The following is a 56,266-nucleotide window of genomic DNA, read 5'->3' as shown; positions in this document are numbered from 1 at the left end:
AACCTCATCATCCTGGTCATGGGCGCGCTTTCGCTCCGCAAAAGCCTGCGGAACCATCAGCGAGATGCCCTGGCCACGGCCCAGAACCTCGCCCAGGTGCTCGATCACTATGTGGGCGATACCTTCGGCAAGGCGGATCTGGCCCTGTTGGCGGTGAAGGACGAGGTCGAACGCGTCTCCGCCACCCGCAGGGGTTTCCAAGAGCTGGATGGCTTCATCCGGCGGCAGCACGGACGGGTGCCCGGGCTGCGTTCTCTCCGCACCACTGATGCCCGGGGAGTGGTCGAGCACAGCAGCGGAACGGTCCCGGGCGTACCGCTGGCCGTGGGAGACCGCGAGTATTTCACCCGGCTCCGGGACAACCCGGCTGTGGGGCTGGTGACGTCCAAGCCGCTGGTGGGGCGAGTCTCCGGAACCTGGGTGATCATCCTCGCCCGGCGCCTCAAGGGACCGGATCACCAATTTGCCGGCATCGTCTATGCGGTGCTTCCTCTGGAGCAGTTCCAGAAGGCCTTCTCAGCCCTGAATGTGGGGCCGCATGGTTCCGTGGCGATCCGTGACCTGGATCTGGGCCTGATCGCCCGCCATCCCGAACCCGAGAGCGCCGGGACTGCGGTGGGCCAGGCCCTGGTCTCCAAGGAATTCCATGCCTTCGCGGGAGCGAACCAGGAAGTGGGGATCTACCGTGCCCGCACGCCCTTCGACGGCATCCAGCGCACCTTCGCCGTCCGTCGGGTGGCCGGGCAGCCTTTCTACCTCCTGGTGGGAGTGGCCGACCAGGACTACCTGGGAGGATGGTGGTGGGAGGTGGCCCAGGAGGGCCTGGAGGTGGGCCTCATCAGCGGCCTGACTCTGGCGGGGTTCTGGCTCATCCGCCGCACCTGGCTGCGGCAACAGGCCGCCCGGGTGGAGTTGGAGCATCTCCTCGCGGAGGTGAAGACCCTCGGCGGCATGCTCCCCATCTGCAGCCACTGCAAGAAGATCCGTGACGACAGGGGCTACTGGAACCAGATCGAGGCCTACCTGAACGAGCACACCGATGCCGAGTTCACCCATGGCATCTGCCCGGACTGCGCGAAGAAGGTCTTCCCCATGAGGGCCGGAAAGCTTCCCCCGGCCTAGCCTTTCCCCACGTCGATGCCGGAGAATGGGGCAGGGGAGTCCCGCATGAAACTGCTGCGCATCAACCATCTGGGCATCGCGGCGCCGGGCCTGGACGAGGCCATGGCCCGCATGGCGCGGCTCTTCGACCTGGCGGCGGACCACATCGAATCCGTGCCCGAGCAGAAGGTGAAGACGGCCTTCTTCCCCGTGGGCGAAAGCACCCTGGAGTTCCTGGAGAGCACCGATCCCGAGGGCCCCATCGGCAAGTTCCTGGTGAAGCGTGGCCCCGGCATCCACCACGTCTGCTTCGAGGTGGACGACATCGACGCCGCCGTGACCCAGCTCCTGGCCAAGGGCGTGCGCATGATCGATGAAAAACCCCGGAATGGCGCCCACGGCTGCCGCGTGGCCTTCATCCACCCTGCCGAGACCGGCGGCGTGCTGATGGAGCTGAGCCAGAGGCGCTGAGGCGCCCACAGGGCCGGATGTTGAGGCGCTCAGGGCCGGGCGGCAGCCAGGCGGGCGAGCAGATCGCGCTGGGCCGGGCCCTGGGCGAGCTTCCGGTAGGCTTCGACCATGTCCTCCGTGACGAGTTCGAGCATGATGCGGTTTTCCACCCAGAACTCGTAGAGTTCGAAGAGCCGGACCTGCGGGTTGGGCCCGCGCCAGAAGTGTTGCGTCCGCCAGCCCTCGCGTGCCCCGATCCGCTCGATGTCTCCCCGCCCGACCTTGACCGAGATCAACGCGTGGAAGGCGACGGCGACGGGCGCGTCGCGCAGCGCGACGGCGCCCATGTCCCCACCCTCGCCGGGCACCAGGGTGGTCCGTTCGGGGTAGACCTCGAGGCCGGTGCCGTGGGCGTCCTCCGCGTAGGCGACCCAGGCGCCGGGGATGGGCCCGATGAAGGGGCCGGCGTAGCCGCCGAGCAGCTCCGCGAGCACCTTCGCCACGTGCTCCGGATCGCGGGCGGGAATCGAGATGTGATGGATCATTCCTGGCTCCAATGGTCAGTTGACCTGACTGAATATGGTCAGCTAAGCTGACTTCATGTCAAGCCCCAACCCCTCCACCCGCCGCGCGGCCCCACCGGAGCGCCCGCTCCTCGGGGCCCTCCTCCGCCTGGCCAACCAGATCATGGGTCAGGAACTGGTCCGATGGCTGGCCGCCTCAGGTCATGCGGACATCCAGCCCGCGCACTGTGCCGCCATCCAGGCGCTGTGGACCCGGCCTGAAGGGGCCCGCTTGACGGAGCTGGCCCAGGCGGCGCGCGTCACGAAGCAGTCGATGGGGGCCCTCGTCGACCATCTGTGCCGGGTCGGCCATGCCGAGCGTGTGGAGGATCCCGACGACCGCCGGGCCTCGCGCGTGCGTCTCACGGCGCGGGGGCGCGCCTTCACCAAGGAGGTCCGCGCCTTCGTCCGCGGTGTCGAGGCCAACTGGACCCGGCGGGTGGGTGCCCGTCGCATCCGGGACCTGCAGGAGACGCTGGCGGCGATCGTTCTCGAATCCGCGGAAACGCCCTAGCCCACCACGCCCAGGTAGCCCAGCCACAGCGCCCGCCCGAAGAACACGACGATGGGGGTGGCCAAGGCGAGGAAGCAGCCGAAGGGAAGCATGGTCTGGCCGCCAGAGCGGCGGGTGAGCATGAGGGGCAGGCCCACGGCGGCACCCAGGCCGGCGCCCAGGAAGAGGATGCCGAGCATGGGGCCCCACCCCCAGAACGCGCCCAGCCAGGCCAGCATCTTGAAGTCGCCCATGCCCAGGCCATCGGTCTTGCGGATCCACTTGTAGATCTGGTTCAGCAGGGCCGGGGCCCCGTAGCCGATGGCCAGGCCCAGGAGGCTGGCCTGCCAAGTGACCGTGGGCTCGAAGCCGTGATAGGCCGGGGCTGGCTGGAGGCCGTTGTGGAAGGCCAGGGCCTGGATGAGGGTGTCACCCTGGCCCCAGGCTTTCGTGAGGGTTTCGGGCCAGGCCAGCTGGGGCAGAGCGAACAGGACGCCCAGCACCATCAGTGGGAACTGGATCACATCCGGCAGGATCATCTCGGTGAAGTCCGTGAAGAACAGCACCACGAGGGCGTAGGCGCAGAGCACGGCCTTGAGCCAGATCAGCGTCCCGAAGGGGAGGAGCCAGTGGGCGCCGCCCAGGATCACACCGCCCAGCAGCTCCACCAGGGGGTACCGGATGGGGATGCGCCAGCCGCAGGCCGCGCACTTTCCCCGCAGCCACAGCCAGCCGAAGAGGGGGACGTTGTGCCAGGGCTTGATCTTCGCCTTGCAGGACGGGCAGTGGCTGGGCTTCGTCACCACGTTGCGGTCCTCGGGCGCCTCCTGGGGCAGCCGGTGGATCAGCACGTTGGAGAACGAGCCCAGCAGCAACCCGAAGGGCGCCAGGAACAGGCTCAGGATCCAGGGGGGAAGGTCGAGAAAGGGCATTGAACAACCATACCGGGGACTTCTTTCCGGTTCGCGGCAGAATGGAAGGGAACGTCCAGGAGTCCCCGTGCCCCGCCTGCTGCTCTGCCTGTCCCTCACCGCGGTCCTGTCCGCCCAGGCGCCTGCGCCCGCTGGCACCGCGCAGCCCGCCGCCGCCGCGCCGGCCCCGGCGCCCACCCCCGCGCCGGTGGCCAAGCCCCGGGTGCAGCTGCTCACCAGCTACGGGCCCATCGTGGTGGAGCTGGAGCCGGAACTGGCGCCGAAGACCGTGGAGAACTTCCTCCAGTACGTGAAGGATGGCCACTACAAGGGCACCATCTTCCACCGGGTCATCGACGGATTCATGGTCCAGGGCGGCGGCCTGCTGGAGAACCTGGATGAGAAACCCCTGCGGGCGCCCATCCTCAACGAGGCGCCGCAGACTTTCCGGGCCGGCCTGAAGAACACCCGCGGCACCATCGCCATGGCACGGACGGGTTCCCCCCACAGCGCCACCGCCCAGTTCTTCATCAACACCGTGGACAACAAGAGCCTCGATCACCGGGACCTGAGCGAGGACGGCTACGGCTACTGTGCCTTTGGCCGGGTGGTGGCCGGCATGGACGTGGTGGACAAGATCGAGAAGGTGCGGACCGAGTGGCGCAAGGGCCAGTCCGGGGTGCCCCAGTACCCCGTGCGGCTCAAGGACGCCGTGCTGCTGCCGCCGCAGTAGGGGCGATGGCGGGCCGTCCTCTCCTCCGTCCCCTCCTGGTCTGGATTCTCGGCGCCCTGGCGCTGGCGCTGGCTGTGTGCCTCTGTTTCCTGCTGGCCCCCTTCCTGGGCGGCCCGGGGGCCTTCTGGCTGGTGGCGCCCCGCTACATCCGCGGCACGGCCCGGGCCTTCGGCATCCGCCGGGAACTGGCAGGATGGGAGGCGCTACCGCAGGATCTTCGCAGCGGCACACGACCTGCCGTGTTCATCGGCAACCACACCTCGCTGTTCGATCCGCCCCTGATGATCTCGACCCTGCCCTGCCGACCTGTGTTCGTGGCCAAGCGTGAACTGGCGAGGGTGCCCTTCCTCGGCTGGGTGATCTGGCTGGCGGAGTTCATCTTCATCGACCGCCGCGACCGCAATGCCGCCCTGGCGAGTTTGGAGGAGGCCGCCGTGCGCATCCGCGCGGGGCAGAGCATCATGGCCTTTCCCGAGGGCACCCGCAGCCAGGATGGCCGCCCGCAGACCTTCAAGAAGGGGGCCTTCGCCCTGGCCTTCGAAGCCGGGGTTCCCGTGGTGCCACTGGCCATCCATGGCGGCCCGGAGATCCTGCCCAAGGGCGACTGGCGCGTACAGGGGGGAGCCTATCGCATCACCATGGGCACCCCCCTGGAGTCCAGCGCCTTCGTCGATGCCGAGGCCCTGCGGGAGGCGGCGGAAGCGGCCGTGCGCAACCTCCTGGGGCAGGCCTGGACGCCAGCCCCAGGGAGCCCAGGGGAGGGCGGTCCTGCTAAGGATATTCGGCAGCGAATAACCGCCTAATTGACCACTTTGATGCGGGGCGACGGCCCCTGGGGCCGCTGGCGGTCCTTGGGGATGAAGATGGCGCCGAGGACCGACGCGATGATGCTGCTCACCAGAGCGCCGAAGAAGCCGGCCCAGAAGCCCGAGACGGTGAATCCGAGGCCGAGTCGCGAGGACAGGGCCCCGGCCAGCCAGAACACCAGGCCGTTGATGACCAGACTGAAGCAGCCGAAGGAGCAGGCCACCGGCACGAAGGCAATGACCTTCAGGAGGCTGCCCACGGTGGTGTTCAGCGCAGCCAGGATCACGGCCACGATCAGCAGGTCCAGGAACGAGCCATGACCCAGCCCCGGCACGAAGGCGCAGGCCACCAGCAGGCCGATGGCGGAGAAGAGGAAGCGGAGCACGGTGGTCATCGGAGGGTCTCTTCGCTCATGCGGGCATCCCGTCTTTTTCGTTGGATTGGGTGATGACGCTGCTCGGCGGCACGCTGCGGGTAAGCCATACGTTGCCGCCGATGGCCGAGCCCCTGCCAAGGGTGATGCGCCCGAGCACCGTGGCGTTGGAGTAGATGATGACGTCATCCTCCACCACGGGATGGCGGGGGATGCCCTTCACGGGGTGGCCCTCGGCGTCGAGGGGGAAGCTCTTGGCGCCCAGGGTCACGCCCTGGTAGATGCGGACATTGCGGCCGATGATGCAGGTCTCGCCGATGACCACGCCCGTGCCGTGATCGATGAAGAACCGCTCGCCGATCTGGGCGCCGGGGTGGATGTCGATGCCCGTGAGGCTGTGGGCGTGCTCGGTGATCATGCGGGGCAGCAGGGGCACGCCCAGCTTCAACAGCTCGTGCGCCAGACGCTGGTTGGTGATGGCCAGCAGGCCCGGATAGCTGAACAGCACCTCGTCGGGGCTGGTGGCGGCGGGATCGCCTTCGAACCCCGCCTGGATGTCCGTGGCGAGCAGGCGGCGCACTTCGGGCAGCCGCGCCAGGAAGGCCCGAGCCAGATCCAGGGCGCGCGCTTCGCAGTCCCCGCAGGCCGGGTCTGACGCCATCATCCCCCGCTGGATCTGGTCGCAAAGGCCGTGGAGGACGCGGTCCATGCGGGCGCCCAGGTGGTAGCGGAGGGTCTCGGTATTCAGCTCCGAGGCGCCGAAGTAGCCCGGGAAGAGCAGGGCGCGCAATTCCTCCACCAGGGCCGCCAGGGCCGTGCGCGAGGGGAACTCCCGGCGACCCAGGGGCATCTCCGTGAGGGCCGAGGAAGCTTCGGCCAAGGCCTCGACCACAGCATGGAGGTCGGGCCGGTGCTCCGGGGGATGTTGGCGGGCCATGGCAGCTCCAGGTTCCGATCCGGACGGGGGAACCGGCCCGGATGGACTAGGATGCCGCAGAATCAGTCCCGCACGTAGTGGCAGGTGTAGCCGCCGGGATGCTTGATCAGGTAGTCCTGGTGGTATTCCTCGGCCGTCCACCAGGGGCCGGCGGGCGTGATCTCGGTGACGATGGGGCGCTTCCACTTGCCGCTGGCATCCACCTCGGCCTTCACGCGCTCGGCGGTCTGCCGCTGGGCCTCGCTGTGGGTGAAGATCGCGCTGCGGTACGAGGTGCCCATGTCGTTGCCCTGGCGGTTCAGGGTGGTGGGGTCGTGCATGCGGAAGAAGAAGCGCAGCAGGGCCTCGAAGCTGGTCTTCGTGGGATCGAAGCGGATCTGCACGGCCTCGGCATGGCCCTCATGGTGCTCGTAGGTGGCGTTGGGGACGCTTCCGCCGGTATAGCCCACTTCGATGGCGATGACGCCGGGCTGCTTGCGCAGCAGATCCTCCATTCCCCAGAAACAGCCCCCGGCCAGGGTGGCGACCTCTTCCGCCGGGCCCGGTTTCGGCGCCGGGGCGACCTTGGCCGTCCGGCCGAACAGGGGCAGGAAGCGGCCCAGGCCCTCCTTCTCCAGGTCGTCCACGGGCACGAAGCGCAGGGAGGCGGAATTGATGCAGTAGCGCAGGCCGCCCTGGTCCCGGGGGCCGTCGTCGAACACGTGGCCCAGGTGGGAATCCGCGCCCTTGGAGCGGACCTCGGTGCGGAGCATGCCGAGGGTGGTGTCGCGCTTCTCAACGACCTCCTCCGTCGCCAGGGGTTTTGTGAAACTGGGCCACCCGCAACCCGAGTCGAATTTGTCCTTGGACGAAAACAGCGGCTTCCCGCTCACCACGTCCAGGTAGATCCCCTCCCGGTGGTCATTCCAGAACTCATTCTGGAAGGGGGGCTCCGTGGCGGCCTCCTGGGTGACGCGGTACTGCATGGGGGTGAGCTTCTTCTTGAGCACCTCGGGGCTCGGCTTGTCGGGCGCGTTCACTTTCACCTCTCGATCGGTCAGGGTCGGGGGGTGCCCCTGGCGGGGAAGGGCCAGGGCCGCACCCGCCAGCGCCACCGCCGCGACCACTGCCAGCCATACCTTCCCTTTCAACATGGGCCTGTCCTCCACATGCCCATTTGGATGCCGGTCGGGGCGGAGGCGTTCCCCCGGGTGCGGGACAATGGAACCGGGAGGGTCCCATGCGCTTCATCTTCGAGCAGATCCGGGTCGGGGGCGATCGCAACTTCGGCTACCTCCTGGGGGACCGGGAAGCGGGCGTGGGCGTGCTCATCGACCCCTCGTACACCCCCGAGGCCGTGGTGGAGCGGGCCCGGGCCCAGGGGCTGAAGATCACCCATATCCTCAACACCCACGGCCACGCGGACCACTCGAACGGCAACGAGGGGGCCAAGGCGCTGACCGGAGCCCTGGTGGCGGGCGGCCCGGGACATCCCGGTGCCCTCGACCTCACGCTCAAGGACGGCGACCGCGTCCCCTTTGGGACTTACTCGCTCCGGGTCTGGCATGTCCCCGGCCACTACCACGACCACCTGGCCTTCCTGGTGGAGGGCGAGGACGCGGGCATCACCGGCGACCTGCTGTTCGTGGGCAAGGTCGGCGGCACCCAGACCGAAGCCGACGGCCGCACCGAGTGGGCCAGCCTCCAGCGGCTGCTGCGGGAGTGGCCGCCCCACACCACCCTCTGGCCCGGCCATGATTATGGTGCCCGTCCGAGTTCCACGATGGCCTGGGAGCGACGGTACAACCCCTTTCTCCTCTACCCCGATGTGGAGGCTTTCCTCAAGGCCAAGGGAGAATGGGCGGGGTTCAAAGCGAAGCACGGACTGAAATGACCTTTCCCGAAAGGACCGACCTCGTGACCTTGTTCGATCCGCCCACCGAGGCCCAGACCGCCGCGGTTGACGCCGCCATCCTCAGCCGCCGCTCCATGCGCGCCTTTTTGCCGACGCCGGTGCCGCGCGAAATCGTGGAGGACATCCTGCGCGTGGCTTCGCGTGCGCCCTCGGGCACCAACATCCAGCCCTGGCAGGTCCACGTGCTGACGGGCGCCGCGAGGCAGCGGCTCTGCGACCGCATCGGCGCCATCTACGCCAACCCGGTGGAGCTGGCCGCGCATGAGCGGGAGTACGACTACTACCCGAAGGAGTGGGCCCCGCCCTACCTCGACCGCCGCCGCAAGGTCGGTTGGGACCTCTACGGCCTCCTGGGCCTTGCCAAGACCGACAAGGCGGGCATGCATGCCCAGCATGGCCGCAACTTCCGGTTCTTCGACGCACCCGTGGGCCTGATCTTCAGCATTGACCGCGTGCTGCAGGTGGGCAGCTGGCTCGACTACGGGATGTTCCTCCAGAACATCATGGTGGCGGCCCGCGCCCGGGGCCTGCACACCTGCCCCCAGGCCGCCTTCACCCAGTTCCACCGTGTCATCGCCGAGGAACTCGCCTTCCGGCCCGAGCAGATGCTGGTTTGCGGCATGGCCCTTGGCTACGCCGATCCGACCGCCGTGGAGAACAGCCTGGAGACCGAGCGCGCCCCCGTGTCGGAGTTCACCCGGTTCCTCGAGGACTAGGCAGCCGGGCCCTGCCATCCTGGCCGCCGAGCCGGGCCCAGCTTGACCACGGTGGGACGATGGATTTCCCCTGTCGGAGACCTCCATGAACGCCTTGCGAGCCCTCTGCGCCGTCCTGGCCACGTCGGTGGTGGCGCTCGCGCAGTCCACCCTGCGACCGACCCAGCCGCTCCGGCCTCAAGCCGCCCCGGCACCCATGCGCCCGGGGATCGTGACATGGTCTGCGTCCGACCAGGGCCGGTTCGCGGGCATGGTGACCCAGCACCAGCGCGTGAAGGCCCGGCTGACTTTCGAAGAGCAGTCCGTTTTGGATCGTCTGACGGCTTCCGTGAAGCGCCAGTTGTTCGCACGACCCCTGCCTCCAAACCTGCTGGGCGCGTCTACGCAGCTCGTGTCTGTGGCGGTTCCCGGGCTGTCTCCGGCGGAAGCGGTGAGCCTGGCGGAGTACGTGCTTGGGGGCATCGCCGCGGGCGGGACCGGGATGACCGGTGGCCTCGGCGGGGCGGGAGGAGGGGACTCTTCCCAGGCCCTGCTCGCCGCCACGCAATCGATGCAGGAGACCCAGATGAGCTTCAACCTGCAGTACCTGCAGCTCCAGTCCCAGATGCAAGAGGAGAACCGCTCCTACACGGCCATCAGCAACATCATGAAGACCAAGCACGACACGGTGAAGAACAGCGTCAGCAACGTCCGGTGAACGCCGGCCCGGCGGCACTGCCGGCTTCCACCGGACGCCTGGTGGTCGGGCCTCATCCCCCGCCCACCAGGGGGAAGAGGGCCAGGGTGTCGCGCTCGCTCAGCGGATGATCCAGGGGGGCGTGCTGGCCGTTCACCATGACGATGCCCATCTCGCCCAGCCGGAAGCCCAGCCCGAGGATGACCTCGCGGCAGGCCACGCCGGGCGGGAACTGATGGTCCGCCTCCTTGAACCGGCCATTCCGGAAATGGGCGAAGAGCTTGATGGTGACGGTTATCGGCGCCATGTCAGAAATCCCAGAAGGCGTCGATCTCCTCGTTCGTGAAGTCCCACACGGCCTGGTGCGGAGCCACCAGGTCCGAGTTGAAGAACTCCGGCAGGCGGTCATCGGCGCTGGTCAGGCCGGCCGCCAGGTTGAAGGCGCGCTCGAGCTTCAACACGGTCTTGCCCAGGCCCGTCACGTCATCACCTGTCAGCTTCGCGCCAAAGCGGGCGTTGATCATGTCGATCAGCGCCGGCAGGCACTCGGGGATGTCCAGGGCCGGGAAGGCGCTGAAGATGCACATGCCCGTGGAATCGATGGCGGCGGTGGCGATCTGCAGGTTCCGGGAGAGCTCGATCTGCCCATCCTTCTTCAGGGGATCCACCTGGCCGCCCACGTTGAGGATGTTGGTGGCGATGGTGTAGCCCGCGGTGTGATCTGCCCCCATGGGGCTGGTGCAGTAGGTGATGCCAATGCCCTTGACCGAGCGGGGGTCGTAGGCCGGGATGGCCTGGTTCTTCACCACCGGCACCCGGGTGACGCCGTAGGTGCGCCCCACGGCGCCCGCGCCGGAGCCGATCACCCGGCCCAGGGCGGTGCCCTTGCCGATCTCCTCGCGCAGGATGCGGACCACTTCCTTCCCGTCGCCCCAGGGCAGGATGCCCGCCTCCATGGCCACGCCGAAGGCCACGGCGGTCTCGATGGAGTCGATGCCGAGGTCGTCCATGACGCTGTCTGCCTGGGCGATATCGTCCAGCTCGGTGATGAGACAGTTGGCGCCCAGGCCCCAGATGGTTTCGTACTCGAAGCCGGAGGTCAGGTACTGGCCCTCCTTGTCGTGGTAGACCTGGGAGCACTGGATGACGCAGCCCGCGTGGCAGCCGTGCCGGGGCTTCCCCCCGCGGGCCACGATGGTGTCGTGCATGGTCTCGCCGCAAATCTGCTCGTGCCCGTCGAACTGGCCGTGGGTGAAGTTCCGGGTGGGCAGGCCGCCCGCCTCGTGGAGGATGTTGACGAGGACGTTGGTGCCATAGGTGGGGAGGCCCTGGCCGCTCACGGGATGGTCCATGAGGGCTTTCGTGAAGATGCGCGAGGCGTTCTTGAAGGCCTCGGGGTCCGCGAGCTGGATGCCGGGGGCGCCCTCGTCGTCGATGGCGATGAACTTGATCCGCTTGGAGCCCATGACAGCGCCGAGGCCGCCGCGGCCGTGGCTGCGGATCTTGCCGGAAGGGTCCTTCACGGAGATGTTGGCGGCCGTGAGCCGCATCTCGCCCGCAGGCCCGATGGCGATCACGCCGGTCTTCTTGCCGAGGAGCGACTGGAGGGCCTCGATGACGGCGAAATTCCCCAGGCCCAGGAGCCCACGCTCCTCTTCGATGGTGACGCCGTCCTTGCTGACCTTGAGGGCGTACCAGCCCTCGCCTTTGGGCATGCCCTCGACGATCAGGGCCTTGATGCCGAGGCGGGCGAACATCTGGGCCGCGGTGCCGCCGACGTTGCTTTCCTTGATGCCCCCCGTCAATGGGCTCTTCGCACCGGCGGAGAGGCGGCCCGAATTGGAGGCCGCCGTGCCCGACAGCAGCCCGGGCGCGAACACCAGCTTGTTGTTGGGCCCGAGGGCGTGGCAGGCTGGCGGGACTTCCTTCGCCACGATGGTCGACGTGAGGGCCCGGCCGCCGAGGCCGGCCCACTCGGCGGGCACCTCCTCGATCGCGGTGGTCAGGTCGGTCATGTTCACGCGCAGGATCTTGTCCATGGTGGGTTCCCCTCAAGGTCTCGGATGGATCCCCGACCAAGGCAGGAGGTGTGCCGGGGGCGAGGGTGGAAAATCATTCTTGATATGAATGTCCGAGAAGCCGCGCCGTCCTGGATGGGGATGGGAAAAAACATGAGCCGAACACCTCAGGGTTGCCGCCGGTCCTTGTTTTGAAATGTTACATCTTGATCATTTATGTATCGGATCGTTACTGTGATGGAGCAGATTGACGCGGCCCGAGACGGGGCCCGCCTCCGGAGGGGCCATGGCGCAGAGGGAGGGGCACACCACGGAGCGCTGGGCGGTCTGGGACCGCTTCATCCGGGCCGGGAAGATCGAACCCGGAACGCTGGGGCCCGAGCTGGAGGCCTCCTGGCGCCGCTGCCAGGCCGCGGGTGTGGACCCGCTGGCCGGAAGGTCCACGGTGGTGCTGGGGTCCGCCGAGTTCGCGGCGCTGGCGGAGCGGAAGCAGGACCTGATCCGGGTGGCCAAGCCCTTCATGGAGAACCTGTACAGCCTGGTGGCCGGCTCCAGCTTTGTGGTGCTGCTCTTCGACGAGCAGGGGTACCTGCTGGAGGCCGTGGGGGACCAGGACCGGATTCTCGCCTCCCAGGACCTGAACCTGAACAAGGGGGCGCTCTGGGCCGAAGGCGAAGTGGGGACCAACGGCGCGGGCACCACGCTGGTGCTGGGCCGGCCCTTCCAGGTCTCGGGTGCCGAGCACTACTGCCAGAAGCACCACCGGTGGACCTGCTCCGGCGCGCCCATCTTCGACCCCCGGGGGAAGACCATCGGCCTGCTGGACATGACCGGGCCTGTGGACAAGACCCACATCCATACCCTCGGGCTGGTGATGGCCGCCGTGGAGGCCATCCAGCACGAGCTGGAGGTGGGGCAGAAGAACCGGGAGCTGAGGCTGCTGAACAGCCGGCTCTCCAGCATCATCCTCACGGTCACCGACGGGGTGCTGGTGCTGGACATCGATGGCGTCCTCGACCAGATCAACCCCGTGGCGGAGCGGCTGCTCGGGGTCTCCAGCCAGCAGGCCGCCGGCAAGCGCATCACGGAGCTGGTGCGGGACCTGGGGCCCATCCGCGAGCTGCTGGCCTGGGGCCGGGAGTTCCTGGACCGGGAGCTGGAGCTGACCTCCGGCCGGGGGGCCCTCCAGTGCATCGCCAGCGGCAAGCCCATCCTGGATGAGAGCGGCGTGGTCAAGGGGGCGGTGCTGTTCGTGAACCCCATCAACAAGATCAAGGGGCTCATCAACCGCTTCAGCGGGGCCCAGGCCACCTTCCGCTTCGAGGACATCCTGGGGCAGGGGGAGGTCCTGCAGCGGGCCGTCCAGCTGGGCCAGCTGGCCGCGGCCAACGAGAGCAATGTCCTGCTGACCGGCGAGAGCGGCACGGGCAAGGAGATGTTCGCCCACGCCATCCACAACCAGTCGGAGCGCCGGAAGGGGCCCTTCGTGGCCATCAACTGCGGGGCCATCCCCCGGGAGCTCATCGCCAGCGAGCTGTTCGGCTACCAGGACGGGGCCTTCACCGGCGCCGCCCGGGGGGGGCGTCCGGGGAAGTTCGAGCTGGCCAGCGGGGGTACCCTCTTCCTCGACGAGATCGGCGACATGCCCCTGGAGCAGCAGATCGCCCTGCTCCGGGTGCTCCAGGACAAGACCATCACGCGCCTCGGCGGCGACCGGCCCTTCGTGGTGGACGTGCGGATCATCTGCGCCACCCACAAGGACCTGCGGGAGGAGATCCGCAAGGGGACCTTCCGCCAGGACCTCTACTACCGGCTCAACGTATCCATGATCAAGCTGCCGCCCCTGCGAGATCATCCCGAGGACATCCCGGAGCTGCTGGAGGCCTTCCTCCACAAGTTCGCCGCCCGCAAGGGGGCCGCGAACCTCCGCATCGATCCCGGCGTGAGCGGCGCCCTCCAGGGCTATGCCTGGCCCGGCAACATCCGCGAGTTCCAGAACGTGGTCGAGCGCATGGTCCACGCCATCAAGGGCCCGGGGATCACGCTGGGGGACATTCCCGAGGAGATCCTGCGGGCCCCGGACACGGCGGCAGCCGTCTCAGCCCCCGCGGCTTCGGGACCGACCCGCGCCACGGGCTCCGTCAGCCTCCGGGAGCAGCTGCTGGAGGAGGAGCGGGAGCAGATCCAGGCCTGCCTGCGCGCCTGGAAGGGGAACATGACCAAGACGGCCCAGGAGCTTGGGATGGCGAGGAACACCCTCTACCGGAAACTGGGGAAACTGGGCATCTGACAGCGTGTTCTGGCAGAACTGGAAGGCTAGGCCCGGTGAGCGGCCCGATCCGGGAGAAGGCCCTCAGATCGCCTCGTCATGGAAGGCCAGCAGGTGGCCGCTCTTCTGGGCCTTGGTCCTGAGATAGCCCAGGCTGTGGGGATTGCTGGCCTGCTGGTGGGCCACGCGGACCACCTCCAGGCCGGCGTCTTCCAGCGCCTGGATCTTCCTGGGGTTGTTGGTCAGCAGCAGCGTTTTCCGGATGCCGAAAAAGCGCAGCATCTGGATGGCGGGCGCGTAGGTCCGGAGGTCATCGGGGAAGCCCAGCAGGTGGTTGGCTTCCACAGTGTCGTGGCCCTGCTCCTGCAGGGCGTAGGCCCGGAGCTTGTTGAGCAGGCCGATGCCGCGGCCCTCCTGGCGCAGGTAGAGCACGATGCCACCGTGCTGATCGATGTGGTGGAGCGCCGCCTCGAGCTGCTGGCGGCAGTCGCACTTGAGGCTGCCGAGCACTTCGCCCGTGAGGCACTCGCTGTGGATCCGCACCGTGATGCGCGTGCGGGCATCGAGGTCGCCCGCGACGATGGCCAGGTGTTCCTTCCCGGTGGCGGTCTCCAGAAAGCCGTAGACCGTGAACGTGCCGAAGAGGGAGGGGACCTCGGCCTTGGCGATGAACCGCACCACCTCCAGGTCGAGCTCCTGTGCCGGGCGGGGTCTGGGGGTGGTTCTGGAATCCTTGGGCATGGCGGGTCCTGTCTGGGTTGGGTGTGGGTCGGCCGTTGCCGTCCGTCGGCAGGCCGGAAAAGTGGGTGTTGATCCCCCAGGGCGGAGCGTCAGCCGCCGAAGGAGGCGCCGGCCTCGGGCTGCCTGACCTCCGTCAACCGGGCCAGCGTGAAGGCGGCCACGGCGAGCAGGAGGTCGCGGACCGCGACATCGAGGAAGGCACCCATCGTGATCAGGTTGAGGGCGATGCCCACCAGCCAGACCGCGGCCACATAGGCGCCCAACCGCGTCCACCGCGTCAGGATGGCCAGGCCGACGATCATCTCGATGACGCCCACCGCTCGCATGAAGGTGGCCGGGGCCACGGGGATCAGGCGCAGGGCCAGAGGATTCAGGTAGAGCTCCCACTTGGCCAGCAGGTTGAAGAACTTGTCCAGTCCGGCGAGGAATGGCACGGCCCCGAGGCCGATCCTGAGCGCCCACCAACTTGAGTTCAGCTGTTTGTCCATGATTCCGTTCTCCTTGGGTTGTGGATGGAAGCCGAGCCGTCCGCCTGTTCGCGGAGCGGTCTCACAGGCTCTTCAGGTACTGGACGAGGTCAGCTTTCTGCGCGGCGGTCAGGCCGAGGCTCTTCCGGGTGTCGTAGGTCTCGACGACGGCGTCGAGGGTCGCGGCGCTGCCGTTGTGGAAGTAGGGGGCGTGCTGCCAGAGCCCGGCCAGAGGCGCGGTCCGGTATTTCTTGGTCGCGCTCCTGGAGGCGTAGCTGGGGGCGCCATTGGGCTCCGGCTCGCTGACCACCTCGCTGGGGGCGTGCAGGGTCAGGTTGGCATCGGTGTACAGCGGTCCCGCATGGCAGGACGCGCACTTCCCCGCACCCTCGAAAACGGCCTTTCCGCGGGCCGCCGCCGGGATGTCATAGCTGCCGGCAGGCGCCGGCGGGGCGGCGAGGCTCAGCTGGTAGGCCTGCAGCGCCGGGAGCTTGGAGGACACGAGGTCGGTGGTTCCGTTCGTCACGTTCACGCCGGTCCGGCTGTCGGAAAACGAACCCTGCCCACCCATCTGCGTGACCGCCACGTACCGGTTCCAGTAGGCGAGGTCGGTGCCGTCCCCGGTGGCGGTGATGCTATGCACCCCCATCAGCCCATAGGCGGGAGGGATGACCTGCGGCCCGTTCAGGCCGTCCTGGTTGAACCGCGGATCGTACTTCCCCTTGCCCCAGGAGGTGTAGACCGCCTTGGCGGCGGTCGGAACCGCCGGTGACAGCGCGATGATCGCGCCGGGGTTGAGATCGCGGTTGGCCCAGCCATCCAGGCGCTTGCCGATGCCGGGCGCGAAGGAATCATCGACGGTGGAATGGCACAGGGCGCAGGTGGTGCCGACCCGGGTCAACGTGTCCTTCCCGTTGATCGTCTCAACGGTGCCCTTCACGCCGACCACCGCGTTGAGCTTCAGCAGGGCCACGGTCGTGGCGGGGTCTGTCAGGCTGATCGAGCCGTTCTGGATCCCCTGCACCACGGCGGCGGGCAGGGCTTCGGCATCCACCTTCAAGCCGACGGAGAGGGCCGTGGTTGGGTCCACCGCCGCTGCGATCACCTGGTGCATGCCCAGGACATCCGTCCAGAAGGCCTCGTCCCCGAAGGTGTCCCCGCGGAAGATGTCCTTGCCCTGGGCGACCAGCGCGGGATCCAGTAGGGGTGGGGTGTTGCGGGCCGTTGCCTGGTGGCTGGTTGTGCAACCCGCGACGACCAGGACGGCCAGGATCGGGATGACCATGGATGGATTCGAGAACCGTTGCATGCTGGACTCCTTGGCTGGGTGGGCGCTTCCGTTGCCCCATACCTGAATCTAGGAGTCGAATAAAAACATACAAGACTGATTAAAATGTTTAAATTGGTTTGACGGATTCCTCTCAGGAGGTGGCCATGAAAAACCTGCACGACAATCAGCGGAAGATCCTGGAACACCTGCTCAGCCGCCACGATGGAGCCTCTCTCGACGAGCTGGCAGCCCATCTCGGCGTGACCCGGACCACGGTCCAGCAGCACGTCCTCAAGCTCATCGACCTGGGCTACCTGAGCTACTCCGACGAGAAGGGCTCTGTCGGCAGGCCAAGGCGGCGGTACCTGATTTCCGATGAGGGCATCAACGTCTTCCCCAAGAAATACTCCTGGCTGGCGAACGCCATCCTCGCCCAGCTCGCCCAGAAGCTGGGGCCCGGCGGGTCGAAGGCTTTCATGAAGGAGCTGGCCGTGGTCGTGGCGGACTCCCTGGAGGGCCAGGTGGGCGCTGCGGATTCACCGACGCTCCGCCTGAAGCGGATCACGGCGCTGATGAACGACCTCGGCTACCGGGCGGTCCAGAAGCAGGGGGACACGCCCAGAGAAGCGGTGATCGAGGCCGTCAACTGCGTGTACCACTCCGTCGCCAAGGTGCATCCGGAACTCTGCCAGTTCGATGTGAGCCTGATCGAGAAGGTGTCTGGAATGGATGTCCGGCTGGAATCCTGTATTGCCAAGGGGGGAAGCGTCTGCCGGTTCTGCATCACGAAGAACCCCGGTGAATGAGGCTCCAGGCCTGATGACGACCGGCGAGGAGGAAGGGGCTTTCCCCACCACCAGCGGGGCCGTATCGACCTGAGCCCGCAGCGCTGGGTTGAAGCTCTTCCGGAGTCGCTGCCTCTGAAGGAAAGGTCAGTGGCCGCTGTTGTCACCGGCGAGCTTCCGCGCCAGCTCACCCACCACGCTCTTGGCGTCGCCGAAGAGCATGAAGGTCTTGTCGAGGAAGTAGAGCTCGTTGTCGATGCCGGCGAAGCCCGGGTTCTTCGAGCGCTTGATGGCGTAGACGGTCTTGGCCTTGTCGGCGTCGATGATGGGCATGCCGTAGATGGGGCTGGTCTTGTCCGCGCGGGCCGCGGGATTCACCACGTCATTGGCGCCGATGATCAGGGCCACGTCCGCCTGGGGCAGGTCGCCGTTGATCTCGTCCATCTCCACCAGATCGGTGTAGGGGATCTCGGCCTCCGCCAGCAGCACGTTCATGTGGCCCGGCATGCGGCCTGCCACGGGATGGATGGCGAACTTCACGGTGACACCGCGCTTCTTCAGCAGGTCGTAGAGCTCGCGGACCTTGTGCTGGGCCTGGGCCACGGCCATGCCGTAGCCGGGCACGATGACCACCAGGCTCGCCTGTTCCATGACCTGGGCGGCGCTCTCCACGGTGTCGGACTTGTAGGCCTTCTGCTCGCCACCCGCTGCGGAGGTCTGGGCCTGCCCGAAGGCGCCGAACAGCACGTTGAAGAAGGAGCGGTTCATGGCCTTGCACATGATGATCGACAGGATCAGGCCCGAGCTGCCGTCCAGGGCGCCGGCCGTGATGAGCAGCTTGTTGTTGAGCACGAAGCCCATGGCCACGGCGGACAGGCCCGCGTAGGAGTTGAGGATGGAGATGACCGTCGGCATGTCCGCGCCGCCGATGGGGATGATCAGCAGCACGCCGAAGGCGAGGGACAGCAGGATGACACCGCCGAAGGCCCAGGGCGCCCAGGGGGCCAGCGGGTGCAGCACCAGCGCGACGCCCAGGGTCAGCGCCACGCCGAAGAGGGCGAGGTTGGTCAGGTTCTGCCCGGGGTAGGTCACGGGCCGCTGGGGGATCCACTTGACCTCCTGCAGCTTGCCCGCCGCCAGGAGCGAACCCGTGAAGGTGAGGAAGCCCAGCAGGATTTCCGCCACCAGGGCCACGACGATGAAGGTGGTCAGGGCCGCCTCGTTGCGCTGCCCGTAGTAGAGGAAGAACTTCGCCGTGCCCACGAGGCCTGCGGCGAGGCCGCCGAACGCATGGGAGAGCGCCGTCCGCTGCGGCACCGCCGTGAGGGGCACCTGGGCCAGCGGATAGCCGATGGCAGCGCCCAGGGCGAACGCGCCGAGGATCCACCAGTAGTGGGTGCCGCCGGTGGCCATCACGCCCGCCAGGGTGCCCGCCACCGCCAGGATCATGGCGGCCACGCCGGAGAACACGCCCTTGCGGGCCGTCTCGGGATCGCTCATCCAGCGCAGCGACAGGATGAAGAGGGCGGTGGAGACGAGATACAGGAGCTGGACGAGGGTTTCGGCGCTCACTTGGCCACCCCTTCCCGCTTCTTGAACATCTTCAGCATGCGGTCGGTGATGAGGAATCCGCTGACGATGTTCGTGGTGGAGCAGAAGATGGCCACCAGGCCCAGGGCCGTGATGTAGCCGGGGTAGTCCTTCCCGGCGGAGACGATGAGGGCGCCCACCACCGCGATGGCGGAGATGGCGTTGGTGAGGCTCATGAGGGGCGTGTGCAGCAGCCGCGACACGCGCTGGATGACCATCACGCCGATGAAGGTGGCCAGCATGAAGACGAACAGGGCGCCCATGTAGTCGAGCTGCCCGTGTCCCCCTCCGGCCGCCGGGGCCGGGTGGCCCGGTGTCTCAGTGTGTTCCCTCAGCATCATCACGCCGTGCCTCCGTATTCGTGGATCAGCCCTGCAGCGCCTTCAGGGTGGGCCCGTGGACCACCTTCCCCTCGTGGGTCACGGCGCAGCCCTTGAGGATGTCGTCGGCCCAGTCGAGGTTGAAGCGCTTGGCCTCCTTGTCCCAGAAGGCCGTCATGAAGTTCAGCAGGTTGCGCGAGAAGAGCATGCTGGCGTGGGTGGGCACCGTCGCCGGCAGGTTGAGGGGGGCGACGATCTTCACGCCGTCCACCACCACCGTCCCGCCCAGCTTCGACAGCGTGCAGTTGCCGCCACCGTCGGCCCCGAGGTCGATGACCACAGAACCGGGCTTCATGCTCTTCACGATGGCCTCGTCGAGCAGCTTGGGCGCGAAGACCCCGCCGATGAGGGCGGTGGTGATGACCACGTCCACCTGGGCGCAGTGGTCCGCCAGCATCTTGGCCTGCAGGGCCTTGTCCTCCGCCGACAGCTCCGCAGCGTAGCCGCCACCGGCGGAGGCGGCCTGCTTCAGCTCCACGCCGATGTATTTCCCGCCCACGGATTCGATCTGCTCCTTCACCTCGGGCCGCACGTCCGTGGCCGTGACGCTGGCACCGAGCCGCTTGGCGGTGGCGATGGCCTGCAGGCCCGCCACGCCCGCGCCGAGGACGAAAACCTTGGCGGGCAGCGTCGTCCCCGCGGCGGTCATGAACATGGGGTAGTACTTCGGCAGCTCCAGGGCGCCCAGCAGCGCGCCCTTGTAGCCCACCAGGTTGGCCTGGCTGGAGAGGGTGTCCATGGTCTGGGCGCGGGTGGTGCGCGGGATGCAGTCCGTGGAGAAGGTCGTGAGGTTCCGGGCCGCCATCCGCTTCACCGCCTCGAGGTTCCGCGTGGGGAAGAGGGAGGCCAGCAGCATCGCCCCCGAGGGGATGAGGTCCACTTCGTGGGTGCCGTCGGGCCGGGCCTCGGGGGCATTCACCTTCAGCACGAACTCCGCCCCACTCAGGACTGAGGCCGCATCCGGCGCGATGGTGGCGCCCGCATCGCGATAGGCCTGATCCAGAAAATGCGCGGCGACGCCCGCTCCGGCCTCGACCGCCACCTCGATGCCGAGGGCGATCAGCTTCTTGCAAGACTCCGGGTCCAGCGCGACGCGGGTCTCGCCCGCCCTGATCTCCCTGGGAACGGCAATCTTCATGGGGGCCTCTAGGTTGGAAAACATGGGGTGGCGGAAACTTTACCATTGATAGGCATTGAGAGCTTAATGATGATTTTTTACGATCCGGTGATCCCCTAAGCCGTCGGCCTCATCCCTGGCCTCCAGCGGGGTTGGCTGGGCCGGGCTGGAAGGGGTGGTCCAATGGGAGTCGGGGGTCGTGATGGCGATGGATCATGCCTGGGGAGGAGGCGCGGGGATGCACGGCGCGGCGCTGGCCTACCTGGCGGGCATGGCCGCGGCCCTCTGGCTGCTGAATCAGGCCAAGCGGTCCTTCTGGCTCTTCTCCCTGCTGGTGCTGCCCGGGACGTTCTGCCACGAACTCTGCCACTGGCTGGCAGGGCATCTGCTCAATGGCCGCCCTGTCCACTTCACGGTACTGCCGAGGCGTGAGGGCCGCGGCCTGGTGCTCGGAGCCGTCACCCTCTCGAACCTGCGCTGGTACAACGCCTTCTTCATCGGCCTCGCGCCGCTGGTGTTGCTGCCTGCGGCCTACGGCCTCCTCCTGTGGCGCCTTGGCGGCAAACCCACGCTGGGTTGGCCCGAGGTCGCCATGGTGTTCCTCCTGGCGAACCTGGTCTTCGGCTCCGTGCCTTCCTGGCAGGACCTGAGGGTCGCGGCCCGCTCTCCCATCGGTTGGCTCTTGCTGGCGGGCGGACTGGCCTGGGGGTGGCTGCGGATCGGGAAGGCGCTGCCCGCCACGATCCAGTCACGAACGGCCCCCGGCCGCGCGGGGAACTGACAGCGACTCCGCCCAGGCCGCGATGCCCTCGGCCAGATCGGGGACCCCCGGGCCGAACCGAGCAGCGCCGAGCCAGTGGAGGCCCGGCGGGAGGTCCGCCTGCAAGCGCGCCACCCGGGCGCCATGGCCCGGCTCCAGCAGCGGGAAGGCGCCCGGGCAAGCCTCCTCCCGCACCTGCACCGCCTCCCCCAGTTCCGGCAGCCAGCGGCGCAGTTCGGCGAAGACGCCGGCCCAGGCGGTCAGGTCCGGAGCCACCGGATAGGCGCCACCCACATAGGCGCGCAGCTGGAGCAGGCCCGGCACCCCGCGGGGATCATCGGCCGCGAGGGACACGGCCCCCAGGAGACCCCGGCCTTCCGGGGGATGGACGAGCAGGCCGATCCCCCGTTCCCAGCTAGGCACCATCGCGTGGCGGCTGTGCCACCCCCGGAGATCGAGCTGGGGGATGGCGTCCAGTTCCCGGGCCGCTCCGGGCGCCAGGGGCCGCAGCAACTGCGCCGACCCATGGGACGGAAGGGCCAGCACCACGGTCTCTGCCTCGCGGGTAAGGCCCTCGCCATGGACCTGCCAGCGACCCTCCGGCAGGGGCTCCAGGGCCTGCACGGGCTGGCTGGTGATCACGCACCCGAGCCGTTCCGCGAGGGTTCGCGCCAGGGCACCCGTGCCGCCGGTGGGCAAGCAGGTGCGCTCCGGGCCCGCCCGCAGGCCGCCGAGGAGCAGCCCCCCGCGGGCCTCCAGGCGCTTCAGGCGCGGCAGCGCCTCCAGGCCGACGCGCTCCGGCGGCGCCGCCAGCACGCCCGCCACCAGGGCCGGCAGCACTTCCCGGGCGAAGCCTTCCCCCAGGCGCCGGGCGAAGAAATCTTGCAGGTTTTCAGCCGTGCCACTCCCGGCGGGGATGAAGGGTTCCGCCAGCATGCGGGCCTTCCCCGCCAACCCGAGCCCCGGCGCACGCAGCAACCCCGTCAGCGTGGCCGGGCTGGGCTGCCGTCGCCCGCCCTTGCCCAGCCAGCGGGGGCCCTTCGGCTGCGTGGGGCGCAGGTCCAGTTCCAGGTCCCGCAGCAGGTGATCCAAGGCGCCGTCCCGGCCCACGAGCAGCCCCTGGGGGCCCCGTTCCAGATAACCAGGCTGGCCTTCCGGACCCGGCCAGGGCAGCGTTTGGGCCCACCCGCCCGGGACCGGGGACGCCTCCCAGACCTCGACCGCGCAGCCGCGCCGGTGCAGGTGCCACGCCGCCAGCAGGCCGGAGAGCCCGCCCCCCAGGACGATGACGCGCGCGCTCTCCGAATTTCCGTCCACACCGCTCCGATGTCCGCCCACGCCCCGCCGTTGGAACCCAGGCGCCAGGATACAGCGGGCCAGGGCCTTCCCCGGCTTCAGGCCGCTCCCCCACATCCACGTCTGGCCTCCGTGGGCCTGCGCCGCCCGCTCCCTTGATCGCGGTCGGCCACGCGGGTGGGAAGGGGGTGGCAGGCGAGGGTGCAGCACTGGCGCCAGCGACCGGGCCGGGGCCGCCGGGCAGGTCAGGACCGGGGGTTCGTGCCCATCACAACCACCAGGCGAGCAGGCCCGCTGGCAGGAACAGCAGCCACCCACAGCCCTTGAGGCCGAAGGTGGTGCGGTTGTAGACGCGGTTGTAGGCGGCCTTGTGCGGATTGGTGAGCCAGCCCCAGCCCCGGGGGGCCTTGACGCCGAGTTCCTGGCGCACCCAGCGGGCCGGGCTGGTCCGGGCCGCGAGGCGCTTCTTGGGGGAGGGGAGGCGGAGGCCGACCTTCATGGAATCTCCAGAAGGACAGCGTGGGGCTTCCCGGTGGACACAGGGTGTCGAATGGCGCCCCCACGCCGCTTTCTCTGCCCTGGCATGGCTCGGGCCCGGTCACCCGGGCCCGAGACTTATGGGATCGATGGCCGCACCGGTCTTCGGCCCCCGGCCTGCCCCTCAGTTCTTGAGGATCTGGACAGGGCCGAATTGTTCAAGTTCGGCCTTGGCCTTGGCCTCGTCCCCGACCACGACGACGGTCTGATCCTTGGCGGCGAAATAGGTGCGGCCGATGCGACGGACCTCTTCCGCCTTCACGGCGTTCACCTTGGGGATGAACTCGGAGAGGGCCTCGGGTTTCTGGCCGTTCACCCAGTACGTCGCGAGCGTCCCGGTCAGCGCCCCGAGCATCTGGTTCTGGAACAGGTAGGTGCCACCCATGTAGCGCTTGGCACTCTGCAGTTCGACTTCGCCGACGGTCGTCGTCCCCATGCGATCCATCTCGTAGAAGATCTCCATGAGGCTCGCCGCGGTCACCTCGGTGCGGACGTCGGCCCGCACCATGTAGTTCCCGCCCACCTGCATGCCGGTGGCGCGCGCTCCCGGTGAATAGGTATAGCCCTTGTCCTCGCGGATGTTCTTGACGATCCGGCTGCCGAAGGAGCCGCCCAGGATGACGTTGGCCAATTGCATCGGGATGTAGTCGGGATGGGTGGCCGCCACGGCGGGACGTCCCACTCGCAGGGTGGACTGCACGGAGCCGGGGCGGGGGATCAGCAGGAACTGATGGGCAGAGGTGGCGGGGGTTTCCCGGATCGTCGGCAGGGCCTCCCCGGTGGCCTTCCAGTCCCCAAAGGCGGCGGTGACCAGCTTGAGGGTGGCTGCCTCCTGGAGGTCCCCGCTGATCACGAGCACTGCCTGGTTCGGCTGGAACCGCGCGGCATGGATGGCTTTGAGGGAAGCGGGCGTCGCGCCCTTCACCACCTCAGGGCTGAGGGAGGCGAAGCGGTAGGGGTGGCTGCCGAAGATGGCGGCGTTGAAGGCCCGATTGGCCTTGAAGGCAGGCTGGGCCTCCTGGGCCAGCAGGCCCTGCAGGGTGTTGGCCTTGGCCAGCTCGACTTCCTTGTCGGGGAAACTCGGGTGCCGGGCGACATCGGCCAGCAGGTTGACGAGGGCGGGAAGGCCGTTGCTCAGACAGGAACCGTGGATGAACACCGCGTCAGGGCTGGCGAACGCATTGAGTTCGCCGCCGATCGCCTGGAGCTCTTCGGCGATCTGCTTGGACGTCCGGGTGGTGGTCCCCTCGTTGAGCAGGCCGGCCATGAGGCCCGTGAGCCCCTGACGATCGGCGGGGTCATAGGCGTTTCCGCCCCGGATCGCCAGGTAGGAGGCGATCTTGGGGAAGCCCGGGCGATGGACGATCCAGACGGTGAGGCCATTCGGAAGGGTCCGCTGGGCGATGTTGAGCGGCGGAATGGGCCGGTCGACGCCGTAGGGCGGCAGGTCCTTGGGGAGAGGCTTCTCTTCGCTGCCGGCCGCAAGGGTGAGCGTGCTGGTGGCCAGCAGCAGGGTGAGGGCTTGGCGGGTCAGGATCATGTCCGGCTCCTCAGGGCTTCGCCGTGGCGGTGTGATAGTCGATGACGGTGCGATTGGGATGGGTCAGGTAGGTGGCGGCGACCCGCTTGAGGTCGTCCGCGGTCACCCCCTCGATGAGCCCGGGGATTTCGTTGAGCTGGGCGGCGCTGCCCCAGAGGGCCTGGGCCTTGGCCAGGGCGTCGGCACGGGAGAGGGGGATCTCCAGGCCCGCATAGAAATCGGCGAGCATCTTGGTCTTGGTCCGTTCCAGCTCCGCGGACGTGACGCCCTGGCTCGCGATGGCGGCGATGACCTCGTCGATGGCGGCCAGCACCTTGTCGGCGTCCGCATTGGGCTTGTAGAGGGAGAACAGGCTGAACAGCGTCTGGCCGTCGTAGTCCCAGGCCCCGCCCAAGGGGAAGTTGAGCCCGCCGCTCGCGTTCAGCAGCAGCTCCTTGCCCTTCACCAGGCCGAGGTAGATCCGGGAGGCGTCCCCGCCGATGAGCAGCTCGGCCAGGACAGCGGCCGGAGCGTGGTCTCGGCTGCCCCGCGCGGGCATCTTCCAGCCCACGGCCACCGCCGGCACCCGGGCCAGGGCATCCGTCTTGACCTGGCGGATCTCCGTCGTGTTCAGCGGCTCTTTGAGGTCCGGCAGGGCTGGCTTGGGTTTCCCGGGAATGCTGGCGAAATATTTTTCGACCAGGGCGAAGACCTCTGTGGGCTTGACGTCGCCGGCGATGCCCAGCACGGCGTTGCTGGGGGTGTAGTAGGTGCTGTGGAAGGCCTGCACGTCCTTCAGGTCCGCGTGATCCAGGTCCTCGAAGGAGCCATACCCGTCATGGTTGTTCTCCCAGCGGGAGTACGCCGCCCCGGGCAGATCCAGCCAGAAGGTGCCATAGGGCTGGTTCTTGACGTTGACCCGGATCTCCTCCTTCACCACCTCCTGCTGGTTCTTCAGGTTCTGCGGGGAGAAATCCAGGGCCTTGAGGCGATCGGCCTCCAGCCAGAGGATCGGCTCCAGGGCCGAGACGGGGGCCGATTCGATGTAGTTGGTGAAGTCGTAACGGGTGGAGCCGTTGTTGAGGCCGCCCCCGCCCTGGATCACGCGATCGAACACACCCTTGGGGGCGACCGGCGTTCCCTGGAACATCATGTGCTCGAAGAGGTGGGCGAAGCCGGTCCGCCCCTTCGGCTCGAGCCGCATCCCCACGCGATAGACCACGCTGACCCCCACGGTCGGCAGGGAGTGGTCCTCAGAGACCACGATGGTCAGGCCGTTGGGCAGGGTCTTCACTTCGATGGGCAGGCGCCAGGATGGGCGCTTGGCCGGTGCGGCCGGGCCAGCCACCAAGGCAGCCCCCAGAGTGAAGATGGTCAACAACCCTAATCGCATTGAGAGCTCCTGAGAAAGAAACGAGGCGAACCCCGCTTAGAAGATGCCTGGGTTTGGTTCCCCACCACCATACCCGCATGCCTCGGGAAGGGCATGGGTTCTTTCCAATCGCCAGCCTTGGTCGCAGTCACCATGGGAAGCAGCTACGAACCAGCCCTCGGGACGGATTATGGCGGATTCAGGGTAGCGGGGGCCTTCGCGGGCCCATCCGCCACCAATCGGTGGACGATGTCTGGTGGAGGTGGGGGTGGCCGTCGGAAGGCTCAGCGGAGCGTGGGTCCGCCAGGTCCTCGCGGACCTCTACCCCAGTGGCGTGGCCCGTCGGGCGCTGCTGGACCATTTCGCCGTGCTCCTGGTCTCGAGGCGATCCAGCCGGGGAGCCAAGGGCCGCCTGGCCCGGCGCCTCTATGGGACGCTCCTGAAGCTCCAACGCCGTGGCGTGGTCACTCAGGCTGGGGGCATCGTCCGTGTCCTGGCGGCGCCCCTGAAGGTCCAAGGCGAGGCCCCGCCAGAACTGGGTGTGGCCCTGGAGAGACTGCTGTTCAAGGCCCTGCTCGCGGAGGATGGGCAGGGGGATGGACACACCGTGGAAGCCTTGCGAATGGCCCGCTGGGGCTTCCTTTCCAGGGCCATCGAGGCAGGGTGGACCATGGAAGCGGCGGCCTCGATCCTGGGGGTCGAGGCCGCTCAGGCGGCCCAGATCCTGAAGGAGAGGTAGCCCCGGTTCAAGAAAATGGAAATTTTCTGTACTTGAACTGGCGCGAATTTAAGTCAAGATCCAAGCGACCAATCACTCAGCGCCCGATGGCGCTCTCAATCAGGAGGCCAGCAACATGGCCGAGAACCTCACCAAGGCTGAACTCGTCGATGCCGTCGCCAAGACTGCCGACATCACCAAGGCTGCCGCAGCTGCTGCCATCGGCTGCTTCCTCGAGTCCATCGCCGGTCACGTCGGCAAGGGCGGCAAGGTGACGCTGGTTGGCTTCGGCACCTTCAGCCAGAAGTCCCGCAAGGCCCGCACGGGTCGCAACCCCCAGACCGGCCTCCCGATCAAGATCGCCGCCTCGAAGTCGATGAGCTTCAAGGCCTCGAAGGCCGCCAAGACTGCCAAGCCCAAGGCCGCGAAGAAGGCCGCTCCCAAGGGCAAGAAGAAGTAGTCGATAGGTCGAGTAGAAAAGAAGGGGGCCGCCGGCCCCCTTCTTTTCTGTCCGGGCGGGTAGAGTCCCTGGATGACCGAGCGATGAGGCGTGGGGGGCGGAAGCACATGACACTGGCAGGTTGGGCCACGGACTACGTGAAGCTGGTGCTGGCGGTCGGGCGCCATGACGCCGATTTTGTGGACGCCTATTACGGGCCGCCGGCGTGGAAGGAGGCTGCGGAGGCGGGAAGCCCCTGCGCCCTATCCAAACTGAGAGCCGAGGTCCGGCGCTTGCTGGCCGGCGTCACCGCCTCGGCAGTACCGGTCGAGGAGGCGCTGCGGCGTGACTACCTCCTGGGCCAGCTGGAGGCCGTGGCGGCGCATCTGGCCCGCCTGGAGGGCCAGCGCTTCAGCTTCGATGACGAGGCCGAAGCCCTCTACCAGGTCCGGCCGCCGCGCACGCCCAGCGCCACCTTCGAAGCCGCCCTGGCCCGCCTGGAGCAGGTGCTACCAGGCCCCGGTTCCGTCCAGGGCCGCTACCAGCAGGCCCGCGAGCGGATCCTCGTGCCCGCTGAGCGCGTCGACGCGGTCTTCCAGGCGGCCATTGCCGAGGCCCGCGAGCGCACGCGGCGCCAAGTGCTCCTGCCGACCTCCGAGCGCTTCCGCGTGGAGTACGTCACGGGCAAATCCTGGTCCGCCTACAACTGGTACCAGGGCGGCGGAACCTCCGTGATCCAGGTGAACCTGGATCTGCCCATCGCCATGGACCGGGCCCTGGACCTGGCCGCCCACGAGGGCTATCCGGGGCACCATGTCTACAACGCCCTGCTGGAGCAACGGTTCGCCCAGGCCCCGCCGGGGGGCCGGGGGTGGGTCGAATTCACGGTCTATCCGCTGTTCTCGCCCCAGTCTCTGATCGCCGAAGGCACCGCCAACTTCGGCATCGAGGTCGCGTTCCCGGGTGAGGAGAGGCTGGCCTTCGAACGTGATGTGCTCTTCCCGCTGGCGGGTCTTGATCCGGCCGAGGCGGAGCGCTGGGCGCAGGTTCAGTCCGAGATGAAGGTGCTGGCCTTTGCTGATAACGAGGCCGCCCGCGGCTACCTGGATGGCGACCTCGACCGCGCCGGGGCCGAGGCGTTCCTGGTTCGGTACTCCCTGCGAACTCCGGCCCAGGCCGCCCAGCGGCTCCGGTTCATCGACACCTACCGCAGCTACGTCATCAACTACAACCTTGGGGAGCACCTCGTGCGGGCCTGGGTCGAGCAGCAGGGGGGCACCGTGGCAGCGCCGGAGCGGCGCTGGGAGTTGTTCCTCGACCTCATCTCCAGCCCGCGCCTGCCCAGGGGGCTGGGGCTATAGGAACGGCCCACCGCAGGCGCCCACCTGTGGGCCAGGCTGCTTCAAAGCTTTCCGATCCGGATGCAGTCTTTCGTCCGGGGGGTCATGGCGCGGCTGACGGTCAGTTCCACCTTGGGGGCGACCATGACCTTGATCCGTCCGACCGAGGCGGGGCGGATCCCCTTGACCATGCCGGGGCGCAGCAGCAGATGGCGCTGGATGCGGAGCATGCCATCGTCCGGGAAGGACTGCTCCACTTCCGCCAGGGTGGCCCAGCGCGTCAGATAGCGGTTCTGGCCGCGGCAGGCCCAGATGCGATCGCTCTCCAGCTCGAAATGGGTGACCAGCTCCAATTCCATGTAGATCTCCCCGTCACCGGCGCGGATGGGGAAGCGGACGGGAGGCGGCAGGAGCGTCTTCAGCTCCGACGGGCTGAGGGGCCGGATCAGCCGATCACGAAGGCGCTGCAGGCATTTGCCCAGGCGATCCTCGAACACCGGCTTCAGCAGGTAGTCCACGGCGGCGAGCTCGAAGGCCTGCACCGCGTAAGAGGAGAAGGCCGTCACGAAGACCACGGGAGGGCCGTCGGAAACCTCGGCCAGCACCTCCAGTCCGCTGAGGCCGGGCATCTGGATGTCCAGGAAGATGACGTCGACTTCCGCGGGCTCCTTCAGCCAATGGAGCAGGGCCACGCCGTCGCCAAGTTCACCCACGACGGTGCAGCCAGCTTCCCTGAGCAGCCGCGAGAGCCGCTCCCTGGCCAGCGGCTCGTCATCAACAACCAGGGCCCTCATCTGAGTCATGGCTGAATTCTACTTGGGTTGCCTCGAATCGAATGCACGCGAGCGTGCCCTGGCCAGAGGGGCCGATGGACAACCGGGCGGCGCCGCCGAAGTGCAGGGCCAACCGCGAGCGCAGGTTCTTCACCCCGATGCCGCTTCCGTTGCTATGCATGGGGTAGGGCTGCCCGGAATTCCAGACTTCCAGGAAGATCGCCCCATCCTTGGACCGAGCCCGGAGGATCAGGTCGCCACCCGGGATGCTGGGGGCGATGCCGTGCTTGATGGCATTTTCCACCAGGGGCTGGAGGAGCAGGGGCGGCAGTTCGATCGAGTCGAGGCCTTCTTCCCACTCCCAGACAACCCTGAGCCGGTCGCCCAGCCGGATCGCCTCCAGGGCCAGGAAATCCGCCACGATCTTCCGCTCTTCCCCAAGGGGCAGGCGCACGTGCTCAGAGGCCACCAGGATGCGTCGGAGCAGGTCGGAAAGGTGGCGGATGGCGCCCTCGGCGGCCTTGGCGTCCTTGTGGACGAGCTCGGCCAAGCCGTTCAGCGCATTGAACAGCACATGCGGATGGATCTGGCTCTGGAGCAGCCGATTCTTGGCGATCTGGGCTTCGGCGACAGAGGCCTCCCGAAGCTCCTCCGAACGGGCCCGTGCGGCGACAAGTCCTCCCACGACCATCATGGCCGGCCCCACGAGCGAGATGTAGAGTTGCACGAGCCGGCCCAGGTTGAATTGGACGCCCCCCCGGGTAAGCAGCCAGGCATCAATGACGGGAAGCAGAGCCGAGACAGATTCACAGGCAAGCACCGAAAGGATGAACCCCAGCACGAAGCTCCAGGGAGAGGAGAGTCGGCGGGGCAGAATCCAGGGCAGAGGGGCCAGGAACGCAAAAGCCCCGATGTGAGTGAGCGGAGAGGAAAAGGCGCTGGCCCACCACCATCCGGAGCCGATCCGATGGGACGACCAGAGGCCGTACAACAGAAAGATGACCCAAAGCGAGTAGCTGACTCCGAGGACCCGCCAGTTCTTGGCCAGCGGAAACGCAGAAATCCAAGGGTTCGCCGAGCCCATGACACCTCCATCCCCTGGTTCGGCGAGCCCATGGTGATCGTCACTAGATCGTCGTGAGTGAAGTGGTGAGAGTCGGGTACCACCGGTCACGGGCATGCTTTGAACCTTGGCTCTCGGTGAAGCCGACGGGCTGGCTCGCTGCTTCGCTGGCATTGCTCGAACGCTGAATGGATTCTTTGCGGAAGGAAAGGGTGGTGTTCATGGGAACTCCCAGGTAACGCCGCGGGGCGCGACCTTGTTTGTGAGCCCAACCTAAACGCCAGCCAATGCCTTTCCATAAACGGTATGTAAACACACCTCCAACCGTTGGGACCCCCAAGTGCCACCATTCGGGGTTTCGGGGTTCCCCTCGATCGGGCAGTGTTGTCTTGAACGGGTCCGCCCCGAGAAAGAAGCCTGCATGGCACCGCAGCCCACCTGCCAAACCGCTGATTTTTTTGTGCTTCGCAGCCCGAGCCTGCCTCTGGACGCACTCCTCCCCCGAAGCCTGGCGCAGGACGCCGGCGGGGCAGGGCCCACCGAGCTCCATCTGGAAGGCAACCGGGAGGCCATGCGCCAAACCCTTCGCGAACTGGCCAGCGGCGCGGCCGTGCGGGAGGCCCTGGCCCTGGCTTCTCCGGATCTTGCCGCGCGGCTGGAGGCTTGGCTGGCCGGCACCCTGGAGGGAACCGCGGCCCGCAACATGGAACAGGCCTTGCTAAGGTACCTCAGCCGCATGAGCAGTCGCGCGACGCCCTTCGGCCTGTTCGCCGGCGTATCCCTTGGAACCTGGGGGTCTGCGAGCCGCCTCGAGCTGGCTCCGTGGCGGGCCAGCCGCAAGGCCGTGCGGCTGGACTGGGGTGTCCTGGAAGCCCTCGTCGACCGCCTGGAGCGGGCCCCCGAGGTGCGCGCCAAGGTCCGGTACCGCCCCAATTCGAGCCTGCACGCCCTGGGCGGTTGGTACCGCTACCTCGAACACCGGGATCAGGCCGAAGGCGGACGGACGTACCACCTGGAGGCCGTGGAGGCCACGCCCCACCTCGCATTCGTGCTCCTGCAGGCGCAGGCGGGCGCCCCCCTGGAGGACCTGACGCAGCGTCTCGCCGAACACATGCAGGTGGATCCGGTCGAAGCCCGGGCTTTCCTCGATCAGGTCATCGAGGCCCAGGTGCTCTGCGGCGAGCTCCATCCGCCTCTGACCAGCCCCGCTCCGGTCGGCCAGGTGGTGGCCTTCCTCCGGGCCCATCCGGTCACGGCTCCCGGCGCCGAGTTGCTGGCCGAGCCGCTGACCGCGCTGGTGGCGGAGTTGGAGGCCCTGCAGGCGATGGCCCCCGGGTCCCATCCGGCCGGCTATCCCAGCCAGCTGGCCGCGCTGGCGGAGTTGGAGGTGCCGCCCGGAACCCGCGATGTCCTCCAGGTGGACCTCCACCGTCCTGCGCCAGATCTGCGCCTGTCGCCCCGGGTGCGCCGGGCCCTGGAGGAAGGGGCCGAAACGCTGCGCCTGTTGAGCCCGCCCCGGCTTGAAGGCCCACTGGACCGGTTCCGGGCCGCCTTCGAGGAGCGCTATGGCGCCCGGTGGCTGCCGCTGCTCGAGGTCCTGGATGAGGAAAGCGGCATCGGCTTCGACGGAGCGCCACCCCTGGAAGGGACTCTGCTGGAGGGCCTGCCCCTGCAGCCCTCGGCGCCTCCCCAACCACTTGCCCAGCGCGACCGCTTCCTCCTCGCCCAGCTGCCCCGGTGGCAGGAGACGCTGACCTGGGACCTGACGGATGCCGATGTGGAGGCCCTCGCCAACCCGGAGCCGCAGCCCTTTCCGGCCTCCTTTGCCGCCCTGACCAGCCTGGCGGCCGCCAGTCCCGCCGCCCTGGACCGCGGCGAGTTCCAGTTCTGGATGGAGCACCATTCGGGCCCCACGGCCGCGCGGTGGCTGGGGCGGTTCGCCTCCGGGGATCCCGACCTGGAGAACGCCCTCCGCAGCCACCTCCGGAAAGAGGAGACACTGCGCCCCGAGGCCGTCTTCGCCGAAGTGGTCCACGTGCCCGAAGGCCGGATGGGCAATGTTCTGGCTCGGCCCTCCCTGCGGGACTACGAGATCCCGTTCCTCGCCACGGCGGGTGTGCCGGAGGAGCAGACCCTCCGGCCTGCGGAGCTCCGCTTGACCGTGCGAGGCGGGCGCGTGCTGCTCGCTTCCGCTCGGCTGGGGCGGGAGGTCGTCCCCCGCCTGGCCTCGGCGCACAACTTTACCCGCGGGCCCGTGGTCTACCGGTTCCTGGCGCACCTGCAGGACCAGGACGGCCGCTCCGGCGGGTGGTCCTGGGGGGCCCTGGCGGGTCAGCCGTTCCTGCCGCGCGTCACGCGCGGACGCCATGTGCTCAGCAAGGCGCGCTGGCGGATCGAAGCTGGGGAACTGAAGGCGGCGTTGGCAGCGTCCCGCGCGGGGGCCTGGGGCGCCTTCCAGGCCCTGCGGGAACAGCTGCGTCTGCCCCGGTTCGTCACCCTCACCGATGCCGACAACAGCCTGCTGGTGGACCTGGACCAGGTGCTCTGGGTGGAGACGCTGCATCACCTAGTGGCCCAGCGCTCCGCCTTCACCCTCACGGAATGCTTCCCGGCGCCTGAGCAGGCCCTGGTCACCGCGCCGGAAGGGCGGTTCGCCCACGAGCTGGTCATCCCCTTCGAGGGAATCGCACCGCCTCGGCCCAGGGCGCGCGCCCTCCCCGCGCTTGCCGACGTTCCCGTGCCGCGGGCCTACCCGCCGGGTTCGGAGTGGCTCTACCTCAAGCTCTACTGCGGGCCGACCAGTGCGGATCGGCTCCTGATGGAACTGACTCCCCTCCTCCGCACGACGCAAACCCAGGGGCTCTGGGACCGCTGGCACTTCATCCGGTATCGCGATCCCGCCCCTCACCTCCGGCTCCGCTTCCACGGCCGGCCCGATCGGCTCCTCGCGGAGCTGCTGCCCCTCCTCCACCAGCACCTGGAGCCTTACCGGGCCGCGGGGCTGCTCTGGAAATGGCAGGTGGATACCTTCGAACCGGAATTCGAGCGCTACGGCGGATCTACCGGGTTCGCCCTGGCCGAGGCGTGGTTCTGGGCCGACAGCGAACAAACCCTGACCCGCCTCGTGAACGGCCTGACGCCGGAGGAGCGCTGGCGGGCGGGCCTCCGCGCGGTGGATGCGATCTGGGCGGCCCTCGGCCTGGACGCGCGCGCGCGCAAGGAGTTGGCCCAGGCCACCCGGGACAGCTTCCGGAAGGAATTCGGCGATGCCGGGCCGCTGAGCGCGCAGATGGGAGCGACCTTCAGGAACCTGCGGAAGGAGCTGGAGACGGGGTTCCCCCTGTCTCTGGGCTCGCCCTGCGCCCCTGAACTCGGCGGCCTGTCCCGGTTGCGGGCCGCCTTCGACCAGGGCCTGCTGCAGGAGGACCTGGATCGCCTCGCCGGCAGCCTGGCGCACATGCACCTCAACCGCCTGCTGCGGACGAACCACCGGGAAAACGAATGGGTGCTGATGGAGTTTCTGACCCGCCTGTATGACTCCCACCTCGCGCGGGTGTCTGGACAGCCGACAACCTAGTTCGGCCAGGGGCCACAAGGGATCGTCGGCCGGGGAAGCATCCGTTCAGGGGGGAAAACCTACCGTTCGGCCGGGGTTCGCACCGCCGCCACGAGCCACTGCTAGGATCCGCTGCATGGAGGGTTCCTATGGAGGACCGCGCGATCGTTCCACGCTCATTCCTAGGAGGTTTTGTGCCGGAAAACCTGGAGGCCCGAGGATCAGAGGAACAGGAATGGATCAACGTCCACGAGCCGTACGAGCTGCGGGACTGGGCCATCTACTTCAGCGTCTCCAGAATGAAGATCGCCGAAGCCGTCATGGCCGTCGGTCCCATGGTCGGGGATGTGAAGCGCTATCTGGGGAAATGAACCGAGGGGGAAGCCAGGAGACCGAACCGGCCTGGTGATCGGCCCCAAGGCACGACCCGCCCCGGACGGGGCGCTGACGCCAGGTTGGACCCGCGTTATTCGTTCATGACGGCGAAGCTGGGCGAGGTGGATCCCTCCTCCCAAGCGCCCTGCAGGCCTCGGGAAGGAACAGCCAGCCCTGTGGTGGCTGTGGAGAAGGCCTCGGTGCTCCGCAACCGCGCTGAGGGTCTTTTCTTTGTGAGGGGGCTTCGGCAGCCTCCTGGGATCTTCCCGGACCCGCACCTCCCCTGGCTGGGACGGATCCAACCCCTCGGAGGCACCGGATTCGCCGGTCCACTTGGAGCAGAGGGGAAAACAGCTCCAGAAGAAATATGGAAGTGAACGGAAGTAGACTGGTTACATCCGGCATGCAGGGCTCGATCGCCGCAGGGGGAACGGATGGCTCAGGTACGCAGCGTCATCACGGGCACAGGCAGCTGCATTCCCCTGCGCCATGTCCCGAATGACGCGTTTCTGGAGCATGCCTTCTTCGAAGGCGAAGGGCGGCCCTATCCCGCCGGCGAGACGGCGCGGATGGTGGCGAAATTCCAGGAGATCACCGAGATCGCCGAGCGGCGCTACGTCTCGGCGGATCGCGTCGCCTCGGATCTGGCCCTCGAGGCCGCAGAGCAGGCCCTGGCCGCGGCCGCCATCGACCCGGAGACCCTGGATTACGTCATCGTGGCCCACAACTTCGGCGACGTGACCGCGGGCAGCCGGCAATCCGACCTGGTCCCCACCCTGGCTGCGCGGGTCAAGGCGAGGCTGCGCATCGCCAACCCCTTCTGCGTCGCCTACGACCTGCCCTTCGGCTGCCCAGGCTGGCTCCAGGCCGTCATCCAGGCCGACTACTTCCTGCGCTCGGGGGACGCGAAGCGGGCCCTGGTGATCGGTGCCGAGACCCTCTCCCGCGTGTCCGATCCCTGCGACCGGGACAGCCTGATCTACGCGGACGGCGCCGGGGCCGTGGTGCTGGAGGCCCAGGCCCATGACGAACCCGTGGGCATCCTCGCGCATGCGACGCGGTCCGACACCCTCGACCACGTCGGGCTGCTGCGGATGGGCCGCTCCTTCGACCTCGACCGCGGCGATGGCCAGCTCTACATCAAGATGCAGGGACGGAAGCTCTACGAGTACGCGATCGCCACCGTGCCGGGCCTGGTGCGCCTGAGCCTCGAGCGGGCGGGCCTCTCCCTGGAGCACGTGGACAAGGTGCTGATCCACCAGGCCAACGGGAAGATGGACGAGGCCATCCTCAAGCGGCTCTTCCGGCTGTACGGCATCGCGGAGCTGCCCAAGGGGATCATGCCCATGACCGTTTCCTGGCTGGGCAACAGCTCCGTGGCCACCGTGCCCACCCTGCTCGACCTGGTGATGAGGGGCCAGCTGGAAGGCCACACCCTGCGCAGCGGCAATCATGTGGTGTTCGCCTCCGTCGGCGCGGGTATGAGCATCAACGCCATGGTCTACCGCTGCCCCTGAGCACCGCGGGGTTGCCTGGAGCTCCGCGGGAGTGCTAGTGTAATCATTCGTATGGGATCCCAATCAAATTCCCCAAGCCATGACCAGACCACCCGCCGGATCCTCCAGGCGCTGCGCGCCGTTGTCCGGGACCTCCGCCTGGCGTCGGTGTCCTGCGAGAAGCAGTTCGGGTTGAGTGCGGCGCAACTGTTTGTCCTCCAGACCCTCCAGGACCACCCGGGCATGAGCCTGGGCGAGATTGCCGAACGGACCGCCACGGACCAGAGCTCCGTCTCGGTGGTGGTCCGCAAACTCCAGGAGAAGAAGCTCGTGCAGAAAGAGGTCTCCAGCGAGGACGGCCGCAGGCTCGAGATCCGTCTGACGCCGGCCGGGCTGCGCCTGGTGAAAGCGGCGCCGCCGGCGGTGCAGGAATTGCTGATCCAGCGCATCGCGAACCTGGGCGCCAGCGAGCGGTCGCAGCTCGCGGAGCTGCTGGAGCGGTTCGCGCCGCCAGGCCCCGAGGGCCTTCCGATGTTTTTCGAGGAACCCAGCGGACAGGGCAAAGGAGGCACCCGTGGCTGATGTGGACTCACCCTATGGGCTCTCAGGGGATGGTCTGCCGGTGGCGCCCAGCCTGGAACCCACCCTGAAGAACGCCCGGATCCCACCCGTGCTGGCGGTCATGGATGGCCGTGTCGCCTTCATCGGCCTCCTCGCCACCGCGCTCGGCGTGGTGGCGGGCTACCTGGCCGAAGTGCTCATCCGGCTCATCGGACTCGTCACCAACCTCGCGTACTACCACCGCTGGTCGACGGGCTTCGCGTCCCCCGCCGGGCACCACCTGGGCTGGCCGGTGATCTTCATCCCCGCCGCGGGCGGGATCCTCGTCGGCCTCATGGCCCGGTACGGCTCGCAGGCCATCCGGGGGCACGGCATCCCCGAGGCGATGGAGCAGGTGCTGCTCAATGAGAGCCGGATTCCTGCGCGCCTCACCCTGCTCAAGCCGATATCCGCGGCCATCGCTATCGGCACAGGCGGGCCGTTCGGCGCGGAAGGCCCCATCATCGCCACCGGCGGTGCGCTCGGCTCGCTCCTGGGGCAGGTGCTTTCAACCACCGCGCTGGAACGCAAGACGCTGCTGGCGGCGGGTGCGGCGGCCGGCATGGCCGCGACCTTCGGCTCTCCCGTGTCCGCGGTGCTCCTGGCGGTGGAGCTGCTGCTGTTCGAGCTGCGTCCCCGGTCCATCATCCCGGTGGCGCTGGCCAGCGTGGCGGCGACGGGTGTCCGGTTCTCCATCGTGGGCATCAAGCCGGTCTTCCCGATGCCCCTGCTGTCGACCCCCAACGGGCTCTCCCTGGCGCTCTACATCGCCATCGGCGCCCTGGTGGGCGTGGCGTCGGTGTACGTGACCCGAGCCGTCTACTGGATCGAGGATGCCTTCGAGCATCTGCCGATCCATTGGATGTGGTGGCCCGCCCTCGGGGGCCTCGCCGTCGGTGGGATCGGGTATTTCGTCCCGCGCACCATGGGCGTGGGCTACGACAACATCCAGGCCATCCTGTCCGCCAACCTGCTCGGCACCGGCCTCCTGGTGCTGTGCCTGGCCAAGTTCCTCTCTTGGTCCATCGCCCTGGGCAGCGGCACGTCCGGAGGAACCCTCGCCCCGCTGTTCACCATCGGCGGCGCGCTGGGCGCCTTGGTGGGCGGCCTCCTCACGCTGGCGCTCCCCAAGGTCGGCGTGGATCCCAGAATCTGCGCGCTGGTCGGCATGGCCGCGATTTTCGCGGGAGCCTCCCGCGCGATGCTGGCCTCGGCCGTGTTCGCCTTCGAGATCACCTTGCAGCCCCTGGGCCTGCTGCCGCTGCTGGGGGGCTGCTCGGCGGCCTACCTGATTTCCGCCCTGCTGATGAAGCACAGCATCATGACGGAGAAGCTGGCCCGACGCGGCGTCCGGGTTCCGGAAGAATATTCCGCGGACTTCCTCGACCAGATCCTGGTGAAGGAGGCCGCCTCGAAGCAGGTCGTGACGCTGGGCGCGGGCCAGAGCCTCGGGGAGGCCCGGACGTGGATCGAGGCCGGGGCCGATGGAGCCACCCATCACGGGTTTCCCGTGGTGGATGAGAAGGGGCTCGTGATCGGGGTCCTCACGCGGCGGGATCTGCTCGAAGCGCCGCACGCCCCCGAATCGGCCCTCCGCGACCTCATCCACCGGGACCTGGCGGTGGTCTTCGAGGGGAATTCCCTCCGGGAAGCAGCCAACCACATGGTGCGGGAGGGCGTGGGCCGCCTCCCGGTCCTGGGGGAAGACTCGAGCCTGGTGGGCATCCTGACGCGAAGCGACTTGCTGGAAGCCCATGCCACCAGGCTGAAGTCCTCAGAGGTGGCCCAACGCACGTTCCAGACACCCTAGGTCCCGATGAGTCACTGGTTCACCAAAAACCTTGGCGATGCCCTGTTGGCCGAAGCGCCGTTGGAACAGCTCAAAGCGCAGTTCGAGTCGGCCTTTGAACAGGCGCATCGTCCGACTGACATGGCGGCCTACATTCGCCACGAATCGGAAGGCCGTCTGCATTGCGAGGTCAAAGTCTACTTCTCCCCGGCGGCCGCTCCGGTGGCGAGGCTGGTCGGGGCAGTCCTGTGCCCACGGCCATCGCCAGACGGTCTCGGTTTCCTGGTGGGCTCCGAGGAGGCCTGGTCGCAGCTCTTCCCGGGCTCCCGCGGTTGATGGCATGGCTGACCACGGCCTGGTTCCCCTCCCGACTACCACCCGCACCTTGGACAGCCTGACTCTCTTGCTGCACGAGGCCGCGGATCGCCTCCAGCGCCAGGGCCTGGGCCCGTACCAGCGCATCCGGACCCTGCGCGGCCTGTACTACGGCACCGCCCATAGCCTCGACTTCGAGCGCCGCGGCAGCCGCCTGCGCAACTGGGGATTCAATCTCTACCTGCAGGCCGCGCCGCCGGCCGACCCCACGTCGGTGCTGGGGCCCGCCCTGGCGCGTGCCCTGAAGGATTCGGCGGTGGTGTGGCACCGGGATCGCTGGGTGGATGTCGGCCATATCCTGGTGGGCCTGGAGGCCCGCACCCGTCTCACCGTCTCCCGCCTGCCCCTGTGGGGTCAGGGCGGCACCGGCCTGGAGCTGGGCACCTGGCTGGGTGATCTGGGCGGCGCGGCGGGCCTGCTGGTGCTCCGTCGCCTGGAGGATCCGGCCGCTCGGGCCGTGCCCCTGCTGTTTTCGGAGCAGACCTACGATCTACGGCCGAACCTGGAAGGCGACGTGGCGGGCTACCTGGTGGCCCGGAACCCGGCCGCCGGGGATCGCCTGTCGAGGGTGCAGGCCCCGTCCTTCGTGAGCGTGGCCCGGGCCCTGGAGGACTACGCCCGGGAACCGGACTGGGCCGACCGCTGGGCCCGCTTCGCCCGCCTGCTGGGCGCGCCGCCGGGGCTGCGAGCCGGGAGCCTTCTGCGCCGCCAGGAACTGCTGGCCCGGGTCCGGCGTCAGACCCTCCGCTTCGCGGCCTGCTACCTGCTCTACCGCCTGCGGCACCTGGGCCGCCTGTCCCGGGCCACCCTCTTCGAAGCCTCCCGCCATGTCGAAGGCGCCGCCACCGAACTCGCCGAATTGTTCCTGGCGGTGCTGGAGCAGGGCCTGGGGCAGGGCCCAGAGCAGAACTTGGTCCCGGCCGCGGCCCGCGATCTGCCCGATCTGCCGGCCAGCCCGCCGCGGCCGCCCGGGGGCCTGCTGGCCCTGGGCACCCTGGGCAGTCGCGTGTGGGGCTGATCCGGCCCCTTGCGGGCCCAAGGCCTTATCCTGAAACCATGCGCATCCATTCCCTCCAGGAAGTCCCCGTCGTGCCCCTGGGCTCAGGCACGGCCATTCAAAAGCACATGCTCGTGGGCGCCGGCGTGGTGCCGCAGGTCCGGCAATTCGTCCGGGCCTGTTTCCAGGCAGGACAGGTGGCGCCCGCCCACGCCCATCCGGACATGACCGAACTGTTCTACATCGAAGCCGGAGCAGGCACCCTCACCGTCGATGGCGTGTCCCACCCCCTCCAACCCGGCGTGTCCTTCGTCATAGAGCCCGGAGAACACCACGAGATCGCCAGCGCCGCAGACTCGGAACTGGTGGTGGTGTACGTTTCCATCCAGATCTGAGGGCGTAGGGTGCTGGAGGGCGATCCGGAAATAAACCTGATGGCTCATGTGTTCTTTCGGCACATCCGGAATGAACCTCCCCTCGATCGCCTTTCGCCTGACGTATTGGTGGATGGGCAATTCACCTGATCAAGACGGCTCCCGAAGTTTTATGCAGCCAATCACTCAACCAGTCCCGGCCTCCTCAATTGCGGCTGCTGATTAGCTACAGTAAAGCCGCTGATTTTCAGGCGCCTCTGCTGCTACGGCAAACCAGATTTGAGCCCGTATGACCGCGGTGGATCCACCGTGGTAGGAGCCGTTGCTAATCCAGATGGACCCAAGCGCTACCACGAAGCGGCACAAGCCAGGAGGTCACGGGCACCCTCTCCCGTTCCGCCAGAACTGCAGAGTACCGATGGAGTTGGTCCCGGTAGGCCGCAAGCTCCTCCTCTCCAAAGGCTTTTGAGTGCTTGAAGTCCAGGAGGTGGATGCAGCCCTCTCCCCAGACGACGAGGTCCGCGCGTCCAAGCCCACCACTGCTGGCCGCTCCGGCGAGGGGCAATTCCGTTCGGCGACGGAGGTGGCGCCACCCCTTGGCCTCGAATTGCTCCAGGAAGCGAAGGGCATTCTCACGGGCGTGGGCGACGGGCGGGGCGGTGTCGAGGCAGGCCTGGAAGGCTTCCGGATCCTCCCAACGCACCAGCAGATCACGAAGGAAGGCGTGCATGGCTTCCCCCTCCTGCCGGGCCTTGCTGCGGGTGTCGCCGGGAAGGTCGTCATGGGCATCGACAGGCAGGGTGGTGTCGACCAAGGCCATTCTCGCGGGCGGTGGGTTCAGTGTGAGGGTGACCCGTGTCGGCAGGGGCACGGGTGTCGGTGCATCCGTCAGCGCTTTCCAGCCCGGGTGAGTGCTGGCCAGGACCTGCCCCCACTTCGCCCAGGTCTTGAACTCGCTGGGGGGCTTGGGCTCCTTGGGGTCCTTGGGCTCTTGCAGCAGCACGCAGAGGCGCCCCTTGGCCCGGGTGAGCGCCACATAGAGCAGATTGAGTTCGTCGCGCTTCTGTTTGGACTCCACCAGGGGCTTGAGGTCGTCATAGGCGCGCCCGGTGAATTTGCCCAGCTTCCAGGCGAGCAGCAGCTCGCCGGTCTCGGCGTGGGTGCGCAGGTCACCCTTCCGGAAACTGCGCGGGTTCACATTCAGCAGGGGCAGGATGACGTCGTCGTACTCCAGTCCTTTGCTCCCGTGAGCCGTCTGGATGAGGAGGTCCGCGTCTTCCACGGAGGCGGGCAGGTCGCCCCGCTCCAGGCCATTCCGCTCGTCATCAAGCAGGGCGTAGGCCACGGAGGGACTGGCAGGCAGGTCCTTCAACTTGGCGAGCAGTCCGGCCAGGTTGCGCCGTGCTCGCAGGGGCTCCAGCGTACCGTGCACCTCCAGGGCTGCAATGGCCTGAAGTACGGCTCCCTGTCGCAGCAGGCGACCTGCGATGGTCTGGGTGGAGGCTTGCCGAAGGTCGAGGAGGAAGTGGGCGGTGTCCTGGTGAGCTTCTGGTAGCCGCTCAGGATCCAATTGACCAAGACCTAGCAGTCCCGGCCGGTTGTCGCTGCCTCGGGCCAGCGCCGCCATCTCGGCATCGGTCAGGCCCACCACCTGGCGCAGCAATGCTGCACAGGGAATGGGGCGTTCGGGGTGGGCCACGGCCTCCAGGACCGCCAGGATGAGCCGCACGCCGGGGCTGTCCCAGAACCCCTCCTTGGCCACCACGTAGGGCTGGATTCCTTTGGCCTTGAGGCGCTGGAGGAGGCCCGGCAGGCGGGTGCGCTGCTTGAGCAGGAGCGCACGAGTGTGGTTGCCGGTCTTAGCCGGAGCGCCGAGGGACTCAGTCCAGCCGGACTCCCGGGAGAGGCCCGAGATCCAATCCGACAGTGCTGGAAGGTCGCCCGACGTCGATGGTGCAGGTGTGCGGACCAACCCCACTGGAGGCCCCGATGGGGCAACGGGTACCTGGGCACCATCAAGGTCGCCGATCGTGGGATCCAACTGGGGCCAGACCTGGTCCACGTAGGTATTGGCCAAGGTCACGATCTCGGGTGTGGAGCGGAAGTTGGAAGCGAGGCGGAAGGCGCCCTCTCCCGCAGCGGTCAGCCGGTCCCGCAGCAGGTCGGGATCACCGCCACGGAAGCCGTAGATGGCCTGCTTCACGTCGCCCACACGCACCATGCGCTCGGCGCCGAGGGCCTCCAGGAAGGCATCCTGGACTTTGGAGGTGTCCTGGTACTCGTCCACCAGAAGCAGCTTGGGCGCAGGGGTCTCCAGTCCATGGGCCTTGAGGCTGTCCAAGGCCTTGCGGACCAGATCGCCAAAAGTGGCCAACCCTTGGGCCTGCTTCTCCACCTCGAAGCGCTGCAGCGCGTTCACCAGCAGGCAGCGCAGCCAGGCTTCCAGCGCGCTGGCCACCGGCTTGAGGGTTGCCATCGCGTCACAGAAGGCGTCGGAGTAGTAGGCAGGGGGCGGGTTTGAAACGCGCCCGCTCTGGGCCTGGGCCCAGCGGAGGTTCGCCTGCAGATCGGCGCTGTCGAGGGGAACCGGGAGGAGGTTCTCCTTCTTGAAGTTGTGGAGGCCCTTGCCGCTGGGGTGCTTGGCCAGCTCTTCATCCGCCGCGAAGGGCGCGAGAGCGGTCCGGGCTTCAGCCAGGGCAAGGGTCAGAGCGTCGCGATAGTAGCTGGGGTCTTCACCCTTCAAATGTCCAAGGGCATCGAGGTGGTTGTCGAAGCCCTGGGACAAGGCCTCCCAGTTCTGCTCGGCCCAGGCGAGCAGCATTCGGGCGGGCACTTCATCGGCATGGCCGGAGGGCAGGGTCAGGGACTCGCGCACCGTCAGCCGCAGCAGCCGCAGCAGGGAGGGATGACGCACATCGAGGATGGTGTCGCTGCTGCCCTCACCCTTGCTCAGCACGCGCATGGCCAGGCTGTGGATGGTGGACACCTGAAGCAGCTCGGCTTCCCGCCTCACGCGGCGCCAGAAGGCACGGGCCTTCGCGGGTGACGCAAGCCAGGGTGCACTCACCCAGTGAGCGGCGGCCTGTGCCACCTCACCGGCGGACTTCTTCAGGTGCTGAATGGCAGGCAGGTTCTTGAGGATGGCTTCGAGGTCCGTGGCCACAGGCGCTTCGAGGTGGGGCAGCAGCACCCGCCAGGCGGCCTCATCCAGGGCGGACAGCAGGTCCAGGGGGCAGAGCAGCCGCTCGCGCAGATCCGCCGCTGAAGTCTCGCTGAAGGTGGTGGCCAGGATCTCCCAGGGGCGGATATCTCCCCGCCCCAGCCGGGCCGTGACCAGCACCGTGAGGGTGAAGGTCTTCCCGGATCCTGCGCTGGCGCTCACCACCAACGACTGATCGAGGATGTGGGGATCGCTCAGGTCGAGGGTGCGCATGTCAGTCCCCCTCCCCATCTGTCTCGACGGTCACGTCCACTGGGCGCCCGCAGAGGGCCGCCAACTGACACTGGCTGCAATGCTCGCCGGGAGTCGGCGGGAAATTCCCCGACTCCAGCCGTGCGTCAAAACGGGCGAGGTTCGTAAGCAGTCGCTGACGCCAGGCTCCGTCGGGTCCAGCTTCGGCAAGCGTGGCCAAGTGTTTGGTGAAGGGCTTTGGCTCATCCTCCTTCAGGGGAAACAGTACCGCCGTGGCCCGTTCGCCCGGGTAGACCCGCTCCGCGAGGAGCATGTAGAGCGGGGTCTGGAGGTGGGACCCGAAAGGCACATCGTCCTCGGCGTAGGCCTTGAGATACGTCTCCTTCGAGGTCTTGTAGTCCACCACCCGCAGGAAGGAGAGGCCGTCACTGATCCAGCGCTCGATGCGATCCACCTTGCCGCTGACAGTGAGCGAGTGGCCGTCGCCCAAATCTAGTGCAACTGGACCCAGGCTGCCCTCGAGGGCCAGGAGGGTTCGCCGCCAGGTCTCCGGTGGGGGCGCTGCGGCCTTCTTGGCCTTCGGCGCGGATAGACGTGTCGGGTCGAGCAACGCGAGTTCCCCCTTGTCGGGGGCCTCGGCTTGGACATCCCGCAGCAGGGCCGCGGCCAAGTTCGGCAGCAGGGACTCCAGGCGCAGCACGGCCTGGGGCCACTGCTCCTGCGGGATGTGGCGGTCCAGTTCCTTCAGCCACTGATCCTGGTGATCCAGCCAGAGGGTTTGCAAGTGGGGGATGAGGTCATCGGCTCCGGCCTCGGGACCCAGGCCCAGTGCCGTCTGGAAGGCGGCAGGCCAATCCTCCACACCCACGAAGGGTGCCAGGGCCTCCTCCATGATGTGGTGGACGAGGATGCCCACGGCCATGGACATCCGGGTGCGCGTATCGAAGGTCTGCAAGCCCCACACTCGCTCAGCGAAAGAACGGAAGGGGCATTTGGCGAGGCCTTCGAGCGCCGTGGGGCTGGCGCTGTCCTGTCCTTTGAGCCAGGCGGCGCGGAGTCCCGGCGCCAAGTCGAAGTTGGGCGCTTCCGCCAGCAGCGCCTCGCTGGCCGGGCGAGCCTGGGCGGCGATGGCCCGGGCCTGGTGGTGAGGTGACTGATCGTGGCCTTCCCAGCGCCAGCGCAGGCGGCTGTGCAGCTCGGCTTCAGGACGCCACAGGGCCGCGCCTTCCAGCGCCGTCCAGAAGGGCCCCTGGGACGTCATGCGGCCGTCCTCATCCTGTGCGGGGCTGAGCACCACCAGGCGCTCGCGGGTCATGGCCAGCACCTTGTTGAAGGCGTAAGCCTCCCGTTGGAAGGCGCGGGGAATCTGGTCGCCGTGTTCGCTGCGAGGCAGCCAGAACCGCTGCAGGGCAGGGGGGAACGTCGCCATCGGCTCCGTCTGGCTCCAGGTGAGCAGCGCGCGGTTGATGGCGGCCTTGAGGTCGCCGTCCAGGTCGGGGTTCTCGGCGGGGCGGCTGGGCCAAGCACCTTCGGAGAGATCAAGGATCAGCGTGGCGCGGGCGCCATTCCAGTCGTCGAGGATGGTGCCGGGGGTCACCAAGCGCAGGCCCTCGACGGCTCGTGGGATCTCGCTGCTGCGCGCCGCATCGAGGAAAGCTTCCAGCGCCAGGAGCATGTCGGCGAAGGTCCAGGTCTCGTTGCCCCAGGCTTCCTTGAGCAGGCCCAGCGGGGAGTAGAAATCGTCGGGATCCATGGGCAACCGCAGGGTGGTGGCCAGGGATTCCAGTCGCTCGGCCCACCGGTGGGCCGTCTGGGTGGTGTTCTTCAGCGCTGCCAGTTCCTGCCAGATGCCCAGTGCGTAGTCCTTCACGCGGTCCCGCAGGTGCATGAAGCTGCCTTCGAACGCGAGGGTCCCACTCTGGTCGGCAAGGGCCAAAGCATCCGCCCAGTGGCGCAGGTCGTCGCGCCTTGATGCGCGGAGCCCGGCGGACACGGCACAGGGATCCAGTCGCTGCACGCCCACGAGCAGGGTCCAAAGTGGACTCCAGGCTTCGCTGGCGAGGAGTGGGACCAATCCACCGCGCACATGGAGCGCCACGCCTTCTTCCGCCAGCAGGGGCGCGAGGAAGGCCGCCACGGTCTGAGGCTCGGGATGAATGAGGGTGATCTCAGATGGGGGAATACCGGCGTCCAGCCAGACGCAGACTTGCTCGATGGCATGGCGCAGCAAGTCGAGGGGGCCTTCGACGAGCCCCCGTTGGAAGGTGTCTGCATGGCCCTTCAGGTCCAGGGGCCCTTCGAACAGGGACTCCAGGGCAGGCGACCAGGGGGCCGTTCCCCAGCCCTCCGGCTCGGAGAGGTCGAGGTCGTTAGGAAGTCTGTCGCCGTGGGCTTCGAGCCCATCGAGGAACCACGCGACCAGCGGCTGAGCGCTGCCGAATAGGCCAGAGGACTCGCCTCCCTTCTGGGCGGCCAACCTGACCATGGCTCCGCCCAGTCCCGGCACGCAGGCCAGAGCCCGCAGGCGCGTGGGCACAAGGTCACGGAGCCCGGCCTCAAGCGGCCCATCGGCTTCGGTCCGCTCGATCCAGAGTCCCCGCTTCCCGGCCAGTTCCTGGTCTACGGCCTGCCAGAGGGCCAGGTCCGGCTCCAGGTAGCCACCCGCTTCCACCTCCTTGAGATAGGCCTCCATGTGAGCGAGCACGCTGGCCAAGCTGTGGGCGGCCTTGGGCTGGCCGAGGTCCAGCCCATGTGCCTGCAAGTGCCGCAGGGTGGCCGGAAGTAGACCCTGCGCCAGCAGCTCTCGACAGGCCTGGGCGCGTGCCTTCAGCGCCTCCAGGCTGGGACCCGCTGTGCGTCCCTGGGCCTTGGCCAGCCTCCGCGCCACCCGCAGGTGCAGCATGAGGCTGACGGCACCCGACACGGGCGGTCGGGGGTCGTTCAGCAGCACGCCATCAAAGGGGTCGTAGCTCATGCAGGCATCTCAAGGACAGACTTGGTTCCAGACCATCCTGCCACACCGGTTTGGACAGAAATTGTCCGTGGATTCCTCGAGGCTTCCCCGCTCTGGGAAGGGACCATCCGAGGAGGTCAACCTCCGGAAGACAATCGAGGCAGGCGTAGTTTGTTGGATTCACAGCAGAAAACACGGTGGCGGCGACGCTCGAGACAGTCGGGCCGTTGATGTAGACCAGCCTGCGAATGCGATCTGCGATCCGACCCCAAGGCGCCTTGTTGATGGGCGGGTTTCATGAACCTGCCGAGCTCTGAGAGCGCCAATTTTTCCGCTCTTGGGAGCGTTTTTGGGAGCGTTTAAAATATTTGCAGGATTTTGAGCCGGGTATATACAATTAGAGCCTAGATTTCTCTAGGCTCTTTTGCTGGTAGGGCTAACGGGATTTGAACCCGTGTTACCGCCGTGAAAGGGCGGTGTCCTGACCCCTAGACGATAGCCCCATGGGGTGGAACTTGGTGGGCCCTGCGGGATTTGAACCCGCGGCCAACGGCTTAAAAGGCCGCTGCTCTACCGCTGAGCTAAGGGCCCTTGCCGGTGGTTCCAGGCCCGCGTGCCCTCGAGCGCGCGGTGCACGCGAGCGTGCGATGCCTGAATGGGCAGGACGATCAGTGTGCCCGTGAAGGGCGTTTTGGTCAAGCCAGCAGCGGCTCGAGGAAGGTGCCGGGATAGATGCAGCCCTCCTGGCGATCGGGGCCGGTGCTCAGGTAGGCGATGGGCACTTCGACGCTTTCGACCAGGGCTTCGAGGTAGGCGTGGGCTTCGGCGGGAAGCTCGCCGTGCCTGGTGACGCCGCGGGTGCTGGCCCAGCCTTTGAACATCTTCACCTCGGGCTTCAGCTCCTTCCAGTCGGCGGCGCAGCTGGGGAGCTTGGTGGTGAGGGTGCCTTCGCCGGTGCGGTAGCCCACGATGAGGCCCACCTCGTCCAGGCCGTCCAGCACGTCGAGCTTCATGATGGCCAAGCCATCCACGCCGTTGGTGCGGCAGGCGTGGGCGGTGATGGGGGCGTCGAACCAGCCGCAGCGGCGGGGCCGGCCGGTGGTGGTGCCGAATTCCTTGCCCACTTGCCGCAGGCGCTCGCCGATGGCGTCGTGCATCTCGGCGGGGAAGGGGCCGGAACCGACGCGGGTGGTGTAGGCCTTGGCGATGCCGAGGATCTTGTCGAGGGCCTTGGGGGACAGGCCGGTGCCAGTGAAGAGGCCGCCCAGGCTGCAGTTGCTGGAGGTGACGAAGGGGTAGGTGCCGTGGTCGATGTCGAGCAGGGCAGCCTGGGCGCCTTCGAAGAGGATGCGGTCGCCGCGCTCCCAGGCGGTCACGAGGTGGGTCTGGGTGTCGCCGATGAAGGGCAGGAGGGGCTTGGCCGTGCGGAGCAGGCCTTCGACGATGGCGTCCAGGGTGGGCAGGTCGGCCGCCCCGGCGCCCAGGCGCAGGCGGACCTCCTCGTAGCCGTGGCCAATCCGCTCGGCCAGGGTGTCGGGGTGGAGCAGGTCGCCCAGGCGCACGCCCATGCGGCCGGCCTTCATTTCGTAGGCGGGGCCGATGCCGCGGCCCGTGGTGCCGATCTTGTTGGCGCCGCCTTCGCGCCAGAGATCGAGCGCGATGTGGTGGGGCAGGATGATATGGGCCCGGTCGGACAGCATCAGCCGGCCGGTCAGGTCGAAGCCCCGGGCCTTCAGGCGGTCCAGCTCCTGCTGGAAGACATCCAGGTTGAGGACGACGCCATTGCCCACCACCAGGAAGCAGCCGGGGTGGAGGGCGCCACTGGGCACCTGATGCAGTGCGATGCTCTGGCCGTCGACCACGACGGTGTGGCCGGCGTTGTTGCCGCCCTGGAAACGCACCACCTGATGGAAATGCGGGCTGAGGAGATCGACGACCTTGCCTTTGCCCTCGTCGCCCCACTGGAGCCCCAGGATCGCCAGATTGGTCCTAACCAGGCTCATGTCGCCCTCCCAGCCCTCCAGTCTACCGTTGCGGGGGGGATCTGTCCCGGGTGGAGGCTGCCTTCCGTCCCGGGTTCCGGCTCGGTTCTGTCCCAGCCGGACCGGGACAACCCGGGGGGAAGGCGCTACCCTGGTAGGCCTCCCTGGAACCATCCTGGTCCCGGGGTCATCCAATCATCCGCAAGGGTGATCAGCAACTAACCCGAAAGGGTGTCCCGTGTTCGAAAAATTCACCGAAAAAGCGCGACGTGTGATGTTCTTCGCCCGCTACGAGGCGAGTCAGTTCGGTGCGGAAAGCATCCAGAGCGGCCACCTCCTGCTGGGGTTGCTCCGGGAATCGGAAAAGACCAGCACCCAGCTGCTCGAGCGCATGGGCGTGCACGTGAGCGCCCTGCGGGAGCGCCTGGTGGCGGCCCTGACCCCCAAGGACAAGAAGATCACTCCCAGCAGCACCAGCATCGACATCCCCATGGAGGAGGAGGTCAAGCGCATCCTCCAGCACGCCACGGCCGAGAGCGCCAAGCTCAACCACAAGCACGTGGGGGCTGAGCACCTGCTGCTGGGCATGCTCAAGGAGGAGGGCTGCCTGGCCGGACGGCTCCTGACGGAAGCCGGCGCCGACCTGATCGCCGCCAAGGAGATCCTGCTGGAGAGCACCAAGGAAGAGAAGATCGCGAAGAAGAAGAAGGAGCACCCCCTCCTCTCCGAGTTCGCCCGCAACCTCTCGGAAATGGCCGAGCGCGGAATCTTCGACAACCTCATCGGCCGCGAGCAGGAGGTCGAGCGCATCATCCAGATCCTCAGCCGGCGCCGGAAGAACAACCCGATCCTGCTGGGCGAGGCGGGCGTGGGCAAGACCGCCATCGTGGAGGGCCTGGCCCAGAAGATCTACGAGGGCGTGGTGCCGCCCAGCCTGGTGGACAAGCGCATCTACGCGCTGGACCTCAGCCTCGTGGTGGCGGGCACCAAGTACCGCGGCCAGTTCGAGGAGCGGCTGAAGTCCATCATCGCCGAGGCCAGCAAGGACACGTCGGTGGTGCTGTTCATCGATGAGATCCACAGCCTCATCGGCACGGGCGCTGCAGAAGGCAGCCTGGACGCGGCCAACATCCTGAAGCCGGCCCTGAGCCGGGGCGAGATCCAGTGCATCGGCGCCACCACGCACAAGGAATACGCCAAGTACATCGACAAGGATCGCAGCCTGGTGCGGCGCTTCCAGCCGGTGACGGTGAACCCCCCGGACGAGGCGGAGAGCCTGCGCATCATCGAAGGCATCCGCAGCCGCTACGAGCTGTTCCACCGGGTGCGCTACCTCCCCAAGACCATGGAGGCCTCGGTCTACCTGTCCAACCGCTACATCACGGACCGCTTCCTGCCCGACAAGGCCATCGACCTGCTGGACGAGGCGGGGGCCCGGGTGAAGCTGCGGGTGGGGCCGGGCGGCGCGAGCACCGAGGGCCAGTCCCACGAGGAGGAGCTGCACCGGGTCATCAACGAGATGAACGAGGCGGTCCTCAGCCGCGATTTCGAGAAGGCCGTCCTGCTCCGCCAGCGCGAGCTGCAGCTCCGCGAGGAACTCCAGAAGGACCGCGGCGAGCTGACGGACGAGGACTACGCCCGCTTCCCCGAGGTGACCGAGCAGGACATCGAGGATGTGGTGGCCAGCTGGACCGGCATTCCCGTGACGGCCCTCAAGGGCGACGAGAAGGCCACCCTGGTTAACATGGAGCCCCGCATCAACGAGCGCGTCATCGGCCAGCCCGAGGCGGTGAGCGCCGTGGTGCGTGCGGTGCGCCGGGCCCGCACCGGCCTCAAGAACCCCAACCGGCCCATGGGCTCCTTCCTGTTCCTGGGCCCCACGGGCGTGGGCAAGACGGAGCTGGCCAAGACCCTGGCGGCGTTCCTCTTCGGCGACCCCAAGAAGATGATCCGCTTCGACATGTCCGAGTACATGGAGAAGCACGAGGTCTCCAAGCTGCTCGGGGCCCCTCCGGGGTACGTGGGCTACGAGGAGGGCGGCATGCTCACGGACCGCATCCGGCGGAACCCGTACTGCGTCCTGCTCTTCGACGAGATCGAGAAGGCCCACCCCGACCTGATCAACATCCTGCTGTCGATCTTTGACGATGGTCAGGCTTCGGACGCTTTCGGGAACCTGGTGGACTTCAAGAACACCATCATCATCATGACGTCCAATGTGGGCAGCCGGGAGCTGCTGGCGGAGAAGAACCTCGGCTTCGTCGAGCAAGACGGCCGTCCGGATGCCAAGTCCGGCGACGCCATGAAGGTGCTCAAGCGGACCTTCCCGCCCGAGTTCCTCAACCGCATCGACGAGATCGTGGTGTTCAACCGGCTGGGCGACGACGAGCTGCGCAAGATCGTCCGCCTGCTGGTGGAAGATCTCAACGTCACCCTCCAGAAGCACAAGCTGACCGTGTCCCTCACGGATGCCGCCTGCGACTGGCTGGTGAAGACCACGCTGCGAGACCGCGCCTACGGGGCGAGGCCGCTGCGGCGGGCCATCCAGAAGCAGGTGGAGGATCCCCTCGCCGAGCTGATGGTGGGCCAGGACACCGTGCCTTCCGGCCTGGTGAAGTTCGATCTGGTGGACGAGAAGCTCGTCCCCACCCTGTCTGATTCCGGAGACGTGGCCGCTGGCCAGGAAACCCATCTGGTCGGAGCGCCTGAATGACGCAGCGGAACACGGAATGTAACCGGGCCCTGCCCCGGTGGTGGAAGGGCGTGCTGCCCCTGACCCTCGTGGTCCTGGCGGCGGGATTCTCCTTCCCTTTGGCGGCCCAGGATATCGAACCCATCGTCAAGATCGAGGTGGTGGGCGCCCAGAAGCAGACCGCCGAGACGGTGATCTTCAAGTCGGGCGTGAAGGTGGGTGACGACCTGCGGAACCTGGATTTCAGCGCCGTGATGGAAAAGCTCTGGGCCAGTGGCTCCTTCGATGACATCAAGCTGGAGCTCGAGGACGCCGAGGGCGGCAAGAAGCTGGTCATCCGGATCAAGGAGCGCCCGCTGATCAAGGAAATCGACTACCGCGGCGGCACCGAGGTGGGCCTCACCAACCTCAAGGACAAGGTGAAGGAGAAGAAGCTCACCATCAACCCGGAGACGATCTACGACCCCGAGGCGGCCCGGAAGATCAAGGACCTGATCGTGGATCAGGCCGGTGAGAAAGGTTTCCGGAACCCGGTGGTGGACATCATTCTCGAGCCCATGGGCCCCGGTGTGGCCCGGCTGGTCTTCGAGGTCAACGAAGGCGGCAAGGCGAAGATCTACAAGGTCGAGTTCCGGGGCAACAAGGTGTTCTCCAGCGCCCAGTTGCGCGACGTCATGAAGAAGACGCGCCGGCACTGGATGTTCAGCTGGCTCACCACCCACGACCTGCTGGTGGACAAGAACCTGGAAGAGGATCTGGAGAACGTCAAGAAGGCCTACTGGAAGCTGGGCTACAAGGATGTCTTCGTGGGCAAGCCGGTCATCGAGGTGGAAGACCGGACCTCCGCCAAGCAGAAGAAGAAGAATGAGAAGCGGGCCAAGGAGGCCAAGTCCCCCAAGTACGACCTCCGCGCCACCCTCTCGATTCCCATCCTCGAGGGCGAGCAGTTCTTCGAGGGCACCTTCAAGGCCGAGGGCGGCAAGTTTTTCCGTGAGAACTACTATCCGCAGAAGTACGCGGAAGTGAAGCGGGACAACCACTCCTTCCTCAAGAAGTTCTTCAACATCCAACCTTCCACGGAGGCTCCCAAGCCCGGCACCAAGCCGGTACCCTTCGATCTGGACGCGGTGAACCAGACCGTGGACAAGCTCAAGGAAGCCTACAGCAACCAAGCCTATATCCTCTTCCGCGCGGAAAAGAAGTTCGATATCCGGGAAGAGGACGGTGTCAAGAAGGTGGACACCACGCTGAAGCTGGTGGAGGGCGACCTGTTCACCGTCCGGCGCATCGAGTTCGAGGGCAATCTCACCACCAAGGACAAGGTGCTGCGCCGCAGCATGATGCTGAAGGAGGGCGACCCCTTCCGCATGGACATCTTCAAGGATTCGCTGCTGGGCATCAGCCAGCTGAGCTTCTTTGATGTGAAGACCTCCGAGCCCAAGGTCGATCTGGTGCCGGACAAGCCGCAGGTGGATGTGGTGGTCCGCGGCGAGGAGGCCGGCGTCAATGAGCTGCTCTTCCAGGGCGGGTACGGTTCGCTGTTCGGCTTCTCCCTGGGCGTGAGCTTCTCCACCCGCAACCTGGGTGGCGGCGGCGAGACCCTGTCCATGAGCTACAACGGCGGCAAGTTCTCCAAGAACGTCTCCGTGGGGTTCACCGAACCCTTCGTGTTCGACCTGCCTTACTCCTTCGCCGTGTCCGTGTCGAACGGCTCGGCAGACTACGACGCCTCGCGCGTGGGCATCGCGAACGCCTACAAGCAGTACACCCGGAGCCTTGGCCTGTCCGTGGGCGCGCGCCTGAGCAACTGGTTCCCCAATCAGCCCTGGGCCTTCTTCACCACCTACTCCACGGGGTACAGCTTCCGACTGATCCGCATCGAAGGCGGTCAGAACTACTATTTCCGAGACATGAGCAACCAGCTCACCTCCACCTTCAGCCAGAGCCTGTCCTACAGCACGGTGAACCACCAGTTCAAGCCGACCCAGGGCACGCGATTCTCGTTCGGCCTGGAGTACGGTGGCTGGCAGTTCGGTGGCGACAAGCCATTCCTGCGCGCCAGCTGGGACTTCGCGAAGTTCGCCAACGTGGCGGACCGGCATATCTTCGCCGTGAACCTGAGCTACGGCTACCTCCAGAACATGGGTCACGAGGACCTTCCGCTCTACGACCTGTACCGGCCCGGTGGCGAGAACAGCATCCGCGGCTACCGCTATGGCCAGGTGGGCAGCGTCCTCCTGGACAATAACGGCCAGCCGGTGGTGGTGGGCGGCAACAAGCAGTTCATCGCCAACGCGGAGTACCAGTTCAAGATTGCCGATCAGTTCCGGCTCGTCTTCTTCTACGACGCCGGCAACGCCTGGGGGAGCGGCACCAAGATCTTCAGCCGTGACCCGGTGCCCTACCAGGACGCGTATCACAACGAGTATTCCTACAAGAATCCCTCCCTGGTTCGGTCGATGGGGGTGGAGTTTCGGTTCTTCCTGCCCATCAGCCCCGCTCCCCTGCGTCTGATCTGGTCGCGTAAGCTGAACCCCTATCCTTTTGATCGAGACGGGCAGAACGACTTCCAGTTCTCCATCGGCACGACCTTCTGATTGCTGAGGGCCGGGGCCCTCACGCTACAATGACCTTTTCCCCTTGGAGTCTTCCCATGCGCCTGCTTGCCCCGTCCGTGGCCGTCCTCTGCCTGTCTGCCGCCCTCACCGTACCCGCCGCGGCCCAGGAGGCGCCGCGCTTCGCCTTCTTCAGCATCAATCAATTGGTGCGCAGCTCCAAGAAGGCCGGCGCCATCTTCTCCGAGCTGGAGATCACCGGAAAGAACCTGCAGGAGAAGCTCCAGGCCAAGGGCCAGGAACTGCAGACGCTGCAGCAGCAGCTGAACTCCCCCAGCCTCGACCCCGACAAGAAGGAGGCCCTGGCGAAGAAGTTCAGGGATCTGGAGTTCGAGGCCAAGAAGATGCAGGAGGACAGCCAGCAGGAATACCAGCGTGTGGAGAAGAAGGTGGGCGAGGCCATCACCAAGCTGGCCGGCCCCATCGTCGAGCAGCTGGCCAAGGAGCAGAAGCTGCAGATGGTCTTCTCCGACCAGTCGGTGAACATCCTCTCCTGGGCCGATCAGGAATGGATGAAGAGCTTCACCGCCGAAGTGGCCAAGCGCCTGGATGCCAGCGAGGGCACCCCGGCTCCCGCGGCCAAGCCGGCCGCTCCCAAGCCCGCTGCCTCCAAGCCTGCCGCCCCCAAGAAGTAGTCAGACCCCTCGTCCGACTAGATGACCGCCGCGCGACGGCTGCTCCTGCTGCTCACCGGGATCAACCTGGTGAACTACCTGGATCGGTACGTCGTCGCGGCGGTTCTCGAGCCACTGGGCAGGGAACTGCACCTGTCGGATGCCCAGCTGGGGCGGCTGACCTTCGTCTTCATCGCGGTGTACATGTGCGCCGCACCCCTCTTCGGGTACCTGGCCGACCGCTTCCATCGTCCGCGCCTCGTGGCCGCGGGCGTTGCGCTCTGGAGTTTGGCCACCCTCAGCGCCGCCTTTGTCCATAGCTATCCAGGGCTGCTGGTGACGCGCTCCCTGGTGGGCGTGGGCGAGGCGGCCTACGCCAGCCTGGGGCCGGCGATGCTGGCGGATGGCTTCCATGAATCCGACCGGGCCAAGGTCTTCACCTGGTTCTACCTGGCCATCCCCGTGGGCAGTGCCTTCGGCTACGGCCTGGGCGGCCTGGTGGCGGGAGCCTGGGGCTGGCGGTCCTCCTTCCTGGTGGCGGGCCTGCCCGGCCTGGCCCTGGCCCTCTGGATGGCCTTCCAGGTGGATCCCGTGCGAGGGGCCATGGATGAGGAGAAAGATCTCGGGGCGGGCGAGCCCTACCCCCGCCGCCTGAAGCGCATATTCCGGAACCGCATCTGGCTGGCCTGCACCGCCAGTTATGTGGCCTACACCTTCGCCATGGGCGGCCTCAGCACCTGGGGGCCGACTCTGCTCCAGCGCCGGTTCGGCGTATCCACGGCCAGAGCGGGGCTCGTCTTCGGGGCGCTCGCGGTGGTCACGGGCATCCTGGGCACCTTCCTGGGCGGGTGGCTCACGGACCGCTGGCAGAAACGCTGGCCCGACGCCGGAGCCGGGATTTCCGGCCTCACCCTGGTGGCCGCGGCGCCGGTGGTGGCCTGGGCCCTGGCCACCGGCAGCCTCGGAGCGGCCTACGCCCTGTTCTGCCTGGGCATGTTCCTGCTCTTCGTGAACACCAGCCCCGTCAACGCGCTCACCGTCAGCAGCCTGCCCGCCAGCATCCGGGCCACGGGGGTGGCGGTGAACGTGCTGTTCATCCACCTGCTGGGGGACGCCATCAGTCCCGAATTGGTGGGCCGCCGGGCGGACGCCCTTCATGCCGCGGGCTTCCCCGGCGGGGACGCCTTGGGCCGGGCCCTCTACCTGGTGCTGCCGGCCATCCTGCTCAGCGGACTGGCCCTCTGGTGGGCCCGGCACCGGCCGGCAGCGGACTGACATGACGGCCAGCCGAACCGCGCGGATGCTGGCCTGGGTCTGGTTTCGCGCCCTGCACCGGGAAGGTCCGGATCTGCCGCCGGGTCCCTGCCTGATTCTCCTGAACCATCCGAACGGGCTGCTGGATCCCCTCGCGGCCGCGGCCCTGCTGGACCGGCGCGCGGGCTGGCTGGCCAAGGCCACCCTCTGGAAGCTCGCTCCCCTGCGGCCCTTCCTGGCGGCCTTCCGGGCCATCCCCGTGACCCGGCCCAAGGACGGTGGTGCCACGCCGGAATCCATCCAGCGGTGCTTCCAGAAAGTCCACGAGGTACTGGCCCGGGGTGGCTCAGTGGCCATGTTCCCCGAAGGCGTGAGCCACTCGGAAGCGGACCTCGCGCCCCTCAAGACCGGGGCCGCCCGCATCATCCTCTCCAGTCCCGTCCCGGTCGCCGTGGTGCCGGCGGGTCTGGTCTACGGGGACCGGGCGACCTTCCGCCACAGCGTCCTGCTGCGCCTGGGCGAGCCGGTGGTCTGGGAGGACCTCGCCCCCCGGAGCGCGGAGCCCGAAGCCGTGGCCGAATTGACCGCCCGCATCCGGGCCGCGCTGCAGCCCCTCACCCTCCACGCCGCCGAGGTGCGCGTGCTGGCACTGGCCCAGGAGGTGGCCTGGCTGTTGGCTGAGGCTCCCGGCAGCCGGGTGGACCTCGAGGCCCTGCGCCGGCGCGTGCGGGCCCTGGTGCCGCATCTCGCGGAGCGCTCGGCGGAGGAACTGGCCGCCCTGGAGGCCCGGGTCCACGGAGCCCAGGCCTGGCTGCGGGCCAAGGGCCTCCGGCCCGATCAGGTGGGCCATCCCTACGCGGGTGCCGAGATCCGCCGCTGGCTGCCGGGTGCGGTCCTGCGCCTGGGATTGGCGGCGCTGCTGCTGCCTCCGGCGCTGCTGTTCTGGCCCTCCTACCGACTGGTGGGCTGGGCGGCGGGGCGGTTCACGGATGAGGGCGACCAGGCCGCCACCTTGAAACTGCTGGCCGGCCTGCTGCTCCACCCCCTCTGGGCCGCGGTCCTGGCGGGCCTGGC

Annotated in this window: 50 protein-coding genes and 2 tRNA genes (2 of these 52 running past the window's edge); 27 read left to right on the top strand and 25 right to left on the bottom strand. The window is 67.6% G+C overall.

Features of this window, described 5'->3' with window-relative positions:
* A protein-coding gene (locus NOV65_RS06965; RefSeq protein WP_257305354.1) for a cache domain-containing protein crosses the window boundary here: on the top strand, positions 1-1,122 show its 3' portion. Its footprint begins 84 nt before the window's first position; only the last 1,122 of its 1,206 coding nucleotides appear in the window; its start codon lies beyond the left edge, outside the window; its stop codon occupies positions 1,120-1,122.
* A 45-nt stretch (positions 1,123-1,167) separates the two neighbouring features.
* A complete protein-coding gene (gene mce, locus NOV65_RS06960) occupies positions 1,168-1,572 on the top strand; it encodes a methylmalonyl-CoA epimerase (RefSeq protein WP_257305353.1) in 405 nt (134 codons plus the stop codon).
* Positions 1,573-1,601: 29 nt separating this feature from the next.
* Here mce and NOV65_RS06955 read toward each other — a convergent pair whose 3' ends face one another.
* Entirely contained in the window at positions 1,602-2,096 is a 495-nt protein-coding gene (locus NOV65_RS06955; RefSeq protein WP_257305351.1) for a hypothetical protein, read from the bottom strand.
* Between the two features lie 55 nt (positions 2,097-2,151).
* Between NOV65_RS06955 and NOV65_RS06950 the strand changes: the two genes are divergently transcribed.
* Positions 2,152-2,628 carry a MarR family winged helix-turn-helix transcriptional regulator gene (locus NOV65_RS06950; protein WP_257305350.1) on the top strand — a complete coding sequence of 159 codons (477 nt, stop codon included), beginning with the start codon at positions 2,152-2,154 and terminating at the stop codon, positions 2,626-2,628.
* Here the strand turns inward: NOV65_RS06950 and NOV65_RS06945 are convergent.
* Positions 2,625-3,539: a prepilin peptidase gene (locus NOV65_RS06945; RefSeq protein WP_257305349.1), complete on the bottom strand. Its 915-nt coding sequence runs from the start codon at positions 3,537-3,539 to the stop codon at positions 2,625-2,627. The two genes, NOV65_RS06950 and NOV65_RS06945, sit on opposite strands and share 4 nt — an antisense overlap.
* A 106-nt stretch (positions 3,540-3,645) precedes the next feature.
* Here NOV65_RS06945 and NOV65_RS06940 point away from each other — a divergent pair, with 106 nt between their 5' ends.
* The gene (locus NOV65_RS06940) at positions 3,646-4,251 is read left to right on the top strand and encodes a peptidylprolyl isomerase (RefSeq protein WP_425250842.1); all 606 of its coding nucleotides are present in this window, start codon (positions 3,646-3,648) and stop codon (positions 4,249-4,251) included.
* Positions 4,252-4,256: 5 nt separating this feature from the next.
* Complete coding sequence (locus tag NOV65_RS06935) at positions 4,257-5,054, top strand: lysophospholipid acyltransferase family protein (RefSeq protein ID WP_257305348.1); 798 nt, start codon at positions 4,257-4,259, stop codon at positions 5,052-5,054.
* On the opposite strand, the gene NOV65_RS06930 is transcribed toward NOV65_RS06935, so the two are convergent.
* The 3 genes from NOV65_RS06930 to NOV65_RS06920 all read right to left on the bottom strand — a co-directional run bounded on the left by NOV65_RS06930 (position 5,051) and on the right by NOV65_RS06920 (position 7,501).
* Entirely contained in the window at positions 5,051-5,452 is a 402-nt protein-coding gene (locus NOV65_RS06930) for a phage holin family protein (protein WP_257305347.1), read from the bottom strand. The genes NOV65_RS06935 and NOV65_RS06930 overlap by 4 nt on opposite strands.
* Before the next feature lie 16 nt (positions 5,453-5,468).
* On the bottom strand, positions 5,469-6,368 hold the full coding sequence (locus NOV65_RS06925; RefSeq protein ID WP_257305346.1) for a serine O-acetyltransferase: 900 nt from the start codon (positions 6,366-6,368) through the stop codon (positions 5,469-5,471).
* A 62-nt stretch (positions 6,369-6,430) separates the two neighbouring features.
* Entirely contained in the window at positions 6,431-7,501 is a 1,071-nt protein-coding gene (locus tag NOV65_RS06920; RefSeq protein WP_257305344.1) for a bifunctional methionine sulfoxide reductase B/A protein, read from the bottom strand.
* Positions 7,502-7,587: 86 nt separating this feature from the next.
* On the opposite strand from NOV65_RS06920, the gene NOV65_RS06915 reads away from it, so the two are divergent.
* The 3 genes from NOV65_RS06915 (at position 7,588) to NOV65_RS06905 (ending at position 9,675) form a co-directional block, all read left to right on the top strand.
* Positions 7,588-8,241 (top strand): hydroxyacylglutathione hydrolase family protein, encoded by a 654-nt coding sequence (locus tag NOV65_RS06915; protein WP_257305343.1) that lies wholly within the window; start codon positions 7,588-7,590, stop codon positions 8,239-8,241.
* Positions 8,238-8,978 (top strand): nitroreductase, encoded by a 741-nt coding sequence (locus NOV65_RS06910; RefSeq protein WP_257305342.1) that lies wholly within the window; start codon positions 8,238-8,240, stop codon positions 8,976-8,978. The genes NOV65_RS06915 and NOV65_RS06910 overlap by 4 nt, the downstream gene beginning before the upstream one ends.
* Before the next feature lie 85 nt (positions 8,979-9,063).
* Entirely contained in the window at positions 9,064-9,675 is a 612-nt protein-coding gene (locus NOV65_RS06905; protein ID WP_257305341.1) for a hypothetical protein, read from the top strand.
* Positions 9,676-9,727: 52 nt separating this feature from the next.
* Here the strand turns inward: NOV65_RS06905 and NOV65_RS06900 are convergent, their stop codons facing one another.
* Together NOV65_RS06900 and NOV65_RS06895 are read right to left on the bottom strand one after the other, a co-directional pair.
* Positions 9,728-9,961, bottom strand: a complete 234-nt coding sequence (locus NOV65_RS06900; protein ID WP_257305339.1) for a MoaD/ThiS family protein — start codon at positions 9,959-9,961, stop codon at positions 9,728-9,730.
* A 1-nt stretch (position 9,962) separates the two neighbouring features.
* Positions 9,963-11,693 (bottom strand): aldehyde ferredoxin oxidoreductase family protein, encoded by a 1,731-nt coding sequence (locus tag NOV65_RS06895; protein WP_257305338.1) that lies wholly within the window; start codon positions 11,691-11,693, stop codon positions 9,963-9,965.
* A 265-nt stretch (positions 11,694-11,958) separates the two neighbouring features.
* Here NOV65_RS06895 and NOV65_RS06890 point away from each other — a divergent pair, with 265 nt between their 5' ends.
* On the top strand, positions 11,959-13,962 hold the full coding sequence (locus NOV65_RS06890) for a sigma-54-dependent Fis family transcriptional regulator (protein WP_257305337.1): 2,004 nt from the start codon (positions 11,959-11,961) through the stop codon (positions 13,960-13,962).
* Positions 13,963-14,025: 63 nt separating this feature from the next.
* Here the strand turns inward: NOV65_RS06890 and ribA are convergent, their stop codons facing one another.
* The 3 genes from ribA to NOV65_RS06875 all read right to left on the bottom strand — a co-directional run bounded on the left by ribA (position 14,026) and on the right by NOV65_RS06875 (position 16,458).
* On the bottom strand, positions 14,026-14,682 hold the full coding sequence (gene ribA / locus NOV65_RS06885) for a GTP cyclohydrolase II (protein WP_257305336.1): 657 nt from the start codon (positions 14,680-14,682) through the stop codon (positions 14,026-14,028).
* Between the two features lie 89 nt (positions 14,683-14,771).
* A complete protein-coding gene (locus tag NOV65_RS06880; RefSeq protein ID WP_257305334.1) occupies positions 14,772-15,170 on the bottom strand; it encodes a DoxX family membrane protein in 399 nt (132 codons plus the stop codon).
* 61 nt (positions 15,171-15,231) lie between these two features.
* Positions 15,232-16,458 (bottom strand): c-type cytochrome, encoded by a 1,227-nt coding sequence (locus NOV65_RS06875; protein ID WP_257305333.1) that lies wholly within the window; start codon positions 16,456-16,458, stop codon positions 15,232-15,234.
* Between the two features lie 125 nt (positions 16,459-16,583).
* Between NOV65_RS06875 and NOV65_RS06870 the strand changes: the two genes are divergently transcribed.
* Positions 16,584-17,225 (top strand): helix-turn-helix transcriptional regulator, encoded by a 642-nt coding sequence (locus tag NOV65_RS06870; protein ID WP_257305332.1) that lies wholly within the window; start codon positions 16,584-16,586, stop codon positions 17,223-17,225.
* Positions 17,226-17,351: 126 nt separating this feature from the next.
* Here the strand turns inward: NOV65_RS06870 and NOV65_RS06865 are convergent, their stop codons facing one another.
* The 3 genes from NOV65_RS06865 to NOV65_RS06855 form a co-directional block, all read right to left on the bottom strand.
* On the bottom strand, positions 17,352-18,776 hold the full coding sequence (locus NOV65_RS06865) for an NAD(P)(+) transhydrogenase (Re/Si-specific) subunit beta (RefSeq protein ID WP_257305331.1): 1,425 nt from the start codon (positions 18,774-18,776) through the stop codon (positions 17,352-17,354).
* The gene (locus NOV65_RS06860; RefSeq protein ID WP_420843196.1) at positions 18,773-19,057 is read right to left on the bottom strand and encodes an NAD(P) transhydrogenase subunit alpha part 2; all 285 of its coding nucleotides are present in this window, start codon (positions 19,055-19,057) and stop codon (positions 18,773-18,775) included. The genes NOV65_RS06865 and NOV65_RS06860 overlap by 4 nt, the downstream gene beginning before the upstream one ends.
* Positions 19,058-19,160: 103 nt before the next feature.
* Positions 19,161-20,312 (bottom strand): NAD(P) transhydrogenase subunit alpha, encoded by a 1,152-nt coding sequence (locus NOV65_RS06855; RefSeq protein WP_257305330.1) that lies wholly within the window; start codon positions 20,310-20,312, stop codon positions 19,161-19,163.
* A gap of 181 nt (positions 20,313-20,493) precedes the next feature.
* Between NOV65_RS06855 and NOV65_RS06850 the strand changes: the two genes are divergently transcribed.
* On the top strand, positions 20,494-21,072 hold the full coding sequence (locus NOV65_RS06850; protein ID WP_257305329.1) for a hypothetical protein: 579 nt from the start codon (positions 20,494-20,496) through the stop codon (positions 21,070-21,072).
* Here NOV65_RS06850 and NOV65_RS06845 read toward each other — a convergent pair.
* The 4 genes from NOV65_RS06845 to NOV65_RS06830 form a co-directional block, all read right to left on the bottom strand.
* Positions 21,040-22,464 carry a protoporphyrinogen/coproporphyrinogen oxidase gene (locus NOV65_RS06845; protein WP_257305327.1) on the bottom strand — a complete coding sequence of 475 codons (1,425 nt, stop codon included), beginning with the start codon at positions 22,462-22,464 and terminating at the stop codon, positions 21,040-21,042. The two genes, NOV65_RS06850 and NOV65_RS06845, sit on opposite strands and share 33 nt — an antisense overlap.
* 151 nt (positions 22,465-22,615) lie before the next feature.
* On the bottom strand, positions 22,616-22,846 hold the full coding sequence (locus NOV65_RS06840) for a hypothetical protein (RefSeq protein ID WP_257305326.1): 231 nt from the start codon (positions 22,844-22,846) through the stop codon (positions 22,616-22,618).
* A gap of 162 nt (positions 22,847-23,008) precedes the next feature.
* Positions 23,009-24,424: a M16 family metallopeptidase gene (locus NOV65_RS06835; protein WP_257305325.1), complete on the bottom strand. Its 1,416-nt coding sequence runs from the start codon at positions 24,422-24,424 to the stop codon at positions 23,009-23,011.
* 10 nt (positions 24,425-24,434) lie between these two features.
* On the bottom strand, positions 24,435-25,781 hold the full coding sequence (locus NOV65_RS06830; protein ID WP_257305323.1) for a M16 family metallopeptidase: 1,347 nt from the start codon (positions 25,779-25,781) through the stop codon (positions 24,435-24,437).
* A gap of 262 nt (positions 25,782-26,043) precedes the next feature.
* On the opposite strand from NOV65_RS06830, the gene NOV65_RS06825 reads away from it, so the two are divergent.
* From NOV65_RS06825 to NOV65_RS06815, 3 genes are all read left to right on the top strand, one after another.
* Positions 26,044-26,514, top strand: a complete 471-nt coding sequence (locus tag NOV65_RS06825) for a hypothetical protein (protein ID WP_257305322.1) — start codon at positions 26,044-26,046, stop codon at positions 26,512-26,514.
* Positions 26,515-26,629: 115 nt separating this feature from the next.
* Entirely contained in the window at positions 26,630-26,953 is a 324-nt protein-coding gene (locus tag NOV65_RS06820; protein WP_257305321.1) for an HU family DNA-binding protein, read from the top strand.
* Between the two features lie 107 nt (positions 26,954-27,060).
* On the top strand, positions 27,061-28,293 hold the full coding sequence (locus NOV65_RS06815) for a hypothetical protein (protein ID WP_257305320.1): 1,233 nt from the start codon (positions 27,061-27,063) through the stop codon (positions 28,291-28,293).
* Positions 28,294-28,334: 41 nt separating this feature from the next.
* Here NOV65_RS06815 and NOV65_RS06810 read toward each other — a convergent pair whose 3' ends face one another.
* The 3 genes from NOV65_RS06810 to NOV65_RS06800 form a co-directional block, all read right to left on the bottom strand.
* Positions 28,335-29,075, bottom strand: a complete 741-nt coding sequence (locus tag NOV65_RS06810; RefSeq protein ID WP_257305318.1) for a LytR/AlgR family response regulator transcription factor — start codon at positions 29,073-29,075, stop codon at positions 28,335-28,337.
* Positions 29,047-29,886 carry a sensor histidine kinase gene (locus NOV65_RS06805; protein WP_257305317.1) on the bottom strand — a complete coding sequence of 280 codons (840 nt, stop codon included), beginning with the start codon at positions 29,884-29,886 and terminating at the stop codon, positions 29,047-29,049. Before NOV65_RS06805 ends, NOV65_RS06810 begins: the two co-directional genes overlap by 29 nt.
* Positions 29,887-30,172: 286 nt before the next feature.
* Complete coding sequence (locus tag NOV65_RS06800) at positions 30,173-30,331, bottom strand: hypothetical protein (protein WP_257305316.1); 159 nt, start codon at positions 30,329-30,331, stop codon at positions 30,173-30,175.
* Positions 30,332-30,679: 348 nt separating this feature from the next.
* Between NOV65_RS06800 and NOV65_RS06795 the strand changes: the two genes are divergently transcribed.
* From NOV65_RS06795 to NOV65_RS06760, 8 genes are all read left to right on the top strand, one after another.
* Positions 30,680-33,685 (top strand): lantibiotic dehydratase, encoded by a 3,006-nt coding sequence (locus NOV65_RS06795; RefSeq protein ID WP_257305314.1) that lies wholly within the window; start codon positions 30,680-30,682, stop codon positions 33,683-33,685.
* 173 nt (positions 33,686-33,858) lie between these two features.
* Entirely contained in the window at positions 33,859-34,035 is a 177-nt protein-coding gene (locus tag NOV65_RS06790) for a DUF3606 domain-containing protein (protein WP_257305313.1), read from the top strand.
* Positions 34,036-34,473: 438 nt separating this feature from the next.
* Entirely contained in the window at positions 34,474-35,556 is a 1,083-nt protein-coding gene (locus tag NOV65_RS06785; RefSeq protein WP_257305312.1) for a 3-oxoacyl-ACP synthase III family protein, read from the top strand.
* A 51-nt stretch (positions 35,557-35,607) separates the two neighbouring features.
* Positions 35,608-36,117: a MarR family winged helix-turn-helix transcriptional regulator gene (locus NOV65_RS06780; RefSeq protein ID WP_257305310.1), complete on the top strand. Its 510-nt coding sequence runs from the start codon at positions 35,608-35,610 to the stop codon at positions 36,115-36,117.
* On the top strand, positions 36,110-37,945 hold the full coding sequence (locus tag NOV65_RS06775; RefSeq protein ID WP_257305309.1) for a chloride channel protein: 1,836 nt from the start codon (positions 36,110-36,112) through the stop codon (positions 37,943-37,945). Before NOV65_RS06780 ends, NOV65_RS06775 begins: the two co-directional genes overlap by 8 nt.
* Before the next feature lie 6 nt (positions 37,946-37,951).
* A complete protein-coding gene (locus NOV65_RS06770) occupies positions 37,952-38,260 on the top strand; it encodes a hypothetical protein (protein WP_257305307.1) in 309 nt (102 codons plus the stop codon).
* 4 nt (positions 38,261-38,264) lie between these two features.
* Positions 38,265-39,317, top strand: coding sequence for a hypothetical protein (locus NOV65_RS06765; RefSeq protein WP_257305306.1), 1,053 nt, complete (start codon positions 38,265-38,267; stop codon positions 39,315-39,317).
* 38 nt (positions 39,318-39,355) lie between these two features.
* Positions 39,356-39,691, top strand: coding sequence for a cupin domain-containing protein (locus NOV65_RS06760; RefSeq protein ID WP_257305305.1), 336 nt, complete (start codon positions 39,356-39,358; stop codon positions 39,689-39,691).
* A gap of 304 nt (positions 39,692-39,995) precedes the next feature.
* Here the strand turns inward: NOV65_RS06760 and NOV65_RS06755 are convergent, their stop codons facing one another.
* The 5 genes from NOV65_RS06755 to NOV65_RS06735 all read right to left on the bottom strand — a co-directional run bounded on the left by NOV65_RS06755 (position 39,996) and on the right by NOV65_RS06735 (position 48,038).
* Positions 39,996-43,103 carry a UvrD-helicase domain-containing protein gene (locus NOV65_RS06755; RefSeq protein WP_257305304.1) on the bottom strand — a complete coding sequence of 1,036 codons (3,108 nt, stop codon included), beginning with the start codon at positions 43,101-43,103 and terminating at the stop codon, positions 39,996-39,998.
* Between the two features lies 1 nt (position 43,104).
* Positions 43,105-46,056: a PD-(D/E)XK nuclease family protein gene (locus NOV65_RS06750; protein WP_257305303.1), complete on the bottom strand. Its 2,952-nt coding sequence runs from the start codon at positions 46,054-46,056 to the stop codon at positions 43,105-43,107.
* Between the two features lie 407 nt (positions 46,057-46,463).
* Positions 46,464-46,538: transfer RNA gene (locus tag NOV65_RS06745), tRNA-Glu, on the bottom strand.
* A 13-nt stretch (positions 46,539-46,551) separates the two neighbouring features.
* A tRNA-Lys gene (locus tag NOV65_RS06740) sits at positions 46,552-46,626 on the bottom strand.
* Between the two features lie 104 nt (positions 46,627-46,730).
* On the bottom strand, positions 46,731-48,038 hold the full coding sequence (locus NOV65_RS06735; protein ID WP_257305302.1) for an adenylosuccinate synthase: 1,308 nt from the start codon (positions 48,036-48,038) through the stop codon (positions 46,731-46,733).
* A 217-nt stretch (positions 48,039-48,255) separates the two neighbouring features.
* On the opposite strand from NOV65_RS06735, the gene NOV65_RS06730 reads away from it, so the two are divergent.
* The 5 genes in view from NOV65_RS06730 to NOV65_RS06710 are tightly spaced (at most 56 nt apart) and all read left to right on the top strand, a layout consistent with a single transcriptional unit that may run on beyond the window.
* A complete protein-coding gene (locus NOV65_RS06730; protein WP_257305301.1) occupies positions 48,256-50,730 on the top strand; it encodes an ATP-dependent Clp protease ATP-binding subunit in 2,475 nt (824 codons plus the stop codon).
* On the top strand, positions 50,727-53,306 hold the full coding sequence (gene bamA, locus NOV65_RS06725) for an outer membrane protein assembly factor BamA (RefSeq protein ID WP_257305299.1): 2,580 nt from the start codon (positions 50,727-50,729) through the stop codon (positions 53,304-53,306). The genes NOV65_RS06730 and bamA overlap by 4 nt, the downstream gene beginning before the upstream one ends.
* Before the next feature lie 56 nt (positions 53,307-53,362).
* A complete protein-coding gene (locus tag NOV65_RS06720) occupies positions 53,363-53,959 on the top strand; it encodes an OmpH/Skp family outer membrane protein (protein ID WP_257305298.1) in 597 nt (198 codons plus the stop codon).
* Between the two features lie 21 nt (positions 53,960-53,980).
* Complete coding sequence (locus NOV65_RS06715; protein WP_257305297.1) at positions 53,981-55,213, top strand: spinster family MFS transporter; 1,233 nt, start codon at positions 53,981-53,983, stop codon at positions 55,211-55,213.
* A 1-nt stretch (position 55,214) separates the two neighbouring features.
* Positions 55,215-56,266, top strand: partial view of a 1-acyl-sn-glycerol-3-phosphate acyltransferase gene (locus NOV65_RS06710; protein ID WP_257305296.1) — the 5' portion only. It continues 202 nt past the right edge of the window; only the first 1,052 of its 1,254 coding nucleotides appear in the window; the start codon lies at positions 55,215-55,217; its stop codon lies off the right edge, out of view.

The sequence above is a fragment of the Geothrix campi genome (assembly GCF_024609265.1).
Classification (GTDB): Bacteria; Acidobacteriota; Holophagae; order Holophagales; family Holophagaceae; genus Geothrix; species Geothrix campi.
This window is presented reverse-complemented; position numbering and strand designations above follow the sequence as displayed.

Coding starts and splice junctions, on each gene's coding strand:
- NOV65_RS06770 (WP_257305307.1), top strand. CDS start 37,952: ATGAGTCACTGGTTCACCAAAAACCTTGGCGATGCCCTGTTGGCCGAA.
- NOV65_RS06750 (WP_257305303.1), bottom strand. CDS start 46,056: ATGAGCTACGACCCCTTTGATGGCGTGCTGCTGAACGACCCCCGACCG.
- NOV65_RS06855 (WP_257305330.1), bottom strand. CDS start 20,312: ATGAAGATTGCCGTTCCCAGGGAGATCAGGGCGGGCGAGACCCGCGTC.
- NOV65_RS06850 (WP_257305329.1), top strand. CDS start 20,494: ATGGCGATGGATCATGCCTGGGGAGGAGGCGCGGGGATGCACGGCGCG.
- NOV65_RS06820 (WP_257305321.1), top strand. CDS start 26,630: ATGGCCGAGAACCTCACCAAGGCTGAACTCGTCGATGCCGTCGCCAAG.
- NOV65_RS06900 (WP_257305339.1), bottom strand. CDS start 9,961: ATGGCGCCGATAACCGTCACCATCAAGCTCTTCGCCCATTTCCGGAAT.
- NOV65_RS06875 (WP_257305333.1), bottom strand. CDS start 16,458: ATGCAACGGTTCTCGAATCCATCCATGGTCATCCCGATCCTGGCCGTC.
- NOV65_RS06845 (WP_257305327.1), bottom strand. CDS start 22,464: ATGTGGGGGAGCGGCCTGAAGCCGGGGAAGGCCCTGGCCCGCTGTATC.
- NOV65_RS06760 (WP_257305305.1), top strand. CDS start 39,356: ATGCGCATCCATTCCCTCCAGGAAGTCCCCGTCGTGCCCCTGGGCTCA.
- NOV65_RS06950 (WP_257305350.1), top strand. CDS start 2,152: ATGTCAAGCCCCAACCCCTCCACCCGCCGCGCGGCCCCACCGGAGCGC.
- NOV65_RS06800 (WP_257305316.1), bottom strand. CDS start 30,331: ATGAACACCACCCTTTCCTTCCGCAAAGAATCCATTCAGCGTTCGAGC.
- NOV65_RS06840 (WP_257305326.1), bottom strand. CDS start 22,846: ATGAAGGTCGGCCTCCGCCTCCCCTCCCCCAAGAAGCGCCTCGCGGCC.
- NOV65_RS06780 (WP_257305310.1), top strand. CDS start 35,608: ATGGGATCCCAATCAAATTCCCCAAGCCATGACCAGACCACCCGCCGG.
- NOV65_RS06955 (WP_257305351.1), bottom strand. CDS start 2,096: ATGATCCATCACATCTCGATTCCCGCCCGCGATCCGGAGCACGTGGCG.
- NOV65_RS06815 (WP_257305320.1), top strand. CDS start 27,061: ATGACACTGGCAGGTTGGGCCACGGACTACGTGAAGCTGGTGCTGGCG.
- NOV65_RS06930 (WP_257305347.1), bottom strand. CDS start 5,452: ATGACCACCGTGCTCCGCTTCCTCTTCTCCGCCATCGGCCTGCTGGTG.
- NOV65_RS06755 (WP_257305304.1), bottom strand. CDS start 43,103: ATGCGCACCCTCGACCTGAGCGATCCCCACATCCTCGATCAGTCGTTG.
- mce (WP_257305353.1), top strand. CDS start 1,168: ATGAAACTGCTGCGCATCAACCATCTGGGCATCGCGGCGCCGGGCCTG.
- NOV65_RS06905 (WP_257305341.1), top strand. CDS start 9,064: ATGAACGCCTTGCGAGCCCTCTGCGCCGTCCTGGCCACGTCGGTGGTG.
- NOV65_RS06735 (WP_257305302.1), bottom strand. CDS start 48,038: ATGAGCCTGGTTAGGACCAATCTGGCGATCCTGGGGCTCCAGTGGGGC.
- NOV65_RS06810 (WP_257305318.1), bottom strand. CDS start 29,075: ATGACTCAGATGAGGGCCCTGGTTGTTGATGACGAGCCGCTGGCCAGG.
- bamA (WP_257305299.1), top strand. CDS start 50,727: ATGACGCAGCGGAACACGGAATGTAACCGGGCCCTGCCCCGGTGGTGG.
- NOV65_RS06920 (WP_257305344.1), bottom strand. CDS start 7,501: ATGTTGAAAGGGAAGGTATGGCTGGCAGTGGTCGCGGCGGTGGCGCTG.
- NOV65_RS06945 (WP_257305349.1), bottom strand. CDS start 3,539: ATGCCCTTTCTCGACCTTCCCCCCTGGATCCTGAGCCTGTTCCTGGCG.
- NOV65_RS06795 (WP_257305314.1), top strand. CDS start 30,680: ATGCGCCAAACCCTTCGCGAACTGGCCAGCGGCGCGGCCGTGCGGGAG.
- ribA (WP_257305336.1), bottom strand. CDS start 14,682: ATGCCCAAGGATTCCAGAACCACCCCCAGACCCCGCCCGGCACAGGAG.
- NOV65_RS06785 (WP_257305312.1), top strand. CDS start 34,474: ATGGCTCAGGTACGCAGCGTCATCACGGGCACAGGCAGCTGCATTCCC.
- NOV65_RS06835 (WP_257305325.1), bottom strand. CDS start 24,424: ATGATCCTGACCCGCCAAGCCCTCACCCTGCTGCTGGCCACCAGCACG.
- NOV65_RS06910 (WP_257305342.1), top strand. CDS start 8,238: ATGACCTTTCCCGAAAGGACCGACCTCGTGACCTTGTTCGATCCGCCC.
- NOV65_RS06765 (WP_257305306.1), top strand. CDS start 38,265: ATGGCTGACCACGGCCTGGTTCCCCTCCCGACTACCACCCGCACCTTG.
- NOV65_RS06915 (WP_257305343.1), top strand. CDS start 7,588: ATGCGCTTCATCTTCGAGCAGATCCGGGTCGGGGGCGATCGCAACTTC.
- NOV65_RS06715 (WP_257305297.1), top strand. CDS start 53,981: ATGACCGCCGCGCGACGGCTGCTCCTGCTGCTCACCGGGATCAACCTG.
- NOV65_RS06860 (WP_420843196.1), bottom strand. CDS start 19,057: ATGGGCGCCCTGTTCGTCTTCATGCTGGCCACCTTCATCGGCGTGATG.
- NOV65_RS06935 (WP_257305348.1), top strand. CDS start 4,257: ATGGCGGGCCGTCCTCTCCTCCGTCCCCTCCTGGTCTGGATTCTCGGC.
- NOV65_RS06870 (WP_257305332.1), top strand. CDS start 16,584: ATGAAAAACCTGCACGACAATCAGCGGAAGATCCTGGAACACCTGCTC.
- NOV65_RS06925 (WP_257305346.1), bottom strand. CDS start 6,368: ATGGCCCGCCAACATCCCCCGGAGCACCGGCCCGACCTCCATGCTGTG.
- NOV65_RS06890 (WP_257305337.1), top strand. CDS start 11,959: ATGGCGCAGAGGGAGGGGCACACCACGGAGCGCTGGGCGGTCTGGGAC.
- NOV65_RS06720 (WP_257305298.1), top strand. CDS start 53,363: ATGCGCCTGCTTGCCCCGTCCGTGGCCGTCCTCTGCCTGTCTGCCGCC.
- NOV65_RS06895 (WP_257305338.1), bottom strand. CDS start 11,693: ATGGACAAGATCCTGCGCGTGAACATGACCGACCTGACCACCGCGATC.
- NOV65_RS06880 (WP_257305334.1), bottom strand. CDS start 15,170: ATGGACAAACAGCTGAACTCAAGTTGGTGGGCGCTCAGGATCGGCCTC.